We start from the raw sequence: 57,671 nt of genomic DNA, 5'->3' as shown, positions 1-57,671 counted from the left end.
GGACCAGATGCCCAGCATCGACACGATCAGCAGCGCCACCACGGTGCCGATGGCGAGCGTGCGGGTAGTGAATTGCCAGGCCAGCACGCCGATAACGGCGATCACCGCGAGGGCTGGCCCAGCCAGCAACAGCGCGCTGACGGCGTCGAGCGTGGCGTCGATGGGCGCGCGCACGATCTGGAAAAATGGACGGAAGTGCTCGACCACCCAGCCCAGCGCGTCGTTGATCCCGGACTGGAGTGGCAGCGAACCGTCCAGCAGATCGGACAGTCCGACGCTGGCCTGATCGGGCGAGACAGCCGGTGCGGCGTCGAGCCAGGAGGTATCGCGCGGCGGGGTCGGCAGCCATGGATTGATCTGCGCAGCTTGAGGGGCGGCGGCTTGGGTCGCTTCGGCGGTGCCGGAATTCATGGTTGTCCTTTCGGGATGTGTGGTGCGGCGATGGGCGGCGTGTCGCGGTCAAGGAACTTCAGCAGGGTGGTCTTGCTGATGGCGCCGCGGTATTTGCCATCGTTCGTCACCACGGGCACGCCATACGGCATCTGCGCGACCTGGCCGAACAGGCCTGCGACCGGTTCATCGGCATCGATGGTGGTGACGTCGGGCAGGTAGGCATGCGCCAGGCCCAGCGGGCCGACGTGGCCATCGAGCGCGCTGCGCAGCGAGTCGGCCGAAACCACGCCCAGGAATTTCTGCTGCGGGTCGACCACGTAGGCGTAGGCCCGATCCTGCTCTTCCAGCATCGACAGCGCTGCGCGCGAACCGCGCGCGGGCGACTCCGCCACCACGATCTGGCTTTTACGGGCGATATCGCCGGCCTTGAACACTGCCGCGGCATCGACGCCGCGCACGAAGTTGCGCACGTAGTCGTTGGCAGGCTGGCGCAGGATGTCTTCCGGCGTGCCCACCTGCACCACATGCCCGTCCTTCATGATGGCCACCCGGTCGCCGATGCGCATCGCTTCGTCGAGATCGTGCGAGATGAACACGATGGTGCGGCGCTTGATCTGCTGCAGGCGCAGCAGCTCCGATTGCATCTCGGTGCGCATGATCGGATCGAGCGCCGAAAACGCCTCGTCCATCAGCAGAATGGCGGGATCGCACGCCAGCGCGCGGGCCAGGCCCACGCGTTGCTGCATGCCGCCCGATAATTCGTCCGGGTAGCTGGCGCCATACCCGGCCAGGCCCACCTGGTCCAGCGCCTGCAAGGCCAGCGCATGGCGCTCGGCCTTCGGCGTGCCGGCCAGCTCCATGCCGAACGCCGTGTTGTCGAGCACGGTAAGTTGCGGCAGCAGCGCGAACGACTGGAACACCATGCTGATGTCCTTGCGGCGCAGTGCGCGCAACTGGGCGTCGGGCAGGGTGTTGATGTCATTGCCGTCGATCAGGATGCGCCCGGCGGTCGGCTCGATCAGGCGATTGAGCATGCGCACCATCGTCGATTTGCCCGACCCGGACAAGCCCATGATGACGAAAATTTCGCCGGCTTCAATCGTAAAGCTGGCGTCGAACACGCCGATGGTGCAGGCGGTCTGGGCCAGGATGTCCTGCTTGCTGGCGCCCTGGCGAACCAGGTCAAGGGCGGCTTCCGGCTTGTCGCCGAAGACTTTGAAGACCTGGTCGATGATGATTTGTTTTGCCACGGTGTGGTTCTCCCTCGATCTGTCGGATGAAATGAAATCGCCGCAGGCAACGAGGCCCGCAGCGGAGATCGCGACATGGTCGTGATGCAGACAGCGCGTGCCTGGCCTGTCGACGCGGCGACAATGCCAAAGGCGTGCCGGCGCTTGCGATGTGCGCAGTGCGTGCCGGGTGCTGTGTGCGTGTTAATGACGCTGAGTGTCGTTCAACCGCGATGCGGCGAACGTTGCTTGATGCGGGCGGTTGGCCCGGGGTTCGGTTCCCATGCACGGCATGGAAAGCGATCGATAGCAGATGTGCTACCGGGGGTTTTGTTGTAAAAGGGCCGCAATTATAGCAGCAATGATGTCAAAAGAAAATTGCTTTTTGCGGTGAAACATGATTGCTGGAGCAGTATCAAGCCGGGGCACAAGCCGGGGTCAGGTCTGACATTCGGACACGGACCCAGCTGTGAACACGAGCGCGCTGCCGATCTCGTTCCCTTTGAACGACAAATCGAACCAGCGCGACAACATGTCTTCAACCTACCAACCGCCGTAAATCGCCACCAGCACGACAAAAATAATCACCGAGCCAAGCGCAAAGCCGCGATCAACGCGGAACATCGACCGGTCGATCACCATGCGCTTGTGGCTACCATCGCGCCGCGCCGTAATGCTCAACAAAACCATACCAATCACCACCATGACGAACACGATCAGCATCCGGTCAAGGAACGGGATCTCATACACACCAGCCCCGTTATTGACCGCAAATCCGATCGGCGCCAGAAAACCCAGATCCATCACCATTGGCAAGAACTTGAGAAACACCGAAAACACCAGCCCGCCAATCGTGGCGAACATGGCCGCCGCAGCAGTGGTCTTGCGCCAGTAAAAGCCCAGCAAAAACATCGCCAGGATGCCGGGTGACACAAAGCCAGTGTATTCCTGGATGTACTGGAAGCCGCCTTTCTTGTCGATCCCCAGCAAGGGTGCGAGCAGCACGGCGATGGCCATCGCCGCCAGCACGGAGATCCGGCCGATCCAGACCATGCGCTGCTCGCTGGCTGCGCGGTTGACATGCTTGTTGTAGACGTCGAGCGTGAAGATCGTCGCGACGCTATTGGCCTTGCCGGCCAGCGACGCAACGACCGCCGCAACGAGCGCAGCGAACGCCAGCCCCTTGAGCCCGGCCGGCAGCAGGGCCAGCAGGGTAGGGTATGCGCGGTCCGGATTCAGTTCACCGTCCGGCCGCATCGCGTCGCCAAGTGTGCCGGACTTGTCGAGCGCGTAGGCCGCAATGCCGGGCAAGACCACGATCACCGGCATCAATAGCTTGAGGAAGGCCGCGAACAGCAAGCCCTTGCGCGCCGTATGAAGGTTGGCACCCAGCGCGCGCTGGACGATGTACTGGTTGCAGCCCCAATAGTTGAGGTTCACGATCAGCATGCCACCGATGATGGTCGACATGCCGGGCAAGTCCATGTAGTTCGGATCGTCTCGCGTGAGCACCATATTGAAATGCTCGCCGGCGCGCAGATACAGTTCGCTCAGACCGCGCACCGCGCCCTGGCCACCGGCCAGCGCCGCCACCAGATCGAGCGCAATCCAGGTCGTAACGAGCCCGCCGATCACCAGGCACAGCACCTGGATCACATCGGTGTAGCCGATCACCTTCATGCCGCCCAGCGTGATGACGGTCGCGAACACGGCCAGGAACAGCATGCAGGCCAGCACGTTCAGCCCGGCGATACTGCTGATGGCCAGTGCGCCCAGGTACAGGATGGCGGTCAGGTTGACCACCACGTACAGGCCAAGCCAGAACACGGCCATCGTCGCCGCCACCGCCGGGCCGTAGCGCCGCTCGAGAAATTGCGGCATCGTGTAGATGCGGTTCTTCAGGTAGATCGGCATGAAGAACACGGCGACGATGACCAGCGTCGCCGCGGCCATCAGCTCATACACGGCGATCGCCATGCCGATACGAAAGCCCGCCCCGCTCATGCCAATGAACTGCTCGGCCGAGATGTTCGAGGCGATCAGCGAGGCGCCGATGGCCCACCACGTGAGCGACCCTTCCGCCAGGAAGAAGTCGTGGGTGGCCTTGCCGGACGAGCGTTTTTTGCTCCAGTAGATCCAGATGCCGTAGGCCGAAATGGCCACGAAGTAGATGAGGAAGACGAGGGTGTCGAGGCTGGTGAATGAGGTCATATCGTGTCGTGTCCCGGCACTCAGATGCGGTCGTTGCTAGAGGTTCGCGGACCTGGCACAGCGGCAGCCGCCTGCGTCAGCTGCACGTCGCCCCACGTCGCCACGACAGGCACTGCGTTGCCAGTTTTGGCATCCCGCACCACCAGTTCAATGACCTTCACGCCGCGCACATCGGCCGTCAATGCCTGGACTTTCGATCCGAACCGTGCCGGCGCGCTTTGCGTCAGCAGTTTTCCATCGCCATACACATAAAAGCGCACCAGCTCGCCCGTGTTTTCAGTCGAATCGTCCACGCCAACCGACGCGGTCAAGCGCGCATGACCGGCATCGTTCTTCACCTGAAGCCGCGAATTGGACAGCACGCCAAGCCCCGACGTAAACACCTGGCCGGCCACCTGCAGGCTCTGGCCAAACGGCGTTGCATCCGGCTGCGCGCCTCCCCAGCCCGCATACTGGGGCCGCGAGCCACCAGAGCGGGTGCTCGACCACGGGTCGATCATGCGATGGATGGTCGGATCGAGTTGCGGCTGGCGCGTCCCGTCAACCGCGACATTGATCGACCCCGGAATCTCCGACAGATACACACCGTGTTCCAGCTGGCGCTTGCCTTGCGCTTCGAACACGAGCGTCTCGTGCGGCGCGAGCGTGAAGGCTTTCTCGCCGGTGAAGGTCAAGGTCTCCTTCGTCCACAGGTTGCGCAGCGTGACCGGCGCGCCATCCGCCAGTTTCAGGTGCATCGCCAGCAGCGTCACCGGTGCCGGCGCCGCGCCGCGGTTGAACAGTGCCACTGCCTTGCGCTGGCCGTCACCCAGCGTCTTGACGATGATCTGCGCATCGTTCGAATCATAGGCGACGATGCCCTGGTGGCCGGCCTTGTCCTGGTTCAGGCGAATCACGTCCGCATTGCCCAGGACGGCGAGCAGCGACGCCGGACCATGCTGCAAGTCATAGCTGATCAGCAGCGGCGCATTGATCATCGCCCACAGCGAAAAATGCGAGCGCACTTCGACCGGGTTGCTGGCATCGAATTCGCCATGGCCGATGTGCAGGATATCGGGATCGTTCCAGTGGCCGGGGCCGGCGTACAGCGCACGTTTGGCCGCGCTGTCGAAGTTGTGCAGCATGCTGGTCCAGCTCGGCGTGATGTCGGCGCTGGTGCGCCACAGGTTGCCGACATCCTTGCCCCAGCTGCGCACGTTGGCCATGCCCCAGGCGCAGATCGACATCACATAATCACCCAGCGGGCGCGCCGCCTTGATTGCCGCAGCAACGGTCTCGTAGCGGGCACGCACGGCGCCGATATCCGTGCGGTTGATCGACCCGCGTTCGATCAGCGGCGCCATGCCGCGGTAACTCTGCTTCTTGACCAGGTCCGAGCCCGGTATGAAATCGGCCAGCCCGCAGGCGTCGATCTTCAGGTAGTCAAAGCCCCATTCCTTGAAATACAGGTTGATGTCCTGCGTGACGTGGCCGTCCAGTCCCACTTCGCGTTCGGCGGTCGTGCCCTGTGGCAGGTTGGGCGAATGCAGATCGTAGGCTTGCGAGCACGCATTGCGCCCGACATCCGTGTAGATGCCCGCCTTGAAGCCCATCGCGTGCAGTTTGTCGGTGAACGGCTTGAAGCTCGTGCCGTCCGGCCCGCCGGTAGCGGCAGACGGGAAGATGCCGGTGCGGATCTGCAGGCGGCCATCGCTGGTGCGGCGCTTCATCCACCAGCCATCGTCGAGAATGACATGGTTGTAGCCGAGCTTTGCCAGACCGCTGTCGGCAAGCACCTTCGCCGCGCCCATGACCTTGCCTTCGTCGACTTCCGTGCGAAAGGCATTCCAGCTGTTCCAGCCCATCGGCGGCGTGCTCGCGCTGCCGCTCGTGTTGCCTTCCCAGTGGCCTGCCGGAGCCAGGGGATCAGCGGGAGATTTTGCATGCACCTGCATTACCGACAGCGCCAGGGCGGCAGCCAGGCTGCTGCACACAACGGCCCAGGGTTTGAGTTCACGTGGCTTACTCCAGCGATGGTTCATGCAAATCTCCTGACGATGAATTTGTCTACGGGCGGAACAGTTCGGACGGCACGTACATCCGTTGTCCAGATGGTAATCGAAAGTATTCGAAAATAAAAGGCGCGATTTTGTCATCAAAAACACGCTATATCGAAAATATTTGGAAAGACTTTGCTTTTCGTTTGTCACTTCTTTACTATCACATCGATGGCAACGAAAACGTTTGAAACAAACGCACCTGGCGGAGAGGATTCGGATGAAACGCACATCGAGCAATGGGATTGAATACCGCATGACCGGGCTGACAGCATGGGTGGCCCCATGAATCCGGCAGACGCCGTGGAAACGACAACGCTGCCTGAACAAGTCACCGCCGGTGCTGCCAGGCCGCGCTGGCTCGGTTACGCGCTGGCGACGGCGCTGCTGTGGGGAGTATGGGGCGCTTTCGCAGGCCTGCCCACGCAGAACGGTTTTCCTGAAACCCTCGTGTATGTGGTGTGGGCGCTGACGATGATCCCGCCGGCGCTGTTCGTGCTGGCGCGCTCCGGCTGGCGCGTGCGCCGCGATCGCACTGCCGTGTGCTACGGGCTGGCCATTGGCCTCTTGGGCGCGGGTGGCCAGATGGTGCTGTTCTACGCAGTCAAGGCCGGTCCGGCTTACCTGATTTTCCCGCTGATTTCGCTCTCTCCCGTCATCACGATCGTGCTCTCGCTGCTGTTCCTGCATGAGCGTACGGGCCGCATGGGCGTGCTCGGCATCGTGCTGGCCGTGTGCGCGCTGCCGCTGTTTGACTTCAACCCGGGCGGCGCGCCGCAGCAGTACGGGCTGTGGTTCGTGCTGGCGATTGGCGTGCTGGTCGCATGGGGCCTGCAGGCGTACTTCATCAAGCTGGCCAACACGCGCATGGATGCCGAAAGCATCTTCTTCTACATGACCGCCAGTGCGCTGCTGTGCATTCCGGTGGCGCTGGCGATGACCGATTTCTCGCAGCCGATCAATTACGGGCCATCCGGGCCGCTGCTGGCCGCCGCCACACAGGTGCTCAATGCCATCGGCGCGCTGACGCTGGTGTACGCCTTCCGGCACGGCAAGGCGCTGACGGTGTCGCCGCTGGTCAATGCCGGCGCGCCGCTGTTGACCACCGTGATCGCGATGGCGCTGGCCGGCGCGGTGCCGGGTGGCTACCGGCTGGCCGGCATCGGACTGGCGCTGGCGGCCGCGCTGTTTCTTGCGCTGCAGGCGGACGACGTCGCGCCTGCCGAATCAACCGAAGGAGCCTGACAAATGGACTACATGTTGAATCTGGTGCGCCGTCACAAGGCCGGCGAAGCAGTCGGGATCCACGCGGTGTGCTCGGCGCATCCGATCGTGCTCGAGGCTGCGATGGAAGTGACACTGGCGGCAGGGCCGGCGCAGCCGGTGCTGATCGAAGCCACGTCGAATCAGGTGAACCAGGATGGCGGCTACACCGGCATGACCCCAGGCGCATTCCGTGATTTCGTCTTCGCCATCGCCGACCGCGTCGGCCTGGCACGCGAGCGCGTGCTGCTGGGTGGCGACCATCTGGGCCCCAATGCCTGGCAGGGCGAGCACGCGGATGCGGCCATGGCGAAGGCCGAGGTGCTGATCGACCAATACGTCACGGCGGGCTTTCGCAAGATCCACCTGGATTGCTCGATGTCGTGCGTTGGCGACCCGGTGCCGCTGCAGGATGACGTGGTGGCCGCGCGCGCTGCGCGGCTGTGCGCCGTCGCCGAGCGGGCCTGGCAGGCGGCCAGCGGCGAAGCGCCCGTGTATGTGGTGGGCACCGAAGTGCCGGTGCCCGGCGGCGCCCATGAAGACCTGGCCGAACTGAGCGTCACGACGCCCGCCGCGGCGACGCAGACGATCGCTGCGCACCGCGCTGCGTTCGCTGCTGCCGGACTGGATGCGGCGTGGCCGCGCGTGGTTGGCCTCGTGGTGCAGCCGGGCGTCGAATTCGACCATCACAAGGTGATTGATTTCCGGCCCGAGCGCGCCGTGGACCTCGGCCGCATGATCGAAGACGTGCCCACGCTGGTCTACGAGGCCCATTCGACCGACTACCAGACGGCGGCCAATCTGGCGGCGCTCGTCGCCGGCCATTTTGCGATCCTCAAGGTGGGCCCCGGCGCGACGTTCGCGCTGCGTGAAACGCTGTGGGCGCTGGCCGATATCGAGGCCGCGATGGCGAGTGATGGCAAGGGTTCCGGGTTCAAGGACACGGTGCTGGAGGTGATGCGCGCCGAGCCGGCGCAGTGGCAAAAGTACTACGACAACGAGCCGCGCCGCGCCCGCTTCGACCAGCAATACAGCCTGAGTGACAGGATTCGCTACTACTGGCCGCATCCGGCTATTCAGGCCGCGCAGGCGCGCCTGCTGGCCAGCCTGGAGCGCACGCCGCCGCCGCTCACGCTGCTGAGTCAGTACCTGCCGTTCCAATACGACGCCGTGCGTGAGGGGCGGCTGAACAATCAGCCGGTCGATCTGCTCAAAGAGGGCGTGGCCAGGGTGCTGCGCCAATACATGGCGGCCTGCATGGCAGGCGCCGCAACGAAGGAGTTGGAAGCATGTTAGTCGCTGACAGGAATATTCTGGGCATTGGTACGGAGCGGCTCGATGCCGCCGGCGCCGGCGCTACCGCGCGAGAAATCGCGCAGCAATCGGCCATCTGGCCCGAGATCGAGGCACTGGTCGCCCATCAGCGCAGCGCGCTCGACGCGTTCCTGGGGCCCTTGCTCGCGAAGCCCGACCTGCGCATCGTGCTGACGGGCGCCGGCACCTCGGCCTTCATCGGCGAATGCCTGGCGCCGGCGTTGCTGGGTGGCGGCTGGCGCGCAGACGCCGTGCCCACCACCGACCTGGTGTCGGGCCCGCGCCAGTTCCTGCAGCCGAAGGTGCCGACGCTGCTGGTGTCGTTCGGCCGCTCGGGTAACAGCCCGGAAAGCGTGGCTGCCGTCGATCTGGCCGACGGGGTCGTGGACGAGATCTACCACCTGGTCATCACCTGCAATGCCGACGGCGCTCTGTGCCAGATGGCGCAGGGCCGCGCCAATGCGTATGCGATCCTGCTGCCCGACGCCACGCACGACCGCGGGTTCGCCATGACTACCAGCTTCACCTCGATGCTGCTGGCTGCGGCGGGCGCGTTCGGCGTGCTGGCGCCGGGCGCCACCGCCGGCCCGTCGGCTGCGGCCGCGCAGGTACTGGCGTCGATGCTGCCGCTGCTGGACGGGTTGGTGGCCCAGAAGTTTAGCCGCGTGGTCTACCTTGGCAGCAATGCGCTGCGCGGGCTGGCCCGTGAAGCCTCACTCAAGCTGCTGGAACTGACCGATGGCCAAGTTGTCGCGCTGTTCGACTCGCCGCTGGGTTTTCGCCATGGACCGAAGACGGTCGTCAATGCCGACACGCTGGTCGTCGTGCTGTTGTCGAACGATGCCCGTGCCCGCCGCTATGACCTCGACCTGCTGCGCGAGCTGCGCAATGATGGCCGGGCCGGCCGCGTGCTGGCGCTGAGCGGCCGCGATGAGCCGGTTCTGGGTGACGCCTGCATCACGCTGGACGGGGTCGGGCAGGCCCCGGACCTGGCGCTGGCGCTACCGTACATCGTGTTCTGCCAGGCCTTCGCACTGCTGCAGTCGCTGGCGCTGGGCTTGCGCCCGGATACGCCGAGCGTGTCGGGCACCGTCAATCGTGTGGTGCAGGGCGTCACCATTTATCCACTGGCGGAGGACAGCGATGTTTCTCGGGGTTGACGGCGGCGGCACCAAGACGGCGTTCGCGCTGATCGACCGGCAGGGCCAGGTTCTGGCGCGCAATGAGCAGAGCAGCGCGTACTACCTCGAAGTCGGCATCGATGGCGCGGCTGATGTGCTGGCGCGCGGCTGCGCCGGGTTGTTTGCGGCAGCTGGCGTCACCGCGAACGACGTCACGTTCGCGTTCTTTGGCTTGCCGGCGTACGGCGAAGACCGCGCCGTGCAGGCGCAACTGGATGCGCTGCCGCGCGCCGTGCTGGGCCACGGGCGCTACCTGTGCGACAACGACATGGTGTGCAGCTGGGCCGGCTCGCTGGCCTGTGCTGACGGCATCAGCGTCATCGCCGGCACCGGCTCGATGGCCTATGGGCGCATCGGCGGGCAGGGCGCGCGTGCCGGCGGGTGGGGCGAGTTGTTCAGCGACGAGGGCTCGGCCTACTGGATCGCCCGGGCCGGACTTGCGCTGTTCTCGCGCATGAGCGATGGCCGCGCGCCGCGTGGGCCGCTGCATGGGTTGCTGCGCACGCGGTTAGCGCTGCAGGACGACCTCGACCTGTGCCAGGTCGTCTATGGCGAGTTCAAAGGAGAGCGCAGCAAGGTGGCCGCACTGTCGCGCCTCGTCTCCGAAGCGGCGGCGCTGGGCGATGCGCAGGCAGCGGCAATTCTCGAGTCGGCCGCGCTGGAGGTGGCCGCGCTGGTCGATGCGGTGCGGGGCCAGCTCGGGGTCGATCCAGGCACCGACGTCACGGTGTCGTATTCGGGAGGGCTGTTCGGCGAGGATGGGCCATTGCGCGCTCCGTTTGCGCGCGTGCTTGCTACCAGCAGTGCCGGTGCCTATCGCTTGATCGCGCCGCGCCTGCCGCCCGTGCTCGGCGCCGCCGTGTACGCAGCGCACCAGGTGGGCATACCGCTGAGCCCTGCAGCGCTCGAACGCCTGGCAGGCCTGCAATGACGCGCCGTCAAGCAGATGGCGTGCCGGCGGTGCGCCAATCTGGTAAGCTGTTTTTTTATTAAATCTGCGTATCCAATCATGGGTCAAACCGGTCAGCGCCGCGACACCATTCTTAAAGCTCTTACCGAACAAGCCTCGGTCCAGGTCAGCGAACTCGTCAAGCAACTCAACGTCTCGGCAGTGACGATCCGCAGCGACCTGAGTGCACTCGAGGCGCAGGGCCTGGCCATCCGCAGTCACGGCGGCGCCACGCTGGCACGCATGCCGCCGACCGAACACACGGTGTCGCAAAAAGACGCGCTCAATCACGAGCAGAAAGAGCGTATCGGTGCTTTGGCGGCGCGCCTGGTCAAGCCGGGCGAGAACATCATCATCGATTCGGGCACCACGACGCTGTCGCTGGCGCGCCACCTGCGCGATGTGCAGAACGTGACGGTGCTGACCAATGGCCTGAATATCGCGTGGGAGCTGGTCAATGCCGCGGGCGTCGACCTGATTCTGACGGGCGGCCTGCTGCGCAAGCAGGCGCTGTCGATCCAGGGCTTGCAGGCCGAAGCCTGCCTGCAGGCCTACAGTTTCGACAAGCTGTTCCTGGGCGTCGATGGCCTCGACCTGCAGTTCGGCGTGACGACCCACCACGAGGCAGAAGCGAGCCTGAACCACAAGATGGTCGAGCGTGCGAGGAAAGTTATCGTGCTCGCCGACTCATCGAAGTTCGGTTTCATCAGCCTGCACCGTATCGTGCAGCTCGACCGCGTTCACACCGTCATCACGGACGGCGATATCAGTCCGCAATACCGGGACGGCCTGCGCGAGGCCGGCATCGAACTGCTGATCGCCGAGTAAGCCGGCCACGCGCGCACGGCGTGGCAGCACGTCAGAGAATGTTCAACGTTGTCCCGGTACGGAACGCGCCCAGCGATGCATCCCATCCCTGCGCTTTAGCGGCATCATCGGCATTGGCAGGCCGCACGCTGTAGCGCGCATCGCCGGCCAGCGACGCCGCGCCATCCGGCAATGCCAGCAGCATGTCGTAAGCGCCAGTGGGCGTGCCGCCCGGGATCGCAACCCGTGCGGTGGCGGTGCTGGTCTGCCCCGGCAGCCAGGCACGGGGATCGATCGACGCCAGGGCCAGCCGCACGACCTGGCCGGTGGTGCGGTGTCGGAGCACCATCTGCACACCTCGCGGGTTGAAAGCGCGCGCCCAGCCGGCGTTGCGCACGGTCAGCACCAGCTCGCCCGACTGGCCAGCCACGATGCGTGAACTGTGACGCAGCGTCGCCAACTCGAACCTGTAACCCATGCTGCGCTTGACCTGCGCCAGGCAACCCTGCGCCTGCCAGCGTTTGTGAAACAGGTCGCGATAGTAACTGTCGTTCAGGTACGTCAGGCCGAAGCGCCGCCCTTCGCGCAGGATGTCATCACAGTGCGTGCGCGGCGTCGGATTGACTGCATCTGCAGGGTTGCAGGTTTCGGCGCCGAATGGCGCTGCCGTCGACAGCGCGGCCACGTAATCGCGCTCGCGCTGCCGGGTCGCCGGGTTTTCACTGTAGGTGCCGACATCCGTGTTCGAGGCCAGGAAGCAGTCGTTGTGCACGCCGACGCGTGACGCAGCCGACCCATCGCCCCAGCGCGGCGTTTGCGGCGCCCACGCCATCAGATAGGGTGGATAGCGCACTTGCAGGAAGCGGTCGGGCGGCAGCGCGGCCAGCAGCGCATCGCGGATCTGCGTGCGCCGCGCCGGCTGGGTCAGGTCGTTTGACGAGGTATGCCATTCGCCCCAGGCCCCGACAAAGCCCGCCTGCAGATACGCGATGACATCGGCATTGGCCGCCAGGACCGGCTTGAGCTGACCGATATGTTCCAGCACGCGCTGGAGCGGTGCATCCTGCGCCGTCCGGTAAGCGGTTTCGCCGGCCGGGAAGTTGTACATGAAACGCGGGATGAGTTTCAGGCCCGCGCGGCGCGCAACGGCAAACCCTTTGCTCAAGTCGGCAAGCAGCGTCGCGGGCAGCGCGTGGCCGGCATGCGCGTCCAGCCGCACCGGCGCGTAGACGATCCGGTAGCCGGCCGCAAACTGGGCATCGGCCTGCGCCTGCGTCCACGCCGCCAGGTTGTCGGCCGCCCAGACGTACATGCCCCGCTCGGGATTGGCGATCTCGTCGGCCGACGCCTGGAACGTCGTCTCGACGGGGCTGCCTGACGGGCGGTCTGCCGACTGCCCGGCATGGGCATGCGCCGACAACATGACGAGCAGGGCCAGGGGAAGCAGGCGCTGCACCATCATGCGTCGATCAGCAGCCGGCCGAACGCGCCTGGCACGTGGAAGTCGGGTGCGGGGGTGCGGGTCGGGCTCCACGCCGAATGCACGCGGTTGTCACCGGCAGCTTCGGGGCCTTCAATGCGGAACAGGTTCAGGCGCCAGCCATCCCCGGCGCCGTCTCCACCCCGCATCGGAATGGCCAGCTCGGCCGTCCAGACCTTGTTGCCCGCATCGACATGCGCCCTGGCGCGGCTACCGCCATCGATGCGCCGCTTGCCCGACACCTCGATCGCGATTTCCTGCAGCAGTCCGTTGGGCGCGACCTGGATTTCGCGATAGCTTTTCAGTCCGGCGCGATCGGGCGCCTGCAGGAACACCTCGACGACGTCGCGCTCCCATAGGGGCCAGATGGCGCTCGCCGGGCCGGCCTGATCAAAGGTGGTGAGCGTCTCGTACTTGCAGATGAAGCGCAGGTACAGGTGGCCCGCACCCCGCAACAGTTGGACACGGGTCGATTGCGGCCCGGCAAGCGGCTTGCCTTGCCAGTCGTGGCGGAAGAAGGTCGCGGGTGCATCGGCCCATTGCGATGCGTGCGGGAAGCCGTCCGCGCCCACGGCCGGCACCCTGCTGGCAAACGCGACCGGCAGCTGGTCGGGAAGGTCGGGCCGCGCTTCGACCAGCAGGCTGTGGGTAAATCGCAGAGGCAGCGTTGGCTTGTCGGCCGACACCTTGCCCAGCACGCTACCGCTGAGGGAGTCGCGCACCGTCCAGGTGCCCGGGCCGAGGCCACGCAATGCGACCACGCCATCCCAGCGATCGGCGTAGAACGCGTAGTGCAATGCACCGGCCTGCTCGACGACGTGGGTTTCCGGCTTGTCGAAACCCAGGTCGTACATCTCACCGCGATAACGGCCTTCGGCCAGGCGCCCCTTGTTGTACAGGTCCACCCACTGTCGCCAGTGCGCTTCGCGCTCGGGTGTCAGCAGGAAGGAGTCCTTGGGTTTCGGGTCGACCGGCCACGTGAACTTGGTGGCCACGACCGCGCCGATGCCGACGCTGGAGGCGAAATCCTGCCCGCCCGTGCTCAGTTCCACGTGGTCGCCCGCGTAGGCGGACCACGGACCCATCAGCGCCTTGAGCGTCTTGCCCTTGTGGCGCACCTGCCAGCTCGACAGCGGGTCGGATGATGGCGCCTGGTCCATGTAGGGCATGTTGTGGAACGCATAGCTGGTGCCGCACGGGCACACTTCGAGCACCGCTTCCGGATTGGCTGCATGCACCACGTCGTGCATGACCTTGTAGAAGTCGGCAACTGTCTCGACCGATTCCTCGGGGCGCTTGTGCTGGTGCTTGGGATTGAAGCATGGTGCCACGCCATTGAGGTGCTGGCCATCGACCTTGAGGCCGTCGAAGCCCCAGTCCGCAATGATCATGCGCAGCGTCGCGGCCAGGCGCGTCTGCGTCTTGTCGTAGGCGGGGCACAGGTAGAAGCAGTTCCACCAGGTTACGTCCTGGGCAGCGCCGGTCTCGTCGAGCAGCAGCAGGTCGGTATGCTCGTGCAGCTCGTCGCTGCCGGGGGCCACGGCAAGTGGCGCGATCCACAGCCGCGCCTTCATGCCGCGTGCGTGAATGTCGGCCACCAGCGCCTTCATGTCGTCACCCCCGCGCGGGAATTTGGCGAGGTCAGGCGTCCAGTCGCCGGTCTTGACCTGCCAGCCGTCGTCCAGCACGGCCCACTTGAACCCCAGTTCTTGCACCTTCGGCAGCGTGGCGCGCACATAGTCGAGCGAAAAATCGCGTTCGTAGCCCCAGGCGCACCACTGCGCATCGTAGGCGCTTTGCGGCGGCTCGGGGGCGGCGAGGCCCTGCGCGGCCATCAGGCGGCGGTAGCGGTCGAGTGGCACATAGAAGTCGCCGCGGTGCACGGCGATGAACGTGGGCGGCGTGGCAAACGTGGCGCCCGGGGCCAGCGTCTGCGGGACATCACCGCGCAGCGAAATGTCGACCGCATTGCCGACCGCCTTCACAGGCAGTGACACCAGCAGCGGCTGCAGCGCCAGGTGACCGACGGCCAGGCCGGCGTCGCGGCGCCAGACATCCGCGACCGGCGTGCCGCCGCCATAATCCGACGCGTTCATGCCCAAAAAGTTGCCTTGCTCGAAACCGCGCTTGACGGGTTGTACCCAGTCGCGCCGGTCGGCGTGGCTGGCGCCGGAATAGGTCCAGTAGCCGCCCGCATGGCGCGGCGCGGCAGCCAGGCGGTGCGCGCCATTTACCCAGGCGTCGATCGTCAGCGGCCTGGCGCCGGTATTCACGTAGCGCACGTCCAGCAACGCCACGCCCGGATGCTCGTCGAGCAGCGTCACGGTGACGCGCTTCTCGATGCCTTCCGCAGAGCGGCCGACGAGGTGCAGCGCCTGTCCGGTGCCAAACGGCGTCGTGGCCGGGGCCGGCTCGGCCTTCTGCAACGTGAAGCGGCCAAGCGGCTTGCCGCCGATGACCACGTGTTCGCTGGTGTCGAAGCCGGTCAGCGCGACGGGCTGCTTGCCCAGCAGGCTGACGACACGGCAACGCAACTGCTTGTCGAACTGGAGTGACACGGCGGCGTCCTGCACGCGCACATGGCCCTTGCCCAGGACCGCAGTGTCGGCCGCCTGGGCCAGCGGAATCTGCGTGGCCAGCGGCGCCGCGCCGAGCCACCCCAGGAATGCACGGCGCGCGGTCATGGCTGACCTTTCCAGGCACCGGGGAAGGCGCGCTCGGCATTCGTGCGGTAAATTTTGTCGACGACGTCGCGCGGCAGTGCCAGACCCTGGACGGGCTTGTCCAGATCGGCGACCTTGAACGACTCTGCCGTATTGAAGTAACGCCAGTGCATGCGCCACACGCCTTCGGCCTCGCGGCCCAGTGCGGCGCCGTCCTGGCCAGGCTCTTGCGCCATGTCGCTGCCGTAGAGGATGCGGTCCTGGTACTTGATGAAGAAGTTGCGCACCTTTTCGCGGTCGCGCTGGCTCTGGTATTGCAACTGGCCGATGCGCGCCGACGCGTCCACGACGGCGTTGGGGAACCGGTCGAGGAAGGCGGCCAGTTCGTCCACATTGCGCTCCAGCGAGGCGAGGTGCACGCCGACGAAATGCAGCGTCGGGTGCGCCGCCACCATGCGGTCGCGCGCGGCCATCTGCGCTTCCCAGCTTGGCATTTCGGGGTGCAGGTACATATGGTATTGCGGGTGGTTCTTGAAGTAGGTGCGGTCGTTGTTGACCGTCATGCGTTTTAACGGCAGCCAGCAGTTGTGCGGCTCGCCCTGGTGGCCCAGCAACGGGATGCCCTGGCGGGCCAGGTCGTCGAACAGCGGCGCAAAGCGCGCATCGTCGATCATCACCAGTTCTTTATCGGCACCGCGCAGGCTCATGCCGATGTTCTTCCACACCTTGACGCCCACGGCGCCGGCTTCCATCGACGCGGCAATGCGGTGGCGGGTGGCGGCGAGCCACGCAGGTTGGGCGGAACCATCGACGGAGAAGCTCGCTGCCCATGCGACGTCCTGCGGGAATTGCTTCTTCAGTGCGATGGCCACGCGCTGCTGGTCATCGAGCGGTGGAAAATCGGGGTAGTCGACATTGATCGACAGGATCTTGAAGTTCTGGCGCCGGGCCGCTTCCATGAACGCCGGCGCCGCATTGTGCAGGTGAAGGTGCGCGTCGATCTTGGCAACGCTGGCATAGTCCGCCATCGTGTAGCTGGACTCGTCCGCAGCGTAGGCGGAGAAAGGGATGGCCCCGGCGAGCAGGACGGCAAGGGAAAAGACAGAAGTGTGCATCAGGATTCCAGTTCTCGGTGTTGCGGGCCGGTGAACTGCCAGACCGGCCCGCGCTGGCGATGGGCTGTGCGGCGCCACGTACCATGGCGCCGCTTGTTTCATCAGAATCGCAGGCTGGCGCCCAGGGTCACGGAGCGGCCGTAACGGTAATAGCCGTTGGGCAGGCTGACGGTGCCATTGGTCAGGCGGGGTGCCTGCTCGGCATCGGTGAGGTTGTTGCCTTCGATGCTGATACGCAGCGATTTGTTCACATCATAGGCCAGCTGGGCCGTGACCCAGGTTACCGAGTTGGTCACTTCGTTGAAGCCGGAACCGATCACGTTGGAGGCAGTGACGAAGGAATCGGTGAAGTCAGCCGTGGTACTCATGCTCCAGGGGCCGCGTTCGTACAGAACGCCAAGCGACGCGCTCGCTGGCGCAACGCCTTCGAGCGGGCGTTCGACGCCGGCGACCCAGCTGCTCGACAGGTTGCGCGTGTATTGCGCACGCACGCCGAAGCCGTTGGCGAACAGGTGCTGCAGGCCGATCTCCATGCCGCGCGCCTTGGCGCTGTCGCCGTTGATCGGGCGCTGCACGTTGAACAGGCGTCCGCCCGGCGCACCGATGTCCTGGCCAGTCAGCCAGAGGTTGGTGATCTGGTTCTTGATGTTCTTCTGGTAGACGGCGAAGGTCATCGCGGAGCCTTTGGCGTAATACCATTCCAGCGACACATCGGCCTGGTGCGCCGTGTATGGCTTCAGATCGGCATTGCCGCCGTAGATCTGCGTGAAGTCGCCCCACGAGATGCTGGCCGTGGTGCTCGACGGCGCGAGCTTGTCGACCGACGGGCGTGCCATCGTCTTGGCCGCGCCAACGCGCAGTTGCAGCTTGTCCGTGAGCGAGTAGGTGAAGTTACCCGACGGCAGGGCGAAGCTGTAGGTGGCATCCTGACGCACGACCGACGGGTCGGCGTAGATTGGCGTGAAGTTGAATGCGCCATTCTGCACGATCTCGTTGATCTTGGCATCCCACGCTTGCGCGCTGGTCTTGGTGCGCACGAAGCGCACGCCGACGTCGGCAAACCAGCGCTCGCCCGCCAGGTCGGCCTGCACGAACGCGGTCGAGGTCTTTTCTTCGACGCGATAGCTTTCCAGCGGGTTGAAGGCCGGCGCCGACAAGGTCGAGCTGTAGACGCCGCCGCCCGGCCGTGGCTTGCCGTCATAGCCGGCCAGTGCCTGCGCGTAGCTGTCGACGTCAAAGCCGAGGAAGCTGCGCGGGAAGTTGCCGTTCACGCCCGACAAAAAGCCCTTGGGGCTCAAGGTCTGGTTGATCACGTTGCCGCCCAGGGCGCCCACGTTGATCGCGTTTTCGCCAGCATAGTGATCCTGGCCCGAGTTGAACGCGTTGTTGATCATGTCGCGCGATTTCTTGCGGTTGGTCTGGCTCAGGCCAAACCTGAGGTAGTCGATGCTGTACCGGTCCACCTTCCAGTCGGCATTGACTGTCGCGCCGCCGATGCGGTCATCGATATTGTCGCCCGCACGGCTGTAGAAGTGGGTGTTGAAGTCCTTGCCGCTGAACAGGCCCTGGGCCAGGCCGCTCTGCAGGTCGCGGCCATCGGCCAGTGTGGTCGTCACATCGGGCACGGCGCCGCCGTTGAGCCGAATGCGCGTCACGTTCGGCTGGTTCATGCGCAGTACGACGTAGCTGTCCTTGCCCCCGGAATCACGCTTCGAGGTGGACAGATAGACGTCGCCGGCCACGTTCAGCGTCGGGGAAATGCGCCATTCGGCCCGGGTACCGTACATCGCGGTATCGACGACCCGGTATTCGGTCTTGTTCAGCACTTCGGGATTCAGGCGCAGCTCGGGGTCGCTGCTGTTCAACGTCAGGTCCGTCACAACATTGTTCGTGACCTTGACGTCGGACCAGCGGCCCGGGGCGTATAGCGGGTAGTACGACAGCTGGTAGCCCACCTGGGGTGAGTCGAGCCGCGTCTTGAAGCCGTCAAAAATGACCTTGACGTCGCTGCTGGGCCGCCACTCCACCTTGCCCGAGAGCGCAATGCGCTCCTTTTTCTCCATGATCGAGCCGAAGCGGAACTGGCCAGGCCCGATCAGTCCTTCTTCGTTCGGGTCGAGCACGCCGTTGCCGTTCGGATCGATAGGGCCGCCCCAGGTATTGCCGGATTCCCAGAACTGGCTCGGGTCGCTCGGGATCGGATTGCGTGACCAGCCCCCGTCATTGCCGGCGGTGTCGGTGCGCACATCGCGCTTGGCATACACGAGACCGAGCAGCACGCCGAGCTTGTTGTCGAAGGTATTGCTGTACGTAGCGGACAGCTTCTTGCCATTCAGGCTGCTCATGTCGTTGTGGTCAGCCTCGGCGCGCACCAGGCCACGCTGGCCTTTCTGGTCAAACGGGCTGGCCGAACGCAGATTTACCAGGCCGCCGATGGCACCTTCGACCAGCTGCGCCTGGGTCGATTTGACGACGTCGGCGCCGCTGATCACATCGGCCGGCAGCACATCGAACGCGAAATAGCGGCCCGCGCTGTCGGTGCCCAGCAGACGACCGTTGAAGGTGGTGAGCGTGTAGTCAGGACCCAGGCCGCGGATGCTGACCCGCTGGCCTTCACCGCCGGCCGTGCGGGAAATCGAGACGCCGGTGATATGACTGAGTGAGTCGGCCACGTTGTTGTCGGGGAAGCGCCCGAGTTCCGTCGCGCTGATGCTGTCCTGTACGACAGCGGCGTTGCGCTTGAGTTCCAGCGACTGCTGAAGGCTGGCACGGGTGCCGGTAACGACGACTTGCTCCAGCTTGCCGGCATCGGCCGCGATGACATCCTGAGCGCGGGCCGGTGTCGCGAGTGTGGCAAGCGCGAGCAGACAGGCAGACGTGAGCGGATTGAGCACAAACCGATCCTGACGATTGGCGCGCGAGCGGCACTGTGAAGGAGAATTCATGAAACGCTTCCTTTATAAGTTGTTGGAGCAGCGTGGCAATGGCTGGCAAACGGAAAGGCTGTCTAGTTGCGATCACTGCCTCCACGAGCCGGAATGCAGACCAGCTGATGCGACTTGTCTCTATCTTTCGTTTTATTTCGTATTGCGTGAATCCTCAGCGTACAGGTTTCGGTTAAGAGATATCGAAAGTCTTTGACATTGCTCGAACCGTCGCTGTGACACCAAGTCTATAGCGAAATTCCGTGTAATACAAAACATCTTTCGTTTTTTCGAATTTCCGTTGTGTTAACGTATTTCGCGAAAATTCTTTCATTCGAAAGCAAGGTCTGTCGCCGATTTTTGTTTCGTGAGGTGTGCCTGTGCACGGGCAGGTCGGCGGCGCGATCGAGCGGTGCCGGACCGGTCGGATGCGAGAGGGGAGGGGAGTGAAACTTGGTGACCAACGTCGATTGGTATCGCCGAAGCGGCTTCGGGACGAGAGCGTGGTCAGCGGGATGCGGATGGGCGTGAACGAATGCGAGAGCGCCAGGGACGGGACAGGCCACCGCGCAAGGCATCGGGCTACCAACAGCCGAACGCTCGCGCCGGCCCGTCAGGGATCAGCGGCTTGTCAGCCCGCCAGGTAGTCGTCGGCAGACACCAACGACGCGTAGGCAAATGCCAGTGCCGACATGAACGCGGCATGCACCTGCGCGGCCGGCACGGTCTGTCCGCCGAACTCGAGGTCGCGCGTAGCGCATGCATCGTGCACGACTGTTGTCTTGTACCCAAAGTCGGACGCTGCACGGGTCGTCGCATCAATGCACATATGACTCATGGCGCCAATGATCGTCACCTCATCGATACCGTGGGCGTCCAGCAGTGCCTTGAGACGGGTTTTGAGGAAAGCATTCGGGAAGTTCTTGACGATGACCAGTTCGCCCTGCGCCGGCGCCACGGTTTCGTGGATCTGGACGGCATCCGTTCCCGGCGTGAAGACGGGCGCCTCCGGGTCCGTGGACTCGTGGCGAATATGGATGAGCAGGTCGCCTTTGGTGCGCGCGTCGGCGATCACGCGCGCCGCATTGTCCAATGCGTCGTGGATGCCGGCCAGCGCCAGCTTGCCGGTAGGGAGATACTCGTTCTGGAGGTCGACGACGACAACGGCACGTTTGTTCATGGTGATGTTCCTTTCATTGAAATGAGGCGCCCAGCAACAATATCGTGCACGTGTCGGGCAACCCGGAAGACCGATTGTGCTCGCAACGGCCACCACCGAACATTGGCCCGAAGGCTAACTTTCGATACAATCGGGCCATGCCTGCTCTTGCCCCCGTCGTCCGCCACCAAAAAGTTGCCGTCATCGCATTCGAGGGCATCACGCCATTTCATCTGTCGGTGCCTTGCCTGGTGTTCGGCAGCCACGTCGCCGGCGCCGATGCGATGTCGTTCGAGATCACTGTCTGCGCACCGCAGGTGGGCACCTTGTCGACCTCTGCCGGATTCGCGATCGCGATCGATGCCGATCTCTCGGTAGTCGATGAGGCTGACATCATCGTCATGCCTTCCTGGCACGCAGGCGGGCGCAGTGCACCGGATAGCCTGCTTGACAGTTTGCGCCGCGGACATGCGCGCGGCGCCACCATCGTCGGCTTGTGCCTGGGTGCCTTTCCGCTGGCACAAGCGGGCCTGCTCGATGGACGGACCGTGGCAACGCACTGGGAGGCGGCAGACATGCTCGCGCAGCACTATCCCCGACTTGCCGTGGACCGGCATGTGCTGTACGTGGATGATGGCGACATACTGACTTCGGCGGGTGTTGCCGCCGGCCTCGATTGCTGTCTGCATCTGCTGCGGCGGCTTTGTGGTGCCGAGGTCGCCAATCGTGTCGCAAAGCACATCCTGGTCGCGCCACACCGTGATGGCGGGCAGGCGCAGTTCATCGAGCGGCCGTTGCAGGACGACGCTGGGGCAGGGCGGTTCGCCCAGTTGCTCGAGTGGGTCGGTCAACATTTGCACGAGGATCACAGCATTGACATGCTGGCCCGACGTGCCGCCATGAGCCGGCGCAATTTCACACGGCATTTTCGCCTTGCGACCGGCACCTCATTCAAGCAGTGGTTGCAGAACCAGAGACTGATCCATGCCCAGCGGCTGCTCGAGGCAGGGGACTTGTCGATCGAGCGCGTCGCGCACGCATCCGGATTCGGCACGGCGCTGTCGCTTCGGCAGCATTTCAAGGCAACCCTGCGCACATCGCCGTCCGACTACCGCAGGCGCTTTCGGGCCAGCAGCGTTGAGCGTGCCGAAACCTGATCAGGGCAACGGCTGTGAGGATGTTCGCCGGATCGAGGGGAGAGGCGCCATTCTTCGAGAAAATGTAACTAACCAACGCATAAATTTGCAAAAACATAAACCCAGCGTTAGCGGCGGCGCCGACTTTGCGGACACATGGAACCGTCGCCAGATCGCGTGATAATCACACCTGCCAGCGGCGATCTGGCACCGCAATAATGCTAGAATGACGCGCTGCTTGCGTGGTGCCAGCTTCTGGCAGGTCAGCTGCAAGTGTCTGCATAATAATAAAGCCCTGTTTTTACAGGGCTTTATGTTTTTGAACGATTTTGAGCGTTACTGAGGAAATCTGCGATGGAAATTAAGGTCAACTTTCTCGATAAACTTCGCCTTGAGGCGAAATTCGATGACTTCACGGTGATTGCCGACCAACCCATCCGCTACAAGGGTGACGGGTCGGCGCCGGGTCCATTCGATTATTTCCTGGCCTCGTCGGCCTTGTGCGCGGCGTACTTCGTCAAGCTGTACTGCGATACGCGCAACATCCCGACCGAAAATATCCGCCTGTCGCAGAATAATATCGTCGACCCGGAAAACCGTTACCAGCAGATTTTCAAGATCCAGGTCGAGCTGCCTGCCGATATCTCGGACAAGGACCGCCAGGGCATCCTGCGCTCGATCGACCGTTGCACGGTCAAGAAAGTGGTGCAGGCCGGCCCCGAATTTGTCATCGAAGAAGTCGAGAATCTCGACGCCGATGCGCAGGCCTTGCTCACCCTGCAGCCATCGACCGACTCGCGTACCTACATCACCGGCAAGGACCTGCCGCTCGAACAGACCATCGCCAATATGTCGGGCATGCTCGCTGACTGGGGCATCAAGATCGAGATCGCCTCGTGGCGCAATATCGTGCCGAACGTGTGGTCGCTGCATATCCGCGACGCCCATTCGCCAATGTGCTTCACCAACGGCAAGGGCGCGACAAAAGAAAGCGCACTGGCCTCGGCACTGGGCGAATACATCGAGCGCCTCAATTGCAATCACTTCTATGCCGGCGCGTTCTGGGGTGAAGACATCGCCAATGCGCCGTTTGTCCATTATCCGAACGAGCGGTGGTTCAAACCGGGCCCAAACGACGCGTTGCCAGCGGAGATTCTCGATGCGTACAGCCTCGAAATCTACAACCCGGACGACGAACTGCGTGGCTCGCACCTGATCGACACCAATTCGGGCAATGCCGCGCGCGGCATTTGCGCACTACCTTACGTGCGCCAGTCGGACAATGAGGTCGTGTACTTTCCGACCAATCTGATCGAGAATCTGTACGTCAGCAATGGCATGAGCGCCGGTAACACGCTGGCCGAAGCGCAGGTGCAGTGCCTGTCCGAGATTTTCGAACGTGCCGTCAAGCGCGAGATCCTGGAAGGCGAATTGTCGCTGCCGGACGTGCCGCAGGAAGTGCTCGCGAAATACCCGGGCATCGTGGCCGGCATCGCGGCGCTGGAAGAGCAGGGCTTTCCGGTGCTGGTCAAAGACGCGTCGATGGGCGGTACGTACCCCGTCATGTGCGTGACGCTGATGAACCGGAAGACGGGTGGCGTGTTTGCCTCGTTTGGCGCACACCCGAGTTTCGAGGTGGCGCTGGAGCGCAGCCTGACCGAACTCCTGCAAGGCCGCAGCTTCGAAGGCCTGAACGATCTGCCGCAGCCGACCTTTGCCAGCAATGCTGTCACCGAGCCGAATAACTTCGTCGAACACTTCATCGATTCGAGCGGCATCGTGTCGTGGCGCTTCTTCAGCGCCAAAGCCGATTTCGATTTCGTGGAATGGGATTTCTCGAGCCAGGGCGAACACGCCAATGCCGAAGAAGCGGCGACGCTGCTGGCGATCCTGGCCGACATGGGCAAGGAAGTCTATACGGCCGTGTACGACCAGCTTGGCGCGACCGCGTGCCGCATCCTGGTGCCGGGTTACTCCGAAATCTATCCGGTCGAAGACCTGATCTGGGATAACACGAACAAGTCGCTGCTGTTTCGCAGCGATATCCTGAATCTGCATCGCCTCGACGACGACAGTCTCGAAGCGCTGATCGATCGCCTGGAAAACAGTGAGCTCGACGAGTACTCGGATATCGCCACGCTGATCGGCATCGAGTTTGACGAGAATACCGAGTGGGGTCAGCTGACCGTGCTCGAACTCAAGCTGCTGATTCACCTGGCGCTCGGCCAGCTCGAGGATGCCCATGAACTGGTCGGTGCGTTCTTGCAGTACAACGACAACACCGTCGAACGGCGCCTGTTCTATCAAGCGATGAATGTGGTGCTGGAAGTCTCGCTCGACGACGATCTGGAACTGGACGATTATGTCGCCAACTTCCGCCGCATGTATGGCGACGAGCGCATGGACGCGGTACTCGGCTCGGTGGACGGCAGCGTGCGCTTCCATGGCTTGACGCCGACCAGCATGGCGCTGGAAGGGCTCGATCGCCATCATCGCCTGATCGATAGCTACAAGAAGCTGCATGCAGCGCGGGCGAGGGCGGCAGCACCCTGATCTGGTGACAGGGTGGCTCTAGTCGCAGTCTGCAACAAGTGTGATTTGCGGAAAATAGACGCCACCCGAGGTAATGCGGTTCCGGCCCACGCTTAGCTGATTTTGCGAATAGCGGCAACTAGCCCACGGGAATATCGACGTAGCTGCAACCGACATCGCCTCTGGCATGGCAACTGAAGTCATGCCGCCGGCAGAGCGAGGGATTGGGATGGCGACCGGCTGCATCCGACCCTGATTATCCGGGCCGTAGCCCAAGTGCCAATTCTTTACGCACTTGGGCTAGTGACTCTGGATGTCCCATTTCTGTTTCGAACATGCCTACGCAGCCCCAGTAACCTCCGCCGCAATCAGTTGACAGCGGATTTTCTGGGTTGTCGAGTTCACGTTCACAGATCTGGCAGTGCGTTAATTTCACGCGGTTCATCACGACTAAATTTGTTAGAGATCCGCTTTTAGCCGATCTCGGATGTTCGCGCACACTGATTTTTCTAGCTTAGTTGAACGTCGATCGGCCAGAGGAAGTAAGGACCAAACCGGGACTTTGCGACGTACTCGATGCCGGCCTGTTCACCCTTAGTCGTAAGACTGTACTTGTTGTCGTCCATTGCTTCGATGTATCCGGCAATGGCCGCGCGCTCGAGCACCTGCGCTGTCTTCAGGCCAAGTTTCTGTCCAAGCTTGGACGTTGTGAGCTTACCAGCCTCCACCCCATCTTCGTCCGAGGCTGCAACTTCCGGCGCGTTCGGTACCCTTTCCAACGAGATGCGCACCTCATCGCTGATACGGATGATGCGCTGCGCTTCTTCGTAGGCATCCTTATAAAGCTGGGTGTCCTCCGAACGTCGTACGAGAATCCCCATTTCATTATTGTTGACCTGGCTGAACTCATACAGGTTCAGGCTGGTGATGATGCACAGCTCTTCACTCAAGTAACATTTGGCATGGAGGTTTTTGCAGAAGCTCGTTCGCACATAAGCCAGGCTGCGCAGCCACTCGATCTCCGCGGGCTGCAACTCGCTTTTGCCGTACACAATCCGCACATCGATCTTGAGGCGGTCCTTGTCGACTAATAGCTCCTTGATTCGGTCGTTGAGCTTCAGGAATGGGCTAATCAAAATCACGCGATCTTTCGCGTCCTTGATAAGCTCCTCAAGAAAATAATTGGTCCCGCTCGTATTCAAGAATTTTGCCATGTGAATCCTTTCTAACGTCCTCGCCTAGAAGCCAGTGGCGCGTTCCAGGCAAAGCGAATCGAATCGGGAGGAACGTTCCCCAGTAAGCTGCTCTGTTAAAAGATTATCGAGGTCCCGGAGGAAGTGTTGGGACTCAAAGTCCTTTATCCGCCGCTTTTCCAGCACTGTTCGAACCTGATTCATAATTTGTTCATAGAGTGTATTTCGGCGTTCATTGTGCTTCGCTTTTATGAAGAAAGAGAGTTACAGCATTACGTCGATGTAAAGTGTTCTTGTTGAGGTCAAAAATCTCACGCGGTGTTTATATTCATGGACTGGGTCGCGGCAAATGGCCACAAGCACGAGTCGGGATAAGCCGGGCCCGTAATTGGCATCGATTAGCTCGTTGAAGTCTACAACCCGCATCACATGGTCGAGCTTCGATTCCCAGTTCATGTCGGCAATCAAATTTACGTTCATCGTAGAGTTCTGGGCAATGAAGGGATTGTGGCTTTTTTGCCGAACTCGGCCGTTTGGGTCACCTTAGCAGGTTGTCGTGCTGAAAAAGTCACAGACTGTTTCGACAGGCAGTTGTCGTCCCGCAGCGAAAGTCAAGGATTCTGAAAAGCGGCCATTCAAATTGCAGCAAAGCTGCGCTGCCAGGCGGCATCGGCTTGAGCGGAATATCAGGTTGCGCTGCGCGAACGCACTACCTGCGTCCGGCTGAACGAGTCGTGCCACCAGCTTTCACCTAGTGAAAAGGACATCGGCTCAAAAGGAAGGAAGCGACACAACGTGCGTACGAATGCCGTGGGTACGGAAAGCGCTAGTCCTTTATCGGTCACAACGCGCGTGCCGGCTAGAAATTTTCCAAGTGTCCTGCCAGAAATCACCTCAAAGGACACGTAGTAAATAACGTAAAAAGCGATACAAATACCCCACCACTTGATGCCATCCAGCGCTTCAAGAGCAGATATCCCGTAGGCCATGCCGTAGGCGATCTGCACAGCAAACAACCCTATCCATATAGCGATTTGATCGGCCACGAAGGTCCAAAAACGGCGGGTGGCAGAAGCTATCTCTCCCGAGACCCGCTCCCGCTGCAGAGGGGCAGTACCGGCCGGATTTGGGTTTTGTTCGACGGACAATTAAACTCTCCTAAGTAAGCGAATATTGAATTTCATTGAGTAAAGCAATGTGCCCTGTTGGCCGAGAGCGGAAATTCATCCTGGCTAGTTTAACTCAGCAGGAAACGGTCGTCTGCGCCATCCAGGATCAGCAGTCCCAGTAGTTTCCGGAACGTCGCATCCATGTCGGAAAGTCACAGCAGGAATGCCGGCCCGCCGCCGCTCAGCAGCGCGCCATCCTGCGTCGTCTCGTCCTTGAGTGCCACGCCGCTCAACTGCCGTAGTCGCGCCTGTTCGAGCAGAAAATGCAGCCTGGCGGCGGCCTGGGTATAACCCAGCCCCGCCGGTCTGACGTTCGAGATGCAGTTACGGCGCTCGTCCGTCAATCCGATGCGTGGGGCCCACGTCAAGTAGATTCCCATGCTGTCCGGTGCGCTCAGGCCCGGCCGTTCGCCGATCAGCACGACGACCATCTTCGCCCCCAGTCCTTCCCCGACCTCGTCGCCCACGGCCACGCGACCTTGCTGGACGACCGCCAGGGGACCCAGCGTCCACCCTTCGGCGGCCAGCTGCAGATGCAGCGCTGCCAGGAAGGGCGCGCCATTCTGCGCGATCGCGTGCGACGACAGGCCATCGGCAACGACAATGGCCAGATCGCAGGGACGGTTCACTACGTCGACACTGCCCAGGGTCGCGCATGATGCCGCATCGAGCCGCCGCCCCAGATCCGGCCGCTGCAGATAGACATTGCGATTCGCAGCCGCGCTGTGCAGCAGGAGGGGCGGGCCGGCGTGCGGCCACGCTGCCTGCAATGCTGGCTTGAGTGCATCAATGTCGAGCGGAAGATGCACGGCGTCGCGCGCCCGCGCATGCGCGAGCTGAAAGTCGAGCTGCGCGCCTGTCGGCTGGCTGATGCCGGCAGAGCCCAGCGCAATGCGGGCGTCGGTGAATTGGCGCAAGGCTTGCCACGGTGCGGCGCCGGCAATGGGGTCATCAATCGAATCGGACATGAAGGCAACCTCAGGATGACTGCAGCAGCGCGCGTTGGAATGCCGGGGGCACGGTCCGCCCCAGCTCAACCTGGCCGGCGCCCTTGAAAATACCCATTGCGCGCAACCACGCATCGAATTCGGGCGCCGGCTGCAGGCCGAGCGCGCGGCGCGCATACAGCGCGTCGTGGAACGACGTCGTCTGATAATTGAGCATGATGTCGTCCCCGCCCGGAATGCCCATCACGAAGGTGCAGCCGGCCGTGCCCAGCATCGTCAGCAGCACGTCCATGTCGTCCTGGTCGGCTTCGGCGTGGTTGGTATAGCAGACGTCGCAGCCCATCGGCAGGCCGAGCAGCTTGGCGCAGAAGTGGTCTTCCAGGCCGGCGCGGATGATCTGCTTGCCGTCGTACAGGTATTCCGGCCCCATGAAGCCCACCACGGTGTTGACCAGCAGCGGCTCGAACGCGCGCGCCACGGCGTACGCGCGGGCTTCGCAGGTTTGCTGATCGACGCCGTGGTTGGCATTGGCCGACAGCGCGCTGCCCTGACCGGTCTCGAAATACATGACATTGTTGCCCACCGTGCCGCGGGCCAGCGACAGGGCAGCGGCGCGGGCTTCGCCGAGCAGCGCCAGGTCGATGCCAAAGCTGGCGTTGGCCGCTTGCGTGCCGGCGATCGATTGGAATACCAGGTCGACCGGCGCGCCGCGCCCGATTGCCTCGATGGTGTTGGTCACGTGTGTCAGCACGCAGGACTGGGTGGGGATGTCGTAGCGGCCGATGATCTCGTCCAGCATCGTGACGAGCCTGACGACCTGCGCGACATTGTCGGTGGCCGGATTGATGCCGATGACCGCGTCGCCGCTGCCGTACATCAGGCCGTCGAACAGGCTGGCCGCGATGCCGGACAGGTCGTCGAGCGGATGGTTCGGCTGCAGGCGCGTCGACAGCGTGCCGGCCAGGCCGATCGTGTTGCGAAAGCGCGTGATCACGCGGCACTTGCGCGCTACCAGCACCAGATCCTGGATGCGCATGATCTTCGATGCCGCCGCCGCCATCTCGGGCGTGATGCCAGGGGCGACGCGCGCCAGCATGGCCCCGTCGACAGCGTCGCCCAGCAGCCACTCCCGGAAACTGCCCACGGTCAGGTGGCGGATCGGCGCGAATGCTGCGGCGTCATGGCTGTCAATGATCAGGCGCGTAACTTCGTCGGTTTCGTACGGCACGACGGCGTCATTCAGAAAGGTGCTCAAGGGCAGGTCGGCCAGCGCCATCTGCGCGGCAACGCGCTCTTCGGCGCTGCCGGCGGCGATACCGGCCAGATGGTCGCCCGAGCGCGCGGGCGTGGCCTTGGCCAGCAGGTCGCGCAGATCGGCGAACAGGTAAGTCCTGGCGCCGACGAGGTGGGAAATCTGTGGCATGGACGGCGGTCCTTTGCTGTTGGTGGTCGATGCCGGGCGACTGCTCTGCACGACGGTGGCGTTACCGACGATAGTGCCACAGGTCGCCCGTGTTCAGCACGCATGGCGACGGCGTCAGCGGTGTGATAGCATCGCCGCTGATCTTGCACCATTGGCAACTTGCCACCATCACGCCGACCCCGACCGACCTGACAATGTGAGAACCCCTTCCGACACGCGTACCTTTTCCTGGCGAATGCGCCTGGCACTGCTGCTATCCCTGGCGATCCACGCTCTGCTGCTGAGCATTCCACTCGAGGGCGACGTGTTCGGGCTTCCAGGATTGCGCATGCCGTGGGAAGAACGGCGCCTGGCAGCGACGGAACTGAATGTCAGGCTGGCGCGGGCGCCAGCACCAGCGCCGGTACCAACAACACCGCCACCCGTACCCGACATGGCAGTACCAGCACCAGCGCCGGTCGTCATGCGCCAGCCGACTCCGCCCGTTGCACCGGCACCGAGTGCGCCTGCGCCCGCAGTGCAGCCAGCACCGGTTGCCAAGACCCAGCCAGCGCCGACGCCGCACAACGACGACTCAGCCGGTGCACGCATCATCGCGCTCGATGACGACAAACGGGACACGGCAATCGCACAAGAGAGTGTGCGCCAGCAGGTTGTCCAGCGCGAGACTGCCCGTGCCGCTGCGGCAGCCGCGGCGGAACAGCAGCGGCTAGCCGAGCTGACGGCACAGGCGCAGGCGCAGGCACAGGCACAGGCACAGGCGAAAGTAAACGAGCAAGCCGCCCGCGAAGCGCTGGCCAGTGCCGAAGCAGCGCAACGCGACGCCGAACGTGCCCATGCACAGCGCCTGGAAGAAGCGAACCGCAATGCGGCGGCCCAGCGTGAGCTTGCCCGCGCGGAAACCGCCCGGCAGGAACAGGCCAAACGTGACGCAGCGCACCAGGAGCAGGCACGGCTAGATGCCGCGCGCGCCGAAGCGGCCCGGCAGGAGCAAGCGAGACTGGCGCAACAGGAAGCAGCCCGCCAGGACGTGCTCAGGCAGGAAGCAGCACGCCAGGAAGCATCCCGCCAGGAAGCAGCCCGCCAGGACACGCTCAGGCAGGAAGCCGCTCGCCTGGCCCAGTTGCCGCAAGCGCCAGCGGCGCCCGTGCAAACGGCGCAGGAAGCGCAGCGCGAAGAGCGCCTGCGCGCGATCGGCCGGCAATTGAACCAGGAAGCCGCGCAGCGCGATGCCGCCGGCGGGCAGCGTCGCGGCTGGCTGCTAGGCCGCGCCGACGCCAATGCCGACCTTGTGGCGTACGCGGAAGCCATGGGCCGCAAGATCGAGCTGAACATGAGCCTGAGCGCCGTGCGCGATATCGTCAGGCAGCCGCACCGGCAGCCGCTCGTGACCGTGGCCGTGCGCAGCGACGGTTCGGTGGAGCGGGTGACGTTCGTGACCTCGAGTGGCGTGCCTGCAGTGGACGAGGCAATCCGCCAGATCATTGCCAGTCACGCGCCGTATGGACCGTTCCCGCCGGCGCTCGCGCGCCAGTATGATGTGGTCGAGATTCGCCGGACGTGGCTGTTTGACGTGGCGGTTCGGCTCCAGTAGGAACGCAGAAACAGCATCCGATCGGGTCGCCAACAGGTGGCCCGGCATGTTAGGGTGCTGTTTTCATTCACTCTAAAGCAACCTGCAACCATGCAAGACCTCTCCAAATATTCGCTGGCCAAACTTCGCGCACTTGAAGAACAGGTCAACGATGCACTCAAAACGCACCATTTCCTCAGCATCAGCAAGGCGCGCGAACAGATCCTCCACATCGCCCGCAACGCCGGCCTGACCGAGAAACAGGTGCTGGCGATCAAAGCGCCGGCACCAGGAAAGCCAGGCGCCGCCGCAGTCAGCTACACCAATCCTGACGATCCTTCCCAGCAATGGAGCGGTCGTGGCCGCCAACCGGCCTGGGTCAAGGCATGGCTTGCCGCCGGCAAGTCGCTCGAGGACATCAAGACGCCGGCTTGACCCGCGGCCCGGTCGGCGTCAATCGCGCGCGGTACGCCATTCCTGGGCATTGACAGGCTGCTCGTGTTCATGCCCGCAGTTCGTGATCCTCTGCTTGCCGAATTTTTCGATCATGTCGATGCTCGTTGCCGGGGAGCGCTCGGTGATGCAATAGATGCCGCCAGCCGTGACGACGCGCGTGCGTCGCGCGCCGTCGCCGCCGTCATTGACGAGTTCAACGATCTTGGGCGCTTCCCACCAGCGGCCCGGCGCGACTGCCGCCGCCTCGGCAAACCCGCGGGCCATGCGGATCTGCGGGCTGTCCGGTGGCGCGACGATATACGCCTTGCTGCTCTTGCGCAGCGTGCGCTCGATGGCGCCCGCTTCGCGCAGGGCTTGCTCGACGCTCAGTCGCGCGCCCCCTTCAACAGGCGTCACGTCAGTACCAACGGCTGGCAGGGCGACGTCCGGCTCGGCGCTGAACTGTTCGATGCCCGACGCTACCGCTTGGCCAGTCCGGGCGGCTGGTGCAGCGACGGTTACACGCCTGCGTTCTGCGGGAGCGGTGACATCGCGCGTGGCAGGCTGTGGCCTGCTATCGGGTACCTGGACCCACTGGGTGAAGACCGCCTGCCGCTCGTCGTCAGGCGCTCGTTGGCGGCTTGCCTGCCATGCGGTCAGCAAGGCGGCGTGCAGGAGCATGGCGACGCCGATGCCCACGACGCGATTCCCGAAAGATGACAACGATGGCGGACGTGAGCGCATATCCGCCAAGTATAGTCAGCGCCACGCGTCAGTTATTCGCACATTCCCACATTTCACGGACGAGTCAATTCGAGGAAAACATTTTTCTGGTGTATTTATGTCAACTGGATGGCATCCTGCTGCGTTATGAAGACACATTTCAGGCGCCGCCGGTCGCGGCGCGCCCGATCCATGCAGACTCCAGGAGAACGAATGCGCCGTTTGAACCTCACGGCGGTATGTGCCGCCATCATGCTGCTGTCCTCGTATGGCGCGCCAGCCTTCGCGCAGGCCGTCACCGACTCGCCGGCCCCGGCACCCCAGGCGCCGGCCCCCCAGGCGCCGGACGCAACTGCTGATGCCGCCCCGGCCGCGCCCACCGTAATCAAGGTGACAGGCCTGCGCCAGAGCCTGCGCACGGCCGAAGACATCAAGCGCGATGCGGCGCAGGTGGTCGATGCGATCAACGCCGACGACATCGGCAAGTTCCCCGACCGCCATGCGGGCGACGCGCTGCAGCGCGTGGCGGGCGTGCAGGTCGGGCGCGATCGCGGCGAGACCAGCAACGTCACCATCCGCGGCTTGCCCGACGTCGCCACGACCCTGGACGGCAACGAGATCTTCACTGCCGCCGGGCGCCGCCTGGCGTACCAGGATTTGCCGGTGCAGTCGATTGGCGGCATGGAAGTCTACAAATCGGCCACCGCGAACCAGTTCGAAGGCGGCATCGCCGGCGCAGTGAATATCCGCCTGCGCGCGCCGTTCGACGCCAAGGGCTTCGTGGCCACCGGCTATGTCGAAGACCGCGTCAACCAGATCAACGGCAGCGGCAATACGGCCGACAAGCACAGCCCGGGCGGCGGCTTTTTGGTCAGCAACCGCTGGGATACCGATTTTGGCGAGATGGGCGCGCTGTTCGACGTCGCGGTCAACCGCGACAACTGGGCTTATCCGGTGCAGTACAACGACCGGCCGTCGAACGTGTTCTCGGTGCGGCCCGACGGCAGCGCCACGCGCCTGGGCGAGTCGGCGCCGTTCGCACCGCTCGCCCCTGGCGAGGTGCTGGGCCAGCTGCCGCATATCGGCGGCACCTATAACGAAGGCGCGCGCGAACGCCAGAGCGTGCACGGCGCCTTCCAGTGGAAGATCAATCCGCGCACGACGGCCACCGCGCAATACCTGGGCATGGGTTACCAGGGGCGCAACGCCGTCAACTACGCGTTTTCGAATGTCGGTTCGGCGCCGCGCCTGACCGGCGTGACGCTGGGCCAGCAAGCCAATGGCTGCGCCACGTCGCTGGGCGTCATCTGTCCGATCCTGTCGGCGACCGCGCCGGCCGCGCAGTTCGGCGGCGCCAACGACTGGGAGCCGTACACCGCCACCAGCACCTGGGGCCAGAACGAACGCACCGCCACGCACTACCTGAACCTGGGCCTGAAGTACCTCGAGGGCCCGCTGTCGGTCGAGTCGCAGGTGGGCTATACGCGCTCGAAGTTCGTCAACGACACGCTGATCGTCGACCAGCAGGCGCCTGGCGTGAGCGCCAATGTGTACGCGTATGGCGCCGACGGCCATGGCGGCTTCAATGCCATCACCAAGGGCGGCAACGCCAATGTGCTGCAAGACCCGAATGCGTATGTGCTGCGCGGGATGGTGCAGAACTGGAACGAGCAGGCCGGTACCCAGCTGCAGTGGCGCACCGACGCGGTCTACCGGATGCCGGGCGATGGCGCCTTCAAGGCGCTGCTGGGCGGCGTGCGGCTGTCGTCGCGCAAGGCGAGCTACCACGGCGCCGAAGGCCACGCCGACTTTGCCGGGGCGCGCCCGACGCCGATCGGCGCCTTTGGCCCGGCCTTCCAGCACCTGGTGCCGGGGCTGGACCGCCTGGGTGGCGCCTGGAGCGCCCCGTCGGCTGACTTCCTGATCGACCAGGCTGACGCGGTGCGCAATGGTTATGGCCTGGCCAGCGGGCGCATTGCCGAAGACCCGGCGCGCGCGTTCGACCAGAAAGAAAAGAACATCACGCTGTATGCGGCCGGGCGCTGGGACCATGAGATCGCCGGTGTGGGCATCAAGAGCGAAGCCGGCGTGCGCGTCGTGCGCGTGAACCGCGACTTGCGCGGCCAGAGCCGCATTGGCGACGTGATCACCGACATCGACCAGTCGACGTCGGAAACCAATGTGCTGCCAAGCGCCACGGCGACGATCGGCTGGCGCGAGAACCTGCAATCGCACCTGTCGGTCGGCAAGACGATCACGCGGCCCGAGTTCGGTGCGCTCAATCCGTCGCTGTCCTTGATTGCGCCGACGGTCAACGTGGCGGGCAGCGGCGGCGCGGGCAACCCCTTGCTGGAGCCGACCAAGTCGACCAACCTCGACGCCACGCTGGAGTACTATTTCAAGAAGAACGGCTACGCGCAGATCGCGCTGTTTCACCGCGATATCAAGGGTTACCAGCAAAACTTCACGCAGGATGAAAGCATCGACGGCCAGATCTACCGCGTGAACCGGCCGCAAAATTCCGGCAAGGGCCGCCTGCGCGGCGCCGAATTCGGCATCCAGAAGTTTGCCGACTTCCTGCCGGGCGCCTGGAGCGGGCTGGGTGCACAGTTCAATGCCACCTACATCGATGGCGACAACCAGTCGCGCACCGCGTTCGACAGCGACCAGTTCACGACGACGGCGCTTACCGGCGTCTCGCGCCAGAGCTACAACTTTGCGCTACTGTACGAAGGCAGCGGCTTCACCGGCCGCCTGGCCGCCACGCGCCGGGGCGATTATGTCGAGCAGATCGCCGAAGCGCCGTTCGGCCAGGACCGCGTGGTCAAGGCCGCGACCTTCGTCGACCTGAGCATCGGCTATGAAATCAACGACAACGTGTCGCTGCAATTTGACGCCATCAACCTGACGCGCACCAAGTATGAAAGCTCGCTGGGGCAGTACCAGCCGCGCGATATCCGCTACAACCCGACGACGTATGGCGTCAGCCTGCGCTTCAGGATGTAAGGCAGGGCAGGCTGGCGGCAGGGCCGGCGCTTGAGGGATAATGGCCGTTTGCCGGCGGGTGCGCCGGAATTTTCGCAAACCGCCATGACCTTCATTCGCCGGCTTTTCGCCATTTCTGCTGCGCTGCTGCTCACTGCCTGCAGCACGCCTTCTCCCAACCTGCGCCTGATCGGCACCGCGCAACTGGCGGGTGACATGCGCGTCGGCGAGACGCGCGTCGGTGGCTTGTCCGGCATCGATTACGACAGCGTGACCAGACAATGGCTCATCATCAGCGACGATCGTGGCGTGCATGGTCCGACGCGTTTCTACCGCGCCCGCATCGACTACGACGCGCAACGCGTCGCGGGCGTGCAGATCACCGGCATGCAGCCGCTGGTGCAGGCTGGCGGCGCGCCGTATGCGCGGCGCGGCGAGCCCGGGCAGGTGGCCGACCTGGAGACGCTGCGCATCGATCCACTCGAGCGCAGTCTCTGGTTTGCCGGCGAAGGCGATCGCGCCGCGCGCTCTCCGATGCTGCTGGCCCGTACCGGCATGGATGGCGCGCCTCTCAGCGCGCCGCCATTTCCCCCGGCGCTGCAGATCCAGCCCGATGCGCAAGCCGGTGGGCGCAGCAATGCGGGGCCGGAGGGCCTGAGTTTCAGTGCCGATGGCCAGCACCTGTGGCTGGCAATGGAAGGTGCGCTGATCCAGGACGGCCAGGCGTCGGCGCCGGGCCAGGGCGCGTTTACGCGGCTCAGCCTGCTGGACCGGCAGGGCCGCATCCTGGCGCAGTATGCGTACCGGCTCGAGCCGGTGTTGCCGCCGGGCCGCCCGGGCGGTTACAGCGAAAACGGCATTGCCGAGGTCCTGGCCATCGGGCCCCGCCGCCTGCTGATCATCGAGCGCGCCGGCCGCCAGACGGCGCAGGATTTCACGTTCGATGTGCGCCTGTATGACGTCGACCTGCAGGGCGCCAGCGCGCTCGACCCGGACGCGCCGATTGCCGCTGGCGTGCGGCCGGCCGTCAAGCGCCAGTTGCTGAGCAATGCGCAGCTGCCGGCTGGGTGGTCCGACAATTACGAGGCGATGGCATGGGGGCCCAGGCTGGCCAACGGCCACCGTTCGCTGGTGATCGCCTCGGATAATAATTTCAGGGATGGACCGTCGCGCTTTCTCGTCTTCGATGCCGGGGCCGACAGCGCCTGGCGCTAAGCACCGGCCACGGGCACTGTCCCGCTGACCCTCCGCACTGCCAACGTCGATTAATCTGGCCTTAATGTTGCCCCCATAAGTTTCGCCATGGGAACAACAAAAGGAGTGACCAGTGTCGACCACCATGCCATGCGCGACCCGCGCCAGCGCCACGCCACCCGCCGCAGCCGGGGCCGGGCGCCATCTTGAGATCGTGGCGCCGGACCATCCGGAACGCGCATCGCTCGAAGCCTTCATCGCCGCCGAGTTTGCCCGCGTCTATGGCGCCACCCTGCAGCATTTCTGCCATACGCTCGCCGGCCGTCGCGACAGCGCCGGGCGCTGGGTGGCGGCGCTCGGTTATTCGCTGGCGGGCGAGGGCCGGCTGTTTCTCGAACATTATCTGGACGGCCCCGTCGAGACCGAAATCGGCGCGCGCACCGGCCGGCCGGTCGCACGCGGCAGCATCGTCGAAGTGGGCAATCTGGCCAGTACCGATGCGGGCGCCGCGCGCGCGCTGATCGTGGCCATGACGCACCAGCTGCATTGCCAGGGCCTGATCTGGGTCACGTTCACCGCCACGCGCGCACTGCTCAATTCATTCGCGCGGCTGCGGCTCGCGCCGTCGGTGCTGGCGGACGCCGATCCGGCGCGCCTGGGGCAGGCGCAGGGGGCATGGGGCAGCTATTACGCGACCCATCCGCAAGTCATGTTCGGCAATATTGGATTCGGTCATGATCAACTGGCGCGCTAATCTCCCCCCAAGCGGCGCCGTGCTCGAAGGCGCGCACGGTACCTGGAGCGCTGGCGTGCTGATCGAGCGTGTCGAGGCGCTGGCGCAACTGCTGCGCGCGACCTTCCGCCCGGGAGCTGCGCTGGCGATCCTGGCCGATAACGGGCCCGAATGGATTGCCATCGACCTTGCCGTGCACGAGGCAGGGATGACGCTGGTGCCGCTGCCATCGTTCTTCACGCCCCCCCAGTGGCGCCATGCGCTGACGCAGGCCGCCGTCGATGGGCTGTTCTGCGCCGATGCGGCGCTGGCGGGCGCGCTCGGTTACACCAAGGCGGTTGCCACGCCCGGTGCGTTAGCGTTGCATGCGGGACCCAGGCTGCCTGGCACCGTGCCGCACGGCGTGCAGAAAGTGACGTTCACGTCGGGCACCACCGCCCAGCCAAAAGGCGTGTGCCTGGGTTCCAGCCAGCAGTGGGCGCTGGCGCAGGTGCTGGCCGATGCCCTGGCCGGCCTGGAGATCCGGCGCCATCTGAACCTGCTGCCGTTGTCGGTCCTGCTTGAAAACATCGCCGGTACCTACACGGCCATGCTGTCGGGCGCGCTCAATATCAGCCTGCCGCTGGCCATGACCGGTCTGCGCGGCGCGGCGTCGTTCGATCCCGGTATCTGTCTTGCCGCCATTGCCGCCACGCGCGCCGAGAGCGTGATCCTGTTGCCGCAAATGCTGCAGGCGCTCGTGGGCGCGGTGCGGCCGGACGATCCACGCATTGCCAGTCTCAAGTTCATCGCCGTCGGCGGGGCCAGGACGCCCAGGGCGCTGATCGAGGCGGCGCAGGCCAGGGGTTTCCCCGTGTACGAAGGCTACGGCCTGTCGGAGTGCGGCTCGGTCGTGTCGCTCAATCTGCCGGGGCAGGCGCGGATCGGCAGCGCTGGCAAACCGCTGCCCAATCGCAGCGTGCGCATCGCGCCGGACGGCGAGATCGAAGTCGGTGGCGGCGTCATGGCGGGCTATCTGGGCCAGGCGTCCGGAACCTGCACGCCTGGCGAGGAAACCTGGCTCGGCACCGGCGACATCGGCCATCTCGATGCCGACGGCTACCTGTACATCGACGGTCGCAAGAACAATGTGCTGGTCACCGCCTACGGGCGCAACGTATCGCCCGAGTGGCCCGAGTCGCTGCTGCTCGGCACGGGCGTCATGGCCCAGGCGATGGTGGTCGGCGACGCCTGCGCTTACCTGGCGGCGGCCATCGTGCCGCTGCAGGCGGATGCGCCGGATGCAGTGATCGACGCCGCCGTCGAACGGGTCAACCAGGAGTTGCCCGATTATGCGCGCATCGGCGCGTGGTTCCGTACCGCGCCGTTCAGCGAAGCCGATGGCACCGCGACCGTCAACGGACGCCTGCGGCGCGACACGGCGCGCTTGCGCTGCGCGGCGCACATCGAACAAATTTACCAATCCTGAAGGAGCAATGTATGCAGTTTTACGACATCCTGTGCCAGCACACCGAACCCCAGCGCCAGCAACTGCTGGGCACGCCGCTGATACAGCAGGCACTGACGGGCGACATCGATCTGGCCCAGTACGTGGCCTTCCTGACGCAGGCGTATCACCACGTGAAGCACACGGTCCCGTTGATGATGGCATGCGGCAGCCGGCTGGGTGACGAGCAGGCGTGGCTGCGCCAGGCCATTGCCGAATACATCGAAGAAGAAATCGGCCACGAGGCGTGGATCCTGTCCGATATCGCCGCCTGTGGTGGCGACCCGAAGCTGGCGCGCGATTCGCGGCCGCTGCCGGCGACCGAACTGATGGTGGCCTACGCTTACCACGGCATCGACCGCGGCAACCCGCTTTGCTTCTTCGGCATGGTGCATGTGCTGGAAGGTACCAGCACCGCGCTGGCCACGCAGGCCGCGCAGACCATCCAGCTGCGCCTGGATCTGCCGGACGCAGCGTTCAGCTACCTGACGTCGCACGGCAGTCTCGACCTGGCCCATGTCGCATTCTTCGTGAGCCTGATGAACCGGGTCGAGCGGGCCGCCGACCGCGAAGCCATCATCCACAGTGCACGCATGATGTATCGCCTGTACGGCGACATCTTCCGCAGCCTGCCGCAGCGCAGCGCCAGCCTGGCCGGGGTCTAGCATGGCGCACATGAAATGGCGGCTGGTCCTGACCGGCGCGAGCGGGGGCATCGGCCAGGCGCTTGCGGTGGCCCTGGCGCCGTACTGCACGTCGATGGTGCTCGTCGGCCGTAACCGCGGCGTGCTCGAGACGCTGCGTGCACGGCTTGGACCGCATCTGGTGCGGATCGTCGTGGGCGACGCCACGCAGGCGGCCACGCTCGATGCGGTGGTCGCGGCGGCGAGCGAGCTGGGCGGCGTCAATCTGTTGATCAACAACGCCGGCATCAATGACTTCCATGCGTTCCAGAGCCAGGATCCGGCGGCGCTGCGCAACCTGCTCGAGGTCAACCTGCTCGCGCCGATGCTGCTTACGCAGCGACTGCTGCCACAGCTGCGCAACGCATCGAGCGCGCAGGTCATCAATGTCGGCTCGCTGTTCGGCTATCTTGGCTACCCCGGATTTGCCGGCTACTGCGCCAGCAAGGCCGGCCTGCGCGGCTTCACGCAGGCGTTGCGGCGCGAGCTGGCCGATACCGGCGTCGAGGTGCGGCATTTCATCCCGCGCGCGACCCGCACGCCGATCAATACCGGACCGGTCGAGGCGATGAACGCCGAGATGGGCGTGGCACTGGACGAGCCGGCCGATGTGGCGCGCCAGTTATGCGCGTTCATCGAAGGTTCGGCGTGGGAGCACAAGCCGGGGCTCAAGGAAGCGCTGCTGGTCCTGCTGAACCACCTGCTGCCCGCCTTGCCCGACCGGGCCATCCGGGGCCAGTTGCCTGTCATTCGCAAACACATGCCGGCGCCTGTCCGGCGCGCACAACCGAGGTCATCATGAAATTATCGCATCGCACACTCACCACATTCGTATTGGGCATGGCAGCCTTCAACGTCGCCCTGGCCGCACCTGCCGACGACGCCGTCACTACCCTGCAACAGCGCTGGGAACAAGTGAAGTACGGCGCGCCCGCCGGTGGACAGGAGCGCGCATTCGAGGCGCTGAGCGCCGAGGCCGACACGGTGCTGTCGCGCTATCCCGACAGCGCCGGGGTGCTGATCTGGCATGGCATCGTCGTGGCCAGCCACGCCGGCGCCAAGGGCGGCCTGGGCGCGCTGGGCCTGGCAAAAACGGCGAAGAAGGACTTCGAAGCGGCGCTGCAGGCCGACCCGAAGGCGCTGGGCGGTTCCGCGTACACGAGCCTCGGGAGCCTGTATTATCAGGTGCCGGGGTGGCCGATCGGCTTTGGCGACAAGGACAAGGCGCGCGAGTACCTGCAGCAGGGCCTGGCGCTGAACCCGGACGGCATCGACGCCAACTTCTTCCTTGGCGACTTTTTATATCGTCAGGGTGACTTTGCCGGCGCCGAGCGCTGCCTGCGCAAGGCACTGCAGGCGCCGGCGCGGCCCGGCCGCAAGCTGGCCGATTCGGGACGGCGGGCCGAAGCCGAAACGTTGCTGGCGCAGGTCGCGGCCAAGCGCAAATAACAAGCTGCTGGAGACGCGCGGGATGCGAATACTACTTGTCGAAGATGACGAATCGCTGGCATCGGGCCTGAAGCTTGCCCTCGGGCGGGCCTGTTATACGGTCGAACACGTGGGCGATGGCGTGGCGGCGGTCGCCGCGCTGGAGCACAATGCGTTCGACCTGGCCATCCTCGACCTTGGCCTGCCGCGCCTGGACGGCATCGACGTCCTGGCACGGGTGCGGCGCGCCGGCAACGCCGTGCCGGTGCTGGTGCTGTCGGCGCGCGATGCGGTGCGCGACCGGATCGTCGCACTCGACCTGGGCGCCGACGATTACCTGATCAAGCCGTTCGATGTCGACGAATTGCTGGCGCGGGTGCGGGTGCTCGAGCGGCGCCGTGCCGGCCTGTCGGTCAACCAGCTGCGCTTTGGCGACCTGGCACTGGATCTCGCGGGCATGGCGGTCAGCTGGAAAAACCAGCCGATCGATCTGCAGCACCGCGAATTCATGCTGCTCAGGCGGCTCGTCGAGCAGCCCAACAAGGTGTTTACCCGCAGCGAACTCGAAGCGTCGCTGTACGGCTGGGGCGAGGGCGTGGCCAGCAATGCCATCGACGTCTATGTGCACCATGTGCGGCGCAAGACCGATCCTGAGCTGATCAAGACGGTGCGCGGGCTTGGCTACCGCATCGGCAATCCTGCCACATGAGCGGGCGCCGCTATTCGATCCGCCGGCGCCTGATCGTTCGCACGATGGCGTGCATGCTCCTGATCCTCGGGGGTATCTCGCTGGCCGCCCACTGGTTCGCCCGCTACGAGTCCGAAGAATTTTTCAGCGCGCGCCTGGCCAGTTCGGCGCGCGTGCTCGAAACGCTGGTCGCCCACCAGCTCGAAACCGCCACCATCGGCGCGCCCATCGTCATCCAGATTCCGCAGCAGCTCGGCTATTCGGGCGGCGCAACGCCGTATGGTCACCCGTACGAACACAAGATCGCCTTCCAGGTCTGGAACGCCGACGGGCGCCTCGTGGCCCGCTCGGCGTCGGCGCCGGAAGCAGCGCTCGCGCCACTGGCGGCAGGCTACACCAGCAAGCTGCTGGGCGAGACCCTGTGGCAGGTGTTCGCGCTGCAATCGGGCCATGTGTGGGTGGTCGTGGCCGAAAAGGACGAGGTGCGTGAAGAAATGGTCGAGCAGCTCGGGGCGTCGGTGCTGGCGCCCGTCATCATCGGCGGCATCCTGCTGGTGCTGGCGGTCAACCTGGTGCTGGCGACGAACCTGGCGCCGCTGCGCACGCTGGCCGACGCCATCGCGCGGCGCGAGCCGGAGTCGCTCGCGCCCGTCGAACTGCCCGACCTGCCACGCGAGCTGGCGCCGGTAGTCGATGAACTCAATAGCCTGTTGCAGCGGGTAGCCGCCGCGTTCGAGCGCGAACAGCAGTTCATCGATGCGGCGGCGCACGAGATCCGCACGCCGATCGCGGCGGTGCAACTGCATGTGCAGAATGCGCTGCGGGCGGCCAATCAGGCCGAGTGTGACGCGTCGCTCGGCGAGGCGGTGGGCGCGCTCGAGCGCACGACGCAGCTGGCCGAGCAGCTGCTGACCTTCAGCCGGCTTGCGTCCGGCACCGACATGCAGTTGCAGCGCCAGGTCTCGCTGGCAGAAGTCTGCCGCGACGTGATGGCGCTGCAGGAACCTTTGCTCGACAGGCGCGGCCAGTCCCTCGGCTTGTCCGCCACGCACGATTGCAGCGTGCAGGGCGACCCGTACCGGCTGCAGCAACTGCTGCGCAACCTGATCGAGAACGCGTCCCGGCATGGCCTGGCGCGCGGCGATATCGACGTGGCCATCGACTGCACCGACGGCCAATGCCTGCTGCGCGTGTCGAACGATGGCGACCCGGTGCCGGACGAGGAAACGGAAAACGTGTTCCGTCCCTATTACCGGCTACGGCCCGGTGGCAAGTCGGGCGCCGGCCTGGGCCTGAGCATCGTGCGCCAGATCGCCGACCAGCATGGGGCCACGGTCATGATTGCCCGGAAGGCAGATGCTCAGGGCTGTGTGGTGACGGTGGCGTTTCCCCGGTAAGCGCATCGCGTCCCCATTCGCGGTATTCGACCAGCAGCGGCGTGCGCGCCAGGGCCCCGAGCGGCTCGATGCCCATCGCCGCCAGGCGCGCCAGCAACTCTGCCAGGATCGTCGCGCGCTGCAGCGACCAGGTCGACGCGAAGCAGCGCCAGAAGGTCCAGCCGGCACGTTCGAGTACGCGCTGGCGGCCCATGTCGGCCTGCCACCGGTCCGGCCCATGGAAGTCGTCGCCATCGAGCTCGATCGCCAGGCGCCGGTCGTGCGCACCTTCTACCACCATATCGATGCGGTAGCCGGCCGCCGGCACTTGCGGAATGACGCGGTAGCCGCGCTCGAACAGCTCCGTGTACACATCGCGCTCGAAACCGGATTCGCACAGTTCGATCAGGCTCGTGGCTTCTTCATTGGCTTCGAGCGGTTTGGCGAAATGCTCGACCAGCGTGCGGCGCAAATCGAGCGTCGACAGCTCTTCGAGCTTCACCGAGCGCACGAGGTACATGCGGTCGCGCGCGCGCGAGGCGGCGACATTGAAGCGCTGGTCGAACTGCACGCCGGATAGCGCGTGGTGCTGCTTGCTGTCGGCGACCATCGACAGGAACATGATATCGCGCTCGCTGCCCTGGAACAGGCGCGCGTCGCCGCAGGCAAAGTTGCGCTTGACCAGTTCGGCCATGTCGCAGCGCGAGCGCACCATCTTGTCGATGAGCTGCGCCTGTTCGGGCCCCAGCAGCGACACCACGCCCAGCGTGCGCCCGGCATAGGCCGGATCGCGCAGGATGGCGTCGATTTCGGTCACGATGAATTCGGCCTCGGGGCGGTTCAGGCCCTTGTTTTCACGGTAGCCGTTGGCCACGAACACGTCGATCAGCGGCGGATCGAGCCGCTCGGACGCCTTGGGAATGCGCAGCGGCTGGATGAAGCCCTTGTAGAACACGCGGTTGCTGTAGGCGATGATCGGCGCGACGCTACGGAAATGCTCACGCAGCATGACCTTCGAGGCGGCAAACACGGTCGAGGCGATGTCGTACAGCGACATGTCGGCCGTGAGCACTGCTTCGAATGGCTGGCCGGCCAGAAAGCGCCGGCGCAGGTCGGTGATCTTGGCGGCCGAGACAAAGCCCGCTTCGGGCGAGACCTGGCGGTCGTCGCCAACCACCAGGAGCTGCTTGCCCCGCAAGACCGCCGGCAGCGCCCACAGGTCGGACTGGCTGGCCTCGTCGACGATGACGAGATCGAACGCCCCGAGCGTTGCCGGCAGCGTTTCGGACACGCGGGCATGGCTCATGATCCAGCACGGCACGGCGGCCTGCGCATTGACCATCGCTTCCTGCGCATCGCGCCGGTAGCGGCCCGCATTCACGCCCGTGCCCTTGCCCAGTTTGCGCATCGACGTGCGGTAGGTTTCCAGCGCGCTCAGGACGTTCTGGCCGGCCAGGCGGCGCGTGGCCAGCCAGGACGATTTCGACACCAGTTGTTCGTACAGGCGCGCCAGGCCCCGTTCGAGTTCGTGGCGGCGCTCGGCCAGGCCCAGCATCTCGTCGCGGGCATCGATGCCGTCGAGGTAACTCTTGAGGCGTGCCCAGGTCCAGGCATCGCGCCAGCGCACGGGGAATACGGCGTCGTCGCCGTGGGCGTCGACCGGGATGGTCATCAAGCGTGTCGCAAGCCGCGCCGCGCCATGCTGCGCGACCTGTTCGGCGAGGTCGCGCACGGCGGCCAGGTCGGGCGCCAGCGCAGCGATGCGGCGCAGTTCCGCGAGCAGGGCGGCATAGTCGGCACTGACCGTGTCGGCCGCCAGGCTTGGTGAGCCCAGCGTCTGCCCGGCGAAGTCACGCAGACGCACACCGACGGGACCATCGGCCCCGGCCAGCACGCCATGCAGCGCGGCCATGGCGGTGCGGGCCTGTTCGAGACCGGCGCGCGCGAGGTGGCGCGCCAGGTAGTCGCGCACGCGCAGCAGGTCGGCCTCGCCGCCCAGCAGGTCGTTCGTTGGCGGCTGGCTGAACACCGCCTGGGCCAGGCTCGGCAACTGCACGTCGTGCGTGGTTGCCTGGGCATGCGCGGCGCGGGCCGTGGTCAGGATCTGCTCGATGGCGCGCAGTTGCGCCACGTCGGCCACCAGGACCGGCAGCGACAGGTCGGGTGCGAAGGCATTCCAGCGCACGGCGAACGAGTGCAGGCGGTTCTGCAGCGCGGCGTAACGCTGCACGTGGGCCCAGTCGTCGCTGGAGGCCGGCGCCAGGCCGGCCACGCGGATCGCGGCAATTTGCTGTTTGACGTCGCCGCCGCCGAATGACAGCAGGCCGAACGGCTTGCCCGTCTCGACGGCGCGGTTGATGGCGTCGACGGCTTTTGGATTGCCGAGTGCTTCGGTCGGCGCCGTGACGGGGCGTTGCATGAATTCGGCGCGTGCGCGCAGCAGCGCATCCATCTCGGGCAGCAGCGCCTCGAACGCGCCGCGCTCGGTGACGAACTGCGACTGGCGGGATTTCAGGCGCACGGCGTGGGCCCAGTCGACGCCCGAAGCCTTGACCTCGGCGGCGGTGGCAATGGCGCCGGCCAGCGCCGTCTGCAACGCCTGTGCGGCGGCAAACACGTCGGGCGTGGTCGCGCGCAGCGGCGGCAGCGCGCCGCTGGCTTCATCGCGCTCAATGTCGCGCATGGCCAGCAGTGTGTCGTGCAGACGGCCGATGGTCTGCGCCGATGGCAGGGCGTCGGCTGCTGGCGGCCGCGCATTGCAGTACACCAGATCCGCGCCGAGCCGGCGCCGCGCCTCGCGCAATCCCATCGCCTGTTCGTCGCCGAATGGCGGCGCGTGGTGCGGGGCAAGCGAAAGGTCGTCGTCGAACCAGCCGAAACGGTCCTTGCCGTCGATGACCAGTTCAGCCATCTTCTGCGCACGCATCTCGACGCCGTCGACACTGACGGCGGCCAGCTGCGCATGCGCGATCTCGTCGATGCGGGTGTCGATGGCGGCGGTTTCGGCATGCGCGCGGTCGAGCGCGACACGGCACGCGGCAATCGCCTCGGTCTCGAGCTGCGGGTTCAGATGCGACAGCGTGTGGATGATCGCTTCGATCGACGCCTGGAACTGGCGCATGCCTTCCTTGTCGCCCGAGAGCAGGGCGACGGTCAGCGGCCGGATCGATTCGGGAATCTTCTCTTGCAGGACCTTCAGCGCCGGCTCGCCCTTGGACGTGACCAGGATGCGTTTGCCCGAGGCCAGGTAGTGGCTGATGATATTGGCGATCGTGTGCGTCTTGCCGGTGCCGGGCGGGCCCTGGACCGTGACGCCGGGCGAACGTTCCAGTTGCTGGACGATGGTTTCCTGCTCGCGGTTGTACGGCAACGGGAAGTACAGCTCGCGCGGCTCGCCGGCATTGACGGCGCCGCCGGACAGGCCGCGAAACGCGATCGGCTCGTGCTCGAGCACCGCGCTGCCGGGCGGCGTGACAAGGCTCAGCGGCCCGTCCGGCAATGCGTCGGCGTCGTCCACGCGGTCTTTCAGGCGCGCGATGTCGTCGATCAGGAAGTGCGTCGCGCGCGGCCGGGCGAAGATCACCCAGCCATGTGTGACGACGAGACGCTCGCCAGGGGGCGGCGCCTGTGTGGCGGCCATGTCGTAGCGCGCGTCGGCGCTGACCTGGCCGGCGATCAGCTTGAGGATCGGCTCGATCATCTCGGGTGCGAACGGCGAGAGCGTGCTGTCGCCGCGCGCGGCCAGCAGGCTGCGCGCCGCGCGTTCGACGTCGCCGATACCAGGCACGCCGCACGCTGCGAACGCATCGAGTTCCAGGTGCGCGTCGAGCTGGCGGGGCCGCAGGCCGATGGCGTGCGAGGTCGGGTCGATGTCGATTTCCAGCGCCTGCGTGATGAGCGGGTAATGGAAGTCGACAGGCGCCGGGGTGCGCATCTGCCACGACGACAGGCCCATGCCCCAGACCAGTTCCAGCGGACGCGCCGCTTCTTCGGATTCGAGCCGGGCCTTCAGCGCGAACAGGTCCGCATACAGCGTGATCACCTGGCGCCGCGGACGCTCGCGCGCCGCCCATTCCTGCCACGGCGGCAGGTAGGCAGCCAGCCCCTGCGCGACGCGCGCGCGGCGCTCTGCATCGCGTTCTTCAACACGCTGTATCGCGTCGTCACCGGTGGCATGGGCGGCGTCGTCATGGCGCGCATCGGCCAGCGTGGCCTCATTGAGCGCCGGCGAATTGCCGGACGGGTCGGCGCCGATCACCAGATAGGGCGCCAGCGCCGGATCGGCCAGCAACGGCGGCGATGTGGACTCGAGCCGGTGCACGCGCAGCCACAGGTCATCTTGCTCGGTCTCGACGTTGAATTCGATCCACGGCAGCGTCGACAGGTCGGTAAAGGTTTTCTTGAATTCGGTGACTTTCGCGAGCGTAAACGCGGAAGGATCTATGTCTTTGGCCTGCTCGACGAGATAGTCGAGCAGCGCGCTCATGCGCTGGGCAGATGTGTGCATCGGATGCTTCCCGGCAGGGCCGGTGGGTAAGGTGGCGGCCATTGTACAAGAGGGCCGCCGTGCGTGCGGCGCGCACGAATGGCGTGCGCGGGGCCATGCTAAAATGATCGGGTCGCCGGCTTTTTTGCGGTAGTTCCCTCCTGTATATGAGACGAGTATTCGTCATCTGCCTGATCCTGCTGCTCCCCCTGAACATGTTTGCCCTGGCCATGGCCGCATCCGCGATGCTGCCGCCCGAACCAGCGCAGCGCGTCATCGCGTCCGAACCGCTCGTTGAGTTGACCTCCGCGCCGGTGTTCGCCGACGCCTACCTGCCCGATAATTACGACTGCCAGACCAACTGCGACATCGATCCCGATGAACCGCCGGCCGGCGCCGACGTGCACGACACCATCAACGAAGAGCTCTCGCTGCGCCTGGCCGATGTGCGCGGCGGCGCGCCCGCACCCCCATTCCTGTCCCACGCCAGCCGGTCCTGGCACCCCTTGTTCAAGCCACCGCGCGCGGTGTGACGCCTGCCTGTGCCAATTTTTGGCACACCCTCGCTGCGCCCCCGCGCGGCTGCACGTTCACACTGATTCAAACAAGAGGTAATACATGGAATGGCTATTCGACCCCACCATCTGGGCGGGTCTGCTCACGCTCGTTGTCCTGGAAATCGTCCTGGGCATCGACAACCTGATTTTCATCGCCATCCTGGCGGACAAACTGCCGCCGCACCAGCGCGACAAGGCGCGCCTGATTGGCCTGTCCCTGGCCATGCTGATGCGCCTTGGCCTGCTGACGATCGTCTCGTGGCTCGTCACGCTGACGACGCCCCTGTTTGCGCTTGGCTCGATGGCGTTTTCCGGCCGCGACCTGATCCTGCTGCTGGGCGGCGTATTTTTGCTGTTCAAGGCCACCGTCGAACTGCATGAACGCATGGAAGGCGTCACGCATGTGCAGACCAGGTCGCGCGTGTATGCGGGCTTCGGCGCCGTGGTCGCGCAGATCGTCGTGCTCGACGCCGTGTTCTCGCTCGATGCGGTCATCACCGCCGTCGGCATGGTCGACAACCTGTATGTGATGATGGCTGCGGTGGTCATCTCGATCGGCGTCATGATCCTGGCCTCCAAGCCACTGACGCGTTTCGTCAATGCGCATCCGACCGTCGTCGTGCTGTGCCTGAGCTTCCTCTTGATGATCGGCCTGTCGCTGGTTGCCGAAGGCCTGGGCTTTCATATTCCGAAAGGCTATCTGTACGCAGCCATCGGTTTCTCGATCCTGATCGAGGCGCTGAACCAGTTCGCACGCCGCAATTTTTTGAAGCAGGAAGCGCGCGTGCCACTGCGCGACCGCACCGCCGATTCGGTGCTGCGCCTGATGGGCGGCAAGAAGCGCGCGCACGTGGATGCCGATGCCGAACCGGAGGATGAACCGGTGACCGAGCCGGAAGCGTTCGGCGCCGAAGAACGCAATATGGTCAGCGGCGTGCTGGCGCTGGCCGACCGGTCGATCCGCTCGGTCATGACGCCGCGCTCGGAACTCACGTGGGTCAACCTCGACGACGATGCCGACACCATCCTGCGCCAGTTGCAGGCGTCGCCCCATAGCGGCATGCCGGTCGCTCGCGGCCAGCTGGACCAGCTGGTGGGCATTGCTCGCACCAAGGACCTGGTCAGCGCGCTGATGCTGCACGGGCGCATCGACGCCGCGCCTGACGGCGGCATCGTGCGCGCGCCGATCCTGCTGCCCGACACGGCCGGTGTGCTGGGCGCGATGGAGACGCTCAAGCGCGCACACGGCCAGCCGGTGCTGGTGACGGATGAATTCGGGATCGTCCAGGGCCTCCTGACACCGGTGGACATCCTGGAGGCGATCGCCGGGGAGTTCCCGGACGAGGACGAGCAACTGGCGATCCGGCCGCAGGGCCCGGACCTGTGGGAAGCCGATGGCGCGGCCGATCTGCACCAGCTGCAACAGGTGCTCGAGACCGATTCTCTGGTGGGCGATGACGATTACACGTCGCTGGCCGGCTTCCTGCTGGCGCGCTTCGCGTCGATGCCCGAACCGGGACAGGCCATCGAGCTCGATGGCTGGCGCTATGAAGTCGTCGCGGTCGAGGATCGCCGCATCGCGAAGGTTGCGATTTCCCGTTTGGCAGGCGACACTGCGCCCGACGTCCTGTAAACGCTAGCTGCCGCCCGTCGGGACTGGCACGCCGGGCGGCATGCCCAGGGTCTCGGCCCGGGCGATGGTGGTCGCGCTGGGCAGGCCGAATGAAAACGGGACGAACGACGCCAGGGGCTGGTACGGCACCGGATCGCAGACATCGCTGGCGCCCCCAGGCAAACAGATCCGCACCCGGACCAGCTGGATGCAGTTGGCCGCGTTGGGATTGGACGTGCAATTGATCCGGTTTTGCTGAGGACTTGCCGGCAATCCTGTCCCGATCGGGACGGGATCCGATGTCGCCGGGATGTGCAGATAATCGATCTTGACGTGAGCGTCGGAGATGGGGTCGGCAAATGCAAGCATGCCGGGCGTCGTGCGAAACACCGCCTGCGTGCGTACGTTCAGCATCGCCGCCGCATCGGTGAAGTCAGTATTGACGGCCAGCGCCGTCGCGCGCCGCGTCACCTCCTGCAGGATATTGCAGATATAGAGTGCCCGGATGATGTCGACAATGCCGAAGAAGAGCATGAAAAAGATCACGGCCACCACGGCGAATTCGACGGCGGCGACACCACGTTGCCGCGTTGGCGTTTGGCGGGTCATGTCAAGTCCATCCGTCAGGGGTACAGGACGATGCGGGTGCCCAGGGACTGCTCGGTCGCCAGGCCTGCGAACTCGCCGTACAGAGAGGTCTGCGTGGCAGGAACGGTCATGAAGAATCTGCCGATGCCGCGCACCGTGGCGTCGCTGCCAGTGACCGGACAGGCGAGCAAGGGCAGGTGCAGGACGCGGCGCCTGGCGAGACTCTTGTTACTTCCCGATGGGTTTTTGAAGAATTGGGTACCGGTCGTGTACGAGTAGGGTGTGGGCGTTTCCGCGGTCTCGGGATAGGGCGTGGTCGAGGAGGTGGTCGGCTGACCCGGTGTGTACAGGGTGCTCCATGCAGTGACGTCATAGGTTGGATAGCCGGTTGCCGGTTCCGGCGTGCCCGCACTGACATACGATGCATACGGGACCGCCTTGGCGTACGACCAGAGCGGGCCGAATTGCACGCCCAGGGTGCCAGCGGGCGCCGTGTCGGGGCCAGCAACGGTCCATCGGCGTTCGGTTGTCGCCAGCAGCGTGGCCGACTGCTGCGCGGGCGTCGCGCCCATCCAGGGGGTGCCGCTGTTGAAGGTGAATTCCTTGACATTGGTGTCGGCGGGCGCCGTGCGGGCATCGCATGCGCTAGCACCGGTTCCGTAGGTGCCAAAGCGGGAATTGAGCTGCTGCCAGAGCTTGTCGATCGGGAACGACGGCGATACCTTCACTGTGCCACCGGAGAGCCGTGACATGGCCAGCGTGCCGGTGCAGACGAATGGCGCCAGCGTCGCGACTTCAGTGATGGGCGTGGCCTGTGCAACCGGATTGACGATGAAGGTCTGACCGGTGGTGGCGCCGGGCAGGTTCAGGTCCAGCAGGTTGTAGCTCACACCCCGGCGAAACCCGAATTCCTCCAGCTCACCCCCATGGTTGCGGTGGGCTTCGTCGCGCATGGCGCAGATGCCAAGCGGGGTGACCTTCATGGCAGAGCGGCCGGCGACGGCGCGGGCGCTGGTAAAGGCGTCAGAAAGATCCGTGAACGTTGATAGGAACAGGGTGGCGACCGTTCCGTATTCGGTATCCAGCCCTGCAGTATCGACCTGTACATACAGCAGATCGACAGGGTTTGTCATGGCTTCGCCGACCGGGCGCCACGGGCCGGACGGGCTGCGGGCGAATTCGATGGCAGTATCCGACCACGTCATCGTCGCCTTGCCGTAGCTGTAGGTGAATCGGTTGGCACCTTGCAAGAAGCGGTTCGACGCCATGTCCAGTGCTTTCGTGATACCACTTGGGGTGCCGTCAAGTTCGTGGGCTGCCGACAACGCAGCGGTGTCGGCGACATTCTGCAGTTCCATTTTGCGGTGCGTGAGTAGGGACAGGTCGAGGGCCAGGGCAAGAAACCCAAGGATGATCATCAGGGCGGCAACGAACATCACGCTGATGGATCCGGCTTGTTTTCCGCAGGCTGACGCCCTTTGCAGAAGCTGGCGCGCCGGGCGAGCAGCCTTAACGATCGGCATAGCGCATCGTGACTTCGCTGGACAAGGCCATATCTGTAGAGCCGAGGTATTGCTCGGTCAGGCCGCTGAGGAGATTATCGTGCAACCCGATACGCACGGCGGTGCGAACCCTGACAGGCGTCAGCAGACCGCAATTGTCGCCGTCGCATAGAATCGTGATGAGAATGCCATCGGAAAACGTGACGATTTCGCCCAGCTCCTGCTGGGCGATCCAGCGGGCGATTGCAGGAACACGTGCTTCGTTGAAGCCGCTGCCAGCGGTGCGAATTTCGGCCTGCGTCGCGGTCGCGATATAGCGCGTCGCATCGTGCGCCGCTTTCTGCCCCACGCTGTAAAACCATGCAGCGCGGGCGATATACAGCGGCCCGGCCAGCAGGATCAGGAACAGCGGCAGGATCAGCGCCATCTCGACGGCGACACTGCCTCTCGCCGATCGGCGCAATTGCTTGTAATGCCCAGCCATGGTTGCCCCCTCGTCGCATTCGACCATGGTCGATACTAGTGGAAGCTTTCGGTCCTGATTTGACTTGCGGCAACTAGTGCAAGTGCCGGCACGGTGGCCTCAGCGAATGCCGGGTACGCCGATGCGGATCGCGCGCGAAAAATCGCTGCCGTCGATATCGGCCTGGCGCGCCCGCGCGTTGATGTGGCCGCGCTGCTGCAGCACCGCGTACGGTACGCCCGGCGTCAGTGCGTTCTGGTCATACGCGTATTCGGCAAAGTGGCCCGATGCCAGCAAGCGGTAGTCGAGCGGCAGGTCCGGTGCAATGCGGTGCGCAAGTTCGTACAGGATCGTCGTGCAGTTGCTGGTGAGCGTGTTGTAGAACTCGGGCTGGCGGCGCAATGCTTCGGCGCGCTCCAGGTAGGCCAGCAGCACGGCGCGCAGCTGCCCGGGCGTGGCGCGCAGGCGATACAGGTAGACCTGCTCGCCGCGCGCATTGCTGCGCGTGCGAATCAGGTCGCGCTCGTCCGAGGCAATGATCACCTGTTCGAACTGGCGAAAGAAGCCGCCGACCGCGGAGAACGTTTCGGTGCGCTCCTTGCGGATTTCGAGCGAGAACACGAGCTGCTTGCCATCCTTGAAGCCGAACGTCACCAGTGTGTGGGCGATGTGTGGACCCATCCAGTAGGACATGATCAGGTCGGCCGACACGATGCCAGCCAGGTCATAGTCACGCGTCTCCCAGCGCGGCGTGTAGTCGGTTTCAGTGCGCCATTCAAAGTTGCGCACGTTCTGCAGCACGAGGCGATCGCCGTCGACATGCGAGACGAGCATGCGCGACACGTCGTCGGCCCACACGCGGTCGTGCGATGGCGCCAGTGAAAACCACCAGCCCAGCAGCACGGCCAGCGCCACGGCGCCGGTGACCAGTGCCCTGGCGCCCGGCCACTTGCCCGGGCCGCGTGCGATGGCGATGGTGGCGGCCAGGCCGGCAAGAGACCAGAGGGCGATCGCGGCGTAGCCGCCGGGCCTGGACAGCTGGAACCACAGCGCCAGCGCGCCCCAAGCGGTGACCAGCAACGCGCACACGGCAAGGAGGACGCGGGGGACGGGGCGGCTCATGATCATCTGCTACTTTCGGAAACGCTGGGGTGGTGCAGTGTAGCGGTTCGGTTTGGCGACAACAAGCGCCGTCCCGCAGCGTGCCCTGTAGAATGCCGCCTCCAAGGGGGACCAATGACGACGCCAGGCTTGACCATTTCGCGCATCCTGCATGCGGGGTACGTATTCGATTGCGAGGGCGCGACGATCGCGTTCGATACGATCTTCGAGAACCCGTTCAGCCGCAACTGCCATGCATTTCCGGACGTGCGCTTCGATGTCGCGGCCATCCGCCGCCAGCGGTTCGACGCCGTCTTCATCTCGCACTTCCATGACGATCACTGCTCGCTCGACAGCCTCGATCTGCTGGACCGCGCCACGCCCCTGTACATCTACTGCATCTTTGACGAACTGTTCGAGATGGTGCGCAAGCTGGGCTTCACGCACGTGCAGCCGCTGCGCCTGAACACCCCGGTCACGGTCGGCCCGTTCACCGTGACCCCGCGCGAGGCGATGGACGTCGACGTCGACTCGATGTTCCAGGTCCAGGCAGCCGGGCAGAACGTGCTCAATGTCGTCGATTCATGGATCGACGATGACACGCTGGCCCAGCTGGTCGGACTGGGGCCGTGGGACATGGTGCTGTGGCCGTTCCAGACCATGCGCGAAATCGAAGTGCTCACGCCATCGCGCGCTGCAGCCGCGCCGCCCGAACTGCCTGCCGAGTGGATCGCGCAGCTGCAGGCGCTGCAACCGCGCTACGTGGTGCCCAGTTCGTGCCAGTTCGTACAGGAGCCGTGGTCGTGGTACAACCGCGCGTTCTTCCCGATCACCTATGCGCAGTTTGCGCGCGAGGTGGGCGCGGCGCTGCCGGCGGCATCGATCGTGCGGCTCGATCCCGGTACGTCCGTGCGGCTGGGCGGCGCGGTGCTGCAACCGGCGGCGCCGCTCGCATGGCTCGTGCCCGTGGGCCCGCAGGATGTCGATTACGTTTATGAAGGCAATGCGGCGCCGCCGTCGACGGCGTCGATCGCACAGCATTTCGCGGCCCTGAGTGAAGCGCAGATGGCGCGCGTGGTGGATTACTGCCGCGCGGGTGTGCCTGCCAAATACGGCGAGGTCGAGGCGGCCTCAAGCTACTTCGACGGCGCGCGCTACTGGCGGCTCTCGGTGTATGACCACCAGGGCCAGGCGAGCGTGTTCGATTACCTGCTCGATGGTGACGTGGCCACGCTCGTGACCGGGACCGGCCCGCTCGGCTGGACGACAGAAATTCCGGCCGCCAGACTGTATGGCGCGCTTGAACAGGGCGAGTCGCTCACCACGATGTACATGCGCATCAACGATGCACAGTTCGATGCCGATGCCGAATGTGCGTTGCTGGACGTCGATGTCGTCGACGATCCGCTGATCCGCTGCCTGTTCAGCGATACCTTCGGCGCCTACCAGGCGGCGCAGTTGCGGCGCCTGCTGGCGCGCTGATCGGGTCTATTTGCCCAGCAGGCGCAGCGACTGTTCCCAGTCGTCTTCCCAGTCCAGCAGGAAGTCATGGGTCTGGAACGCGCGCCGTAACGGGCCCAGTGGCACGCGGTGGAGGTCATGCAGGCCAAGCGCCAGTGTCACCGGGTTCCAGACCGCGTTGCGTTTGGACTTGCGCACGCTGGCCTTCACGCGCGCGCCGTCGTCGCCAAAGATGCCGATGGCATTGTCGAGCGACGCGCCCAGATCCATGCGCGCATGGGCGGCAAAGGCTTCCAGTACCTGCGCCTTGTTGATGCCGAAGGCCGACTCGGTCGGCGCTTTTGGTTCCGGCGGCGGCGCGGCCGCTGCAGCGATGGCTGCCTGCGCCTCGCGTTCCAGCCTGGTCACCAGCTGCGTCAGGTCCTTCTTCTGGAACCGCAGTGCATCGAGCGGACGCCTGAAACCCGGCGGCGGCAGGTGCGCGACGATCTTGTAAGCGTCCTTGGTCATCGTCATCAATACGTCGTCACTGCCGGCAATCAGGCGCGCGATGTCATCCTGAAAGAAGATCGGCGCCGCGTAACCGCCATTGGCGTCGCCAAACAACTCGGCGTGGGCTGGATCGTAGTCGAGCCAGACGTACGGCGTGACCGCGTGTTCGAGCAGGCGCGCCAGGGTCCAGGGTGATGCGGTCTGTTGCTCGAGCCAGGTGCAGGCTTCGAGCAAGGTGGCACGGTAGGGCAGGTCGGTGGCGCTCATGGCAATTGAATGGGGGGCGTGGCTGGCCCCCATTGTAGTGCATGCATTTGCCGGTTTGCGTTCAGCGGCCGTCGCGATTGTGGTCATTGGCATCCGGCGGCTCGATCCCGCGCGCCGTCGGCAGGTGCCAGCCATAGCGGATCGCGGCCAGGCGCAAGCCAAAGCACAGCGCGGCGCCGACGCAGGCGGTCGGCGTCGTGGGCCATTGCAGGGCGTCGCCGATCACCACCACCGACGCGCCGGCCAGCGCCGCGACGGCGTAGATATCCGAACGGAATACGGCCGGCACGTTCGACAGCAGCACGTCACGCGCAACGCCACCGCCGATGCCGGTCAGCATGCCGAGCAGCGCAGCCATCACGGGCTCCAGCCCGAACACGAGCGCCTTCTGCGCACCCGCCACGCAAAACAGCGCGAGGCCCGCGCCGTCGAACAGCAATACCGGATTGCGCGCGCGGTGGATGAATGGATGCCAGAAGAAGATCGTCACACCCGCCAGCAGCGACACGCCGAGGTAGCGCCAGTCGGAAAACGCAGCGGGCGGCGTGGCACCGATCAGGAGGTCGCGCACGATGCCGCCCGAGGTGGCAGCCACGAACGACAGCACCAGCACGCCGAACAGGTCGAGATGGCGGCGCACGCCGGCGGTGGCACCGGACAGCGCAAACACAAAGGTGCCCACGAGGTCGAGCGTGAGCACCAGCGTTTTCATGGCGGCCCCCATGTCGAGGGCAAGAACGGCAAACACGTGAATCCACCTTGCAGATGCTGGTGCGCGCGGCACCGAAGAGGGCGATTCTAGCGCATGGCCGCGGCTACTCCCGGATGAACGCCAGCAGATCGGCGTTGACCTGCTCCTTGTGGGTCTCGGTCAGGCCATGCGGCGCGCCCGTATACACGATCAGCGTGGCATGCGGCACCAGCGCTTTTGAAGCCCGGCCAGCCGCATCGATCGGCACCACCTGGTCGTCGTCACCATGGATGATCAGCGTGGGGATCGTGGACTGCTTCAGGTCTTCGGTGAAGCCGGTTTCGGAAAACGCCTTGATCGAGTCGAAGGTGATGAATGTGCTCATGAACGCTTCTCACGGTGGTGAGTGGTGGTGACCGCTCAGGAGACCCGGGAACGCGCTCGCGCGCATCGCACTGAAGGTGCACGCGCACCCCCCACTTTCGATAAGGCGGCGTGCCGAAGAGGCACCCCGCGTTTATTTGGTGATGCGCAAAATCGCCGAGGCCAGCCGCGAGAAGCAGGGCGTCAAGTCGTTGTCGGTTGCGGCGTAGCAGTACATGCCGACCGGCTGATTCGGGGTTTGGCAGCGCAGCGGCGCATCCACCGTATTGGCCATGCACTTCAACACCATCTCACCGGTGTGCGCAGTATCGTGAGCGCTCGTGCTTTTCAGCGCTGCGCCCAGGCCGAGCGTGAATACATAGATGCCTTCTTCACGCGCTTTGGCAGCGACGCTTTCAGCCAGATTGCGCGCCGCCCGGTCAACGTTGCGTGCGTAGTTTCCGGACAGGTCGGCAGTCACTTCGCGCGGCCCCTTGGTCACGATCGGAAACTCGCTCGTAAAGTTCACATCCGTTGCAGTTTTCCAGTCCGGTGCGTGCGCATTGTAGAAGTTCGGCAGTCGCCGCGCCGCATAACTGTTGTTCCGCACCAGGCGGCACTTGTCGCTGACGTAATTGAAGGACGCACTGTTGAGGTCACCGAGCGCATAGATTGGGCTGCCCGAATCCAGGGTGCCGGGTTCGATGCAGTCCTTGTCCTTGTTGTCGAAGATCAGGTAAGAGCCAAGGGCAGTCGGTGCGCCGTCCGAGAAGAACACGATGACGCGCATGGTGGAACGGCTGCCCTGCGGGACTTTGTTGAGCTGGTCGCGCGCATTCCACATGCCTTCCACCGAAGCAGTACCATCCTCGAAGATGAAACTGTTGATCTTCGTGTTCATCGCGCTACGATTGAAGCCGCGGGCCGACTGGCCGATTGGCGCATCGACGACTGCGCCGGACGCGAAATGGATCAGCGCCACACGATCCTGCGTCACATTGAATTTGCTCAGGAACGATTTGGCAGCGGTACGTACACCCGGGCCGGCAGCACCGATCGACCCGGACGTATCGACCACCAGCGCCATATCCAGGTCATTCCGAACCGTCTGCGCCGCCGCGACCGGCGTCAGCGTCGTGAAATTCATGATCTGCATGATCGACACCGGCATCGGCGCTTCAGCCTTGACATCGATCGTCGCCTGGCCGCCGTTGAAGGTCACGTTGGTGCTGGTGATCCGTGGCGACGACAACAGGTAATTGTTCGGGATATTGGCGGCGAAGAAGTCGGCCGCGGCGGCGCGCGCGCTGGCGATCTGCTCCGTCTGGTTATTGCCGGTCGTGACCGCGCGCGCGCCGGCCAGCGCCGCCGAATCCACTGCCGCATTCAGGCGCGCCTTGACCAGATATGCCAGCCCGGCATCGACACACAGGCCCACCACGGCAAGCAGCACGAGCATCGACACGGCCACCATGATGGCGACCGCACCGCGCTGACGGGAAAGATTCGGATTCATCTCAGAACACACTCATGGCATACAGGTCGGGCCCGAACGTGGGCAGGGTGCTGGAGCCGCTGGTGAAGCCGCTGACCAGCATGTCGAAGCGATAGAACGACTCGACCACGAAGACAACTTCGCCATCATCGAGCTTGCCGCTCA

44 protein-coding genes and 2 pseudogenes (2 of these 46 only partly in view) are annotated in these 57,671 nt (G+C 64.7%); 21 read left to right on the top strand and 25 right to left on the bottom strand.

The annotated features are described in order from the left end of the window. The 4 genes from proW to AC56LV_RS06765 all read right to left on the bottom strand — a co-directional run. On the bottom strand, nucleotides 1-411 hold the beginning of the coding sequence (gene proW, locus AC56LV_RS06780; protein ID WP_499556614.1) for a glycine betaine/L-proline ABC transporter permease ProW. It extends 642 nt beyond the left edge of the window; the window shows 411 of its 1,053 coding nt (coding positions 1-411); it begins with the start codon at nucleotides 409-411; the stop codon falls past the left edge of the window. Continuing rightward, a complete protein-coding gene (gene proV / locus AC56LV_RS06775; RefSeq protein WP_499556613.1) occupies nucleotides 408-1,643 on the bottom strand; it encodes a glycine betaine/L-proline ABC transporter ATP-binding protein ProV in 1,236 nt (411 codons plus the stop codon). Before proV ends, proW begins: the two co-directional genes overlap by 4 nt. Nucleotides 1,644-2,165: 522 nt before the next feature. Then, nucleotides 2,166-3,833 (bottom strand): sodium:solute symporter family transporter, encoded by a 1,668-nt coding sequence (locus AC56LV_RS06770; protein WP_499556612.1) that lies wholly within the window; start codon nucleotides 3,831-3,833, stop codon nucleotides 2,166-2,168. Between the two features lie 20 nt (nucleotides 3,834-3,853). Further along, complete coding sequence (locus AC56LV_RS06765; protein ID WP_499556611.1) at nucleotides 3,854-5,854, bottom strand: NPCBM/NEW2 domain-containing protein; 2,001 nt, start codon at nucleotides 5,852-5,854, stop codon at nucleotides 3,854-3,856. Nucleotides 5,855-6,154: 300 nt separating this feature from the next. Between AC56LV_RS06765 and AC56LV_RS06760 the strand changes: the two genes are divergently transcribed. The 5 genes from AC56LV_RS06760 to agaR all read left to right on the top strand — a co-directional run bounded on the left by AC56LV_RS06760 (nucleotide 6,155) and on the right by agaR (nucleotide 11,404). Next, nucleotides 6,155-7,114, top strand: a complete 960-nt coding sequence (locus tag AC56LV_RS06760; RefSeq protein WP_499556610.1) for an EamA family transporter — start codon at nucleotides 6,155-6,157, stop codon at nucleotides 7,112-7,114. Nucleotides 7,115-7,117: 3 nt separating this feature from the next. Further along, nucleotides 7,118-8,428, top strand: a complete 1,311-nt coding sequence (locus AC56LV_RS06755) for a D-tagatose-bisphosphate aldolase, class II, non-catalytic subunit (protein WP_499556609.1) — start codon at nucleotides 7,118-7,120, stop codon at nucleotides 8,426-8,428. Beyond that, nucleotides 8,422-9,606, top strand: a complete 1,185-nt coding sequence (locus AC56LV_RS06750) for an SIS domain-containing protein (protein WP_499556608.1) — start codon at nucleotides 8,422-8,424, stop codon at nucleotides 9,604-9,606. The genes AC56LV_RS06755 and AC56LV_RS06750 overlap by 7 nt, the downstream gene beginning before the upstream one ends. After that, nucleotides 9,590-10,558: an N-acetylglucosamine kinase gene (locus AC56LV_RS06745; RefSeq protein ID WP_499556607.1), complete on the top strand. Its 969-nt coding sequence runs from the start codon at nucleotides 9,590-9,592 to the stop codon at nucleotides 10,556-10,558. The genes AC56LV_RS06750 and AC56LV_RS06745 overlap by 17 nt, the downstream gene beginning before the upstream one ends. 78 nt (nucleotides 10,559-10,636) lie before the next feature. Then, nucleotides 10,637-11,404, top strand: a complete 768-nt coding sequence (gene agaR, locus AC56LV_RS06740) for a transcriptional repressor AgaR (RefSeq protein ID WP_183552891.1) — start codon at nucleotides 10,637-10,639, stop codon at nucleotides 11,402-11,404. Between the two features lie 31 nt (nucleotides 11,405-11,435). On the opposite strand, the gene AC56LV_RS06735 is transcribed toward agaR, so the two are convergent. The 5 genes from AC56LV_RS06735 to AC56LV_RS06715 form a co-directional block, all read right to left on the bottom strand. Continuing rightward, nucleotides 11,436-12,845 carry a DUF4832 domain-containing protein gene (locus AC56LV_RS06735; protein WP_499556606.1) on the bottom strand — a complete coding sequence of 470 codons (1,410 nt, stop codon included), beginning with the start codon at nucleotides 12,843-12,845 and terminating at the stop codon, nucleotides 11,436-11,438. Continuing rightward, nucleotides 12,842-15,547, bottom strand: coding sequence for an alpha-galactosidase (locus AC56LV_RS06730; protein ID WP_499556605.1), 2,706 nt, complete (start codon nucleotides 15,545-15,547; stop codon nucleotides 12,842-12,844). Before AC56LV_RS06730 ends, AC56LV_RS06735 begins: the two co-directional genes overlap by 4 nt. Continuing rightward, nucleotides 15,544-16,641, bottom strand: a complete 1,098-nt coding sequence (locus tag AC56LV_RS06725; RefSeq protein ID WP_499556604.1) for an amidohydrolase family protein — start codon at nucleotides 16,639-16,641, stop codon at nucleotides 15,544-15,546. The genes AC56LV_RS06730 and AC56LV_RS06725 overlap by 4 nt, the downstream gene beginning before the upstream one ends. Nucleotides 16,642-16,742: 101 nt before the next feature. Beyond that, on the bottom strand, nucleotides 16,743-19,586 hold the full coding sequence (locus tag AC56LV_RS06720; protein ID WP_499556603.1) for a TonB-dependent receptor: 2,844 nt from the start codon (nucleotides 19,584-19,586) through the stop codon (nucleotides 16,743-16,745). A gap of 610 nt (nucleotides 19,587-20,196) precedes the next feature. Further along, the gene (locus AC56LV_RS06715) at nucleotides 20,197-20,745 is read right to left on the bottom strand and encodes a cysteine hydrolase family protein (protein WP_499556602.1); all 549 of its coding nucleotides are present in this window, start codon (nucleotides 20,743-20,745) and stop codon (nucleotides 20,197-20,199) included. A gap of 137 nt (nucleotides 20,746-20,882) precedes the next feature. Between AC56LV_RS06715 and AC56LV_RS06710 the strand changes: the two genes are divergently transcribed. Together AC56LV_RS06710 and AC56LV_RS06705 are read left to right on the top strand one after the other, a co-directional pair. Continuing rightward, a complete protein-coding gene (locus AC56LV_RS06710) occupies nucleotides 20,883-21,881 on the top strand; it encodes a GlxA family transcriptional regulator (protein WP_499556601.1) in 999 nt (332 codons plus the stop codon). Nucleotides 21,882-22,214: 333 nt separating this feature from the next. Beyond that, the gene (locus AC56LV_RS06705) at nucleotides 22,215-24,413 is read left to right on the top strand and encodes an OsmC domain/YcaO domain-containing protein (protein WP_499556600.1); all 2,199 of its coding nucleotides are present in this window, start codon (nucleotides 22,215-22,217) and stop codon (nucleotides 24,411-24,413) included. A gap of 488 nt (nucleotides 24,414-24,901) precedes the next feature. On the opposite strand, the gene AC56LV_RS06700 is transcribed toward AC56LV_RS06705, so the two are convergent. From AC56LV_RS06700 to AC56LV_RS06680, 5 genes and pseudogenes are all read right to left on the bottom strand, one after another. Then, a complete protein-coding gene (locus AC56LV_RS06700) occupies nucleotides 24,902-25,606 on the bottom strand; it encodes a phospholipase D family protein (protein WP_499556599.1) in 705 nt (234 codons plus the stop codon). 24 nt (nucleotides 25,607-25,630) lie between these two features. Next, nucleotides 25,631-26,065, bottom strand: a pseudogene (locus AC56LV_RS06695) (Imm44 family immunity protein). 206 nt (nucleotides 26,066-26,271) lie between these two features. Further along, a complete protein-coding gene (locus AC56LV_RS06690; protein WP_499556598.1) occupies nucleotides 26,272-26,733 on the bottom strand; it encodes an RDD family protein in 462 nt (153 codons plus the stop codon). Between the two features lie 173 nt (nucleotides 26,734-26,906). Further along, on the bottom strand, nucleotides 26,907-27,722 hold the full coding sequence (gene eutC, locus AC56LV_RS06685) for an ethanolamine ammonia-lyase subunit EutC (protein WP_499556597.1): 816 nt from the start codon (nucleotides 27,720-27,722) through the stop codon (nucleotides 26,907-26,909). 10 nt (nucleotides 27,723-27,732) lie between these two features. Further along, nucleotides 27,733-29,124 (bottom strand): ethanolamine ammonia-lyase subunit EutB, encoded by a 1,392-nt coding sequence (locus tag AC56LV_RS06680; protein WP_499556596.1) that lies wholly within the window; start codon nucleotides 29,122-29,124, stop codon nucleotides 27,733-27,735. Nucleotides 29,125-29,359: 235 nt separating this feature from the next. Here AC56LV_RS06680 and AC56LV_RS06675 point away from each other — a divergent pair, with 235 nt between their 5' ends. Together AC56LV_RS06675 and AC56LV_RS06670 are read left to right on the top strand one after the other, a co-directional pair. After that, nucleotides 29,360-30,718 (top strand): TonB C-terminal domain-containing protein, encoded by a 1,359-nt coding sequence (locus tag AC56LV_RS06675; protein WP_499556595.1) that lies wholly within the window; start codon nucleotides 29,360-29,362, stop codon nucleotides 30,716-30,718. A gap of 90 nt (nucleotides 30,719-30,808) precedes the next feature. Further along, the gene (locus tag AC56LV_RS06670; protein ID WP_499556594.1) at nucleotides 30,809-31,132 is read left to right on the top strand and encodes an H-NS histone family protein; all 324 of its coding nucleotides are present in this window, start codon (nucleotides 30,809-30,811) and stop codon (nucleotides 31,130-31,132) included. 18 nt (nucleotides 31,133-31,150) lie between these two features. Here AC56LV_RS06670 and AC56LV_RS06665 read toward each other — a convergent pair whose 3' ends face one another. After that, nucleotides 31,151-31,831, bottom strand: a complete 681-nt coding sequence (locus tag AC56LV_RS06665; protein ID WP_499556593.1) for a hypothetical protein — start codon at nucleotides 31,829-31,831, stop codon at nucleotides 31,151-31,153. 237 nt (nucleotides 31,832-32,068) lie between these two features. On the opposite strand from AC56LV_RS06665, the gene AC56LV_RS06660 reads away from it, so the two are divergent. From AC56LV_RS06660 to AC56LV_RS06620, 9 genes are all read left to right on the top strand, one after another. Continuing rightward, nucleotides 32,069-34,861, top strand: a complete 2,793-nt coding sequence (locus AC56LV_RS06660; RefSeq protein WP_499556592.1) for a TonB-dependent receptor — start codon at nucleotides 32,069-32,071, stop codon at nucleotides 34,859-34,861. An 84-nt stretch (nucleotides 34,862-34,945) separates the two neighbouring features. Further along, the gene (locus AC56LV_RS06655; protein ID WP_499556591.1) at nucleotides 34,946-36,055 is read left to right on the top strand and encodes an esterase-like activity of phytase family protein; all 1,110 of its coding nucleotides are present in this window, start codon (nucleotides 34,946-34,948) and stop codon (nucleotides 36,053-36,055) included. 112 nt (nucleotides 36,056-36,167) lie between these two features. Beyond that, nucleotides 36,168-36,788 (top strand): thermostable hemolysin, encoded by a 621-nt coding sequence (locus tag AC56LV_RS06650; protein WP_499556590.1) that lies wholly within the window; start codon nucleotides 36,168-36,170, stop codon nucleotides 36,786-36,788. Next, entirely contained in the window at nucleotides 36,769-38,235 is a 1,467-nt protein-coding gene (locus tag AC56LV_RS06645) for an AMP-binding protein (RefSeq protein ID WP_499556589.1), read from the top strand. The genes AC56LV_RS06650 and AC56LV_RS06645 overlap by 20 nt, the downstream gene beginning before the upstream one ends. 11 nt (nucleotides 38,236-38,246) lie before the next feature. Then, nucleotides 38,247-38,918, top strand: a complete 672-nt coding sequence (locus AC56LV_RS06640) for an iron-containing redox enzyme family protein (RefSeq protein ID WP_499556588.1) — start codon at nucleotides 38,247-38,249, stop codon at nucleotides 38,916-38,918. A 1-nt stretch (nucleotide 38,919) separates the two neighbouring features. Beyond that, nucleotides 38,920-39,738, top strand: a complete 819-nt coding sequence (locus tag AC56LV_RS06635; protein ID WP_499556587.1) for an SDR family oxidoreductase — start codon at nucleotides 38,920-38,922, stop codon at nucleotides 39,736-39,738. Beyond that, nucleotides 39,735-40,385, top strand: a complete 651-nt coding sequence (locus tag AC56LV_RS06630) for a tetratricopeptide repeat protein (RefSeq protein ID WP_499556586.1) — start codon at nucleotides 39,735-39,737, stop codon at nucleotides 40,383-40,385. Before AC56LV_RS06635 ends, AC56LV_RS06630 begins: the two co-directional genes overlap by 4 nt. Before the next feature lie 22 nt (nucleotides 40,386-40,407). Then, nucleotides 40,408-41,073 (top strand): response regulator transcription factor, encoded by a 666-nt coding sequence (locus AC56LV_RS06625; RefSeq protein WP_499454142.1) that lies wholly within the window; start codon nucleotides 40,408-40,410, stop codon nucleotides 41,071-41,073. After that, a complete protein-coding gene (locus tag AC56LV_RS06620) occupies nucleotides 41,070-42,449 on the top strand; it encodes a sensor histidine kinase (RefSeq protein WP_499556585.1) in 1,380 nt (459 codons plus the stop codon). The genes AC56LV_RS06625 and AC56LV_RS06620 overlap by 4 nt, the downstream gene beginning before the upstream one ends. Here AC56LV_RS06620 and AC56LV_RS06615 read toward each other — a convergent pair. Next, nucleotides 42,388-46,935, bottom strand: a complete 4,548-nt coding sequence (locus tag AC56LV_RS06615; RefSeq protein WP_499556584.1) for a PDDEXK-like endonuclease domain-containing protein — start codon at nucleotides 46,933-46,935, stop codon at nucleotides 42,388-42,390. The two genes, AC56LV_RS06620 and AC56LV_RS06615, sit on opposite strands and share 62 nt — an antisense overlap. Before the next feature lie 146 nt (nucleotides 46,936-47,081). Between AC56LV_RS06615 and AC56LV_RS06610 the strand changes: the two genes are divergently transcribed. Beyond that, nucleotides 47,082-47,447 carry a hypothetical protein gene (locus tag AC56LV_RS06610; protein WP_499556583.1) on the top strand — a complete coding sequence of 122 codons (366 nt, stop codon included), beginning with the start codon at nucleotides 47,082-47,084 and terminating at the stop codon, nucleotides 47,445-47,447. Between the two features lie 85 nt (nucleotides 47,448-47,532). Continuing rightward, nucleotides 47,533-49,104: a TerC family protein gene (locus AC56LV_RS06605; RefSeq protein WP_499556582.1), complete on the top strand. Its 1,572-nt coding sequence runs from the start codon at nucleotides 47,533-47,535 to the stop codon at nucleotides 49,102-49,104. Nucleotides 49,105-49,107: 3 nt separating this feature from the next. Here AC56LV_RS06605 and AC56LV_RS06600 read toward each other — a convergent pair whose 3' ends face one another. From AC56LV_RS06600 to AC56LV_RS06585, 4 genes are all read right to left on the bottom strand, one after another. Continuing rightward, entirely contained in the window at nucleotides 49,108-49,692 is a 585-nt protein-coding gene (locus AC56LV_RS06600; RefSeq protein ID WP_499556581.1) for a TadE/TadG family type IV pilus assembly protein, read from the bottom strand. Between the two features lie 14 nt (nucleotides 49,693-49,706). Beyond that, complete coding sequence (locus AC56LV_RS06595) at nucleotides 49,707-51,110, bottom strand: pilus assembly protein TadG-related protein (RefSeq protein WP_499556580.1); 1,404 nt, start codon at nucleotides 51,108-51,110, stop codon at nucleotides 49,707-49,709. Nucleotides 51,111-51,180: 70 nt separating this feature from the next. Then, nucleotides 51,181-51,684: a TadE/TadG family type IV pilus assembly protein gene (locus tag AC56LV_RS06590; RefSeq protein ID WP_499556579.1), complete on the bottom strand. Its 504-nt coding sequence runs from the start codon at nucleotides 51,682-51,684 to the stop codon at nucleotides 51,181-51,183. A 72-nt stretch (nucleotides 51,685-51,756) separates the two neighbouring features. Beyond that, complete coding sequence (locus AC56LV_RS06585) at nucleotides 51,757-52,758, bottom strand: Lnb N-terminal periplasmic domain-containing protein (RefSeq protein ID WP_499556578.1); 1,002 nt, start codon at nucleotides 52,756-52,758, stop codon at nucleotides 51,757-51,759. 114 nt (nucleotides 52,759-52,872) lie between these two features. Between AC56LV_RS06585 and AC56LV_RS06580 the strand changes: the two genes are divergently transcribed. Further along, a complete protein-coding gene (locus AC56LV_RS06580) occupies nucleotides 52,873-54,219 on the top strand; it encodes an MBL fold metallo-hydrolase (RefSeq protein ID WP_499556577.1) in 1,347 nt (448 codons plus the stop codon). A gap of 6 nt (nucleotides 54,220-54,225) precedes the next feature. Here the strand turns inward: AC56LV_RS06580 and AC56LV_RS06575 are convergent, their stop codons facing one another. From AC56LV_RS06575 to AC56LV_RS06555, 5 genes and pseudogenes are all read right to left on the bottom strand, one after another. Next, entirely contained in the window at nucleotides 54,226-54,957 is a 732-nt protein-coding gene (locus AC56LV_RS06575) for a hypothetical protein (protein WP_499556576.1), read from the bottom strand. Nucleotides 54,958-55,018: 61 nt separating this feature from the next. Then, nucleotides 55,019-55,705, bottom strand: a complete 687-nt coding sequence (locus tag AC56LV_RS06570) for a trimeric intracellular cation channel family protein (protein WP_332531678.1) — start codon at nucleotides 55,703-55,705, stop codon at nucleotides 55,019-55,021. A 67-nt stretch (nucleotides 55,706-55,772) separates the two neighbouring features. Next, nucleotides 55,773-56,018 (bottom strand): annotated as a pseudogene (locus tag AC56LV_RS06565) (alpha/beta fold hydrolase); the annotation flags it as partial. Between the two features lie 147 nt (nucleotides 56,019-56,165). After that, nucleotides 56,166-57,527, bottom strand: coding sequence for a VWA domain-containing protein (locus tag AC56LV_RS06560; RefSeq protein ID WP_499556575.1), 1,362 nt, complete (start codon nucleotides 57,525-57,527; stop codon nucleotides 56,166-56,168). A gap of 1 nt (nucleotide 57,528) precedes the next feature. Then, nucleotides 57,529-57,671, bottom strand: the final stretch of a protein-coding gene (locus tag AC56LV_RS06555) for a TadE/TadG family type IV pilus assembly protein (protein WP_499556574.1). 490 nt of this gene lie beyond the right edge of the window; 143 of the gene's 633 nt are visible here — the last part of the coding sequence; its start codon lies beyond the right edge, outside the window; its stop codon occupies nucleotides 57,529-57,531.

It is taken from the genome of Telluria sp. RB2R28 (assembly GCF_059685835.1).
This window is presented reverse-complemented; position numbering and strand designations above follow the sequence as displayed.

Bases quoted from the DNA above. Each gene is read 5' to 3' on its own strand.
- AC56LV_RS06770 (WP_499556612.1), bottom strand. From the start codon at position 3,833: ATGACCTCATTCACCAGCCTCGACACCCTCGTCTTCCTCATCTACTTC.
- AC56LV_RS06765 (WP_499556611.1), bottom strand. From the start codon at position 5,854: ATGAACCATCGCTGGAGTAAGCCACGTGAACTCAAACCCTGGGCCGTT.
- AC56LV_RS06760 (WP_499556610.1), top strand. From the start codon at position 6,155: ATGAATCCGGCAGACGCCGTGGAAACGACAACGCTGCCTGAACAAGTC.
- AC56LV_RS06755 (WP_499556609.1), top strand. From the start codon at position 7,118: ATGGACTACATGTTGAATCTGGTGCGCCGTCACAAGGCCGGCGAAGCA.
- AC56LV_RS06750 (WP_499556608.1), top strand. From the start codon at position 8,422: ATGTTAGTCGCTGACAGGAATATTCTGGGCATTGGTACGGAGCGGCTC.
- AC56LV_RS06745 (WP_499556607.1), top strand. From the start codon at position 9,590: ATGTTTCTCGGGGTTGACGGCGGCGGCACCAAGACGGCGTTCGCGCTG.
- agaR (WP_183552891.1), top strand. From the start codon at position 10,637: ATGGGTCAAACCGGTCAGCGCCGCGACACCATTCTTAAAGCTCTTACC.
- AC56LV_RS06735 (WP_499556606.1), bottom strand. From the start codon at position 12,845: ATGATGGTGCAGCGCCTGCTTCCCCTGGCCCTGCTCGTCATGTTGTCG.
- AC56LV_RS06730 (WP_499556605.1), bottom strand. From the start codon at position 15,547: ATGACCGCGCGCCGTGCATTCCTGGGGTGGCTCGGCGCGGCGCCGCTG.
- AC56LV_RS06725 (WP_499556604.1), bottom strand. From the start codon at position 16,641: ATGCACACTTCTGTCTTTTCCCTTGCCGTCCTGCTCGCCGGGGCCATC.
- AC56LV_RS06720 (WP_499556603.1), bottom strand. From the start codon at position 19,586: ATGAATTCTCCTTCACAGTGCCGCTCGCGCGCCAATCGTCAGGATCGG.
- AC56LV_RS06715 (WP_499556602.1), bottom strand. From the start codon at position 20,745: ATGAACAAACGTGCCGTTGTCGTCGTCGACCTCCAGAACGAGTATCTC.
- AC56LV_RS06710 (WP_499556601.1), top strand. From the start codon at position 20,883: ATGCCTGCTCTTGCCCCCGTCGTCCGCCACCAAAAAGTTGCCGTCATC.
- AC56LV_RS06705 (WP_499556600.1), top strand. From the start codon at position 22,215: ATGGAAATTAAGGTCAACTTTCTCGATAAACTTCGCCTTGAGGCGAAA.
- AC56LV_RS06700 (WP_499556599.1), bottom strand. From the start codon at position 25,606: ATGGCAAAATTCTTGAATACGAGCGGGACCAATTATTTTCTTGAGGAG.
- eutC (WP_499556597.1), bottom strand. From the start codon at position 27,722: ATGTCCGATTCGATTGATGACCCCATTGCCGGCGCCGCACCGTGGCAA.
- AC56LV_RS06680 (WP_499556596.1), bottom strand. From the start codon at position 29,124: ATGCCACAGATTTCCCACCTCGTCGGCGCCAGGACTTACCTGTTCGCC.
- AC56LV_RS06675 (WP_499556595.1), top strand. From the start codon at position 29,360: ATGCGCCTGGCACTGCTGCTATCCCTGGCGATCCACGCTCTGCTGCTG.
- AC56LV_RS06670 (WP_499556594.1), top strand. From the start codon at position 30,809: ATGCAAGACCTCTCCAAATATTCGCTGGCCAAACTTCGCGCACTTGAA.
- AC56LV_RS06660 (WP_499556592.1), top strand. From the start codon at position 32,069: ATGCGCCGTTTGAACCTCACGGCGGTATGTGCCGCCATCATGCTGCTG.
- AC56LV_RS06655 (WP_499556591.1), top strand. From the start codon at position 34,946: ATGACCTTCATTCGCCGGCTTTTCGCCATTTCTGCTGCGCTGCTGCTC.
- AC56LV_RS06645 (WP_499556589.1), top strand. From the start codon at position 36,769: ATGATCAACTGGCGCGCTAATCTCCCCCCAAGCGGCGCCGTGCTCGAA.
- AC56LV_RS06640 (WP_499556588.1), top strand. From the start codon at position 38,247: ATGCAGTTTTACGACATCCTGTGCCAGCACACCGAACCCCAGCGCCAG.
- AC56LV_RS06635 (WP_499556587.1), top strand. From the start codon at position 38,920: ATGGCGCACATGAAATGGCGGCTGGTCCTGACCGGCGCGAGCGGGGGC.
- AC56LV_RS06630 (WP_499556586.1), top strand. From the start codon at position 39,735: ATGAAATTATCGCATCGCACACTCACCACATTCGTATTGGGCATGGCA.
- AC56LV_RS06625 (WP_499454142.1), top strand. From the start codon at position 40,408: ATGCGAATACTACTTGTCGAAGATGACGAATCGCTGGCATCGGGCCTG.
- AC56LV_RS06620 (WP_499556585.1), top strand. From the start codon at position 41,070: ATGAGCGGGCGCCGCTATTCGATCCGCCGGCGCCTGATCGTTCGCACG.
- AC56LV_RS06615 (WP_499556584.1), bottom strand. From the start codon at position 46,935: ATGCACACATCTGCCCAGCGCATGAGCGCGCTGCTCGACTATCTCGTC.
- AC56LV_RS06610 (WP_499556583.1), top strand. From the start codon at position 47,082: ATGAGACGAGTATTCGTCATCTGCCTGATCCTGCTGCTCCCCCTGAAC.
- AC56LV_RS06605 (WP_499556582.1), top strand. From the start codon at position 47,533: ATGGAATGGCTATTCGACCCCACCATCTGGGCGGGTCTGCTCACGCTC.
- AC56LV_RS06600 (WP_499556581.1), bottom strand. From the start codon at position 49,692: ATGACCCGCCAAACGCCAACGCGGCAACGTGGTGTCGCCGCCGTCGAA.
- AC56LV_RS06590 (WP_499556579.1), bottom strand. From the start codon at position 51,684: ATGGTCGAATGCGACGAGGGGGCAACCATGGCTGGGCATTACAAGCAA.
- AC56LV_RS06585 (WP_499556578.1), bottom strand. From the start codon at position 52,758: ATGAGCCGCCCCGTCCCCCGCGTCCTCCTTGCCGTGTGCGCGTTGCTG.
- AC56LV_RS06580 (WP_499556577.1), top strand. From the start codon at position 52,873: ATGACGACGCCAGGCTTGACCATTTCGCGCATCCTGCATGCGGGGTAC.
- AC56LV_RS06575 (WP_499556576.1), bottom strand. From the start codon at position 54,957: ATGAGCGCCACCGACCTGCCCTACCGTGCCACCTTGCTCGAAGCCTGC.
- AC56LV_RS06560 (WP_499556575.1), bottom strand. From the start codon at position 57,527: ATGAATCCGAATCTTTCCCGTCAGCGCGGTGCGGTCGCCATCATGGTG.